Source organism: Chryseobacterium edaphi (genome assembly GCF_025628985.1).
Classification (GTDB): Bacteria; Bacteroidota; Bacteroidia; order Flavobacteriales; family Weeksellaceae; genus Chryseobacterium; species Chryseobacterium edaphi.
Genome location: NZ_JAOTEM010000008.1, coordinates 1 through 47,889, shown reverse-complemented (window position 1 = coordinate 47,889; position 47,889 = coordinate 1). Strand labels below are relative to the sequence as shown.

At 32.6% G+C, this 47,889-nt stretch carries 45 protein-coding genes and 1 pseudogene; 10 read left to right on the top strand and 36 right to left on the bottom strand.

All coding sequences use genetic code 11. The features are described from left to right. The 4 genes and pseudogenes from NZ698_RS19585 to NZ698_RS19260 form a co-directional block, all read right to left on the bottom strand. Positions 1 to 95, bottom strand: a pseudogene (locus NZ698_RS19585) (type VI secretion system tube protein TssD); the annotation flags it as partial. A 207-nt stretch (positions 96 to 302) separates the two neighbouring features. Further along, positions 303 to 497, bottom strand: coding sequence for a cold-shock protein (locus NZ698_RS19270; protein WP_047445827.1), 195 nt, complete (start codon positions 495 to 497; stop codon positions 303 to 305). 67 nt (positions 498 to 564) lie between these two features. Beyond that, positions 565 to 1,209, bottom strand: a complete 645-nt coding sequence (locus NZ698_RS19265) for a DEAD/DEAH box helicase (protein WP_263004880.1) — start codon at positions 1,207 to 1,209, stop codon at positions 565 to 567. A 441-nt stretch (positions 1,210 to 1,650) separates the two neighbouring features. Further along, the gene (locus tag NZ698_RS19260) at positions 1,651 to 2,211 is read right to left on the bottom strand and encodes a helix-turn-helix domain-containing protein (protein WP_263004878.1); all 561 of its coding nucleotides are present in this window, start codon (positions 2,209 to 2,211) and stop codon (positions 1,651 to 1,653) included. Positions 2,212 to 2,498: 287 nt separating this feature from the next. On the opposite strand from NZ698_RS19260, the gene NZ698_RS19255 reads away from it, so the two are divergent. Next, a complete protein-coding gene (locus NZ698_RS19255) occupies positions 2,499 to 3,446 on the top strand; it encodes a beta-1,6-N-acetylglucosaminyltransferase (RefSeq protein ID WP_263004876.1) in 948 nt (315 codons plus the stop codon). Between the two features lie 70 nt (positions 3,447 to 3,516). On the opposite strand, the gene NZ698_RS19250 is transcribed toward NZ698_RS19255, so the two are convergent. The 3 genes from NZ698_RS19250 to NZ698_RS19240 all read right to left on the bottom strand — a co-directional run bounded on the left by NZ698_RS19250 (position 3,517) and on the right by NZ698_RS19240 (position 5,985). Beyond that, positions 3,517 to 5,028, bottom strand: coding sequence for an acyl-CoA dehydrogenase family protein (locus NZ698_RS19250; RefSeq protein ID WP_263004874.1), 1,512 nt, complete (start codon positions 5,026 to 5,028; stop codon positions 3,517 to 3,519). A 287-nt stretch (positions 5,029 to 5,315) separates the two neighbouring features. Next, on the bottom strand, positions 5,316 to 5,576 hold the full coding sequence (locus NZ698_RS19245; RefSeq protein WP_263004872.1) for a SemiSWEET transporter: 261 nt from the start codon (positions 5,574 to 5,576) through the stop codon (positions 5,316 to 5,318). A gap of 82 nt (positions 5,577 to 5,658) precedes the next feature. Next, positions 5,659 to 5,985 carry a hypothetical protein gene (locus NZ698_RS19240; RefSeq protein ID WP_263004871.1) on the bottom strand — a complete coding sequence of 109 codons (327 nt, stop codon included), beginning with the start codon at positions 5,983 to 5,985 and terminating at the stop codon, positions 5,659 to 5,661. Between the two features lie 137 nt (positions 5,986 to 6,122). On the opposite strand from NZ698_RS19240, the gene NZ698_RS19235 reads away from it, so the two are divergent. Then, a complete protein-coding gene (locus NZ698_RS19235) occupies positions 6,123 to 6,734 on the top strand; it encodes a YciE/YciF ferroxidase family protein (protein ID WP_263004870.1) in 612 nt (203 codons plus the stop codon). Positions 6,735 to 6,828: 94 nt separating this feature from the next. Here NZ698_RS19235 and NZ698_RS19230 read toward each other — a convergent pair whose 3' ends face one another. The 5 genes from NZ698_RS19230 to NZ698_RS19210 all read right to left on the bottom strand — a co-directional run bounded on the left by NZ698_RS19230 (position 6,829) and on the right by NZ698_RS19210 (position 12,267). Beyond that, the gene (locus NZ698_RS19230; protein WP_263004869.1) at positions 6,829 to 7,332 is read right to left on the bottom strand and encodes a CinA family protein; all 504 of its coding nucleotides are present in this window, start codon (positions 7,330 to 7,332) and stop codon (positions 6,829 to 6,831) included. Between the two features lie 47 nt (positions 7,333 to 7,379). Further along, on the bottom strand, positions 7,380 to 8,546 hold the full coding sequence (locus tag NZ698_RS19225; protein WP_263004868.1) for a zinc-dependent alcohol dehydrogenase: 1,167 nt from the start codon (positions 8,544 to 8,546) through the stop codon (positions 7,380 to 7,382). A gap of 42 nt (positions 8,547 to 8,588) precedes the next feature. Beyond that, the gene (locus NZ698_RS19220) at positions 8,589 to 10,733 is read right to left on the bottom strand and encodes a catalase (protein ID WP_263004867.1); all 2,145 of its coding nucleotides are present in this window, start codon (positions 10,731 to 10,733) and stop codon (positions 8,589 to 8,591) included. 24 nt (positions 10,734 to 10,757) lie between these two features. Then, a complete protein-coding gene (locus NZ698_RS19215) occupies positions 10,758 to 11,363 on the bottom strand; it encodes a hypothetical protein (protein WP_263004866.1) in 606 nt (201 codons plus the stop codon). A 451-nt stretch (positions 11,364 to 11,814) separates the two neighbouring features. Then, on the bottom strand, positions 11,815 to 12,267 hold the full coding sequence (locus tag NZ698_RS19210; protein ID WP_263004865.1) for a ferritin-like domain-containing protein: 453 nt from the start codon (positions 12,265 to 12,267) through the stop codon (positions 11,815 to 11,817). Between the two features lie 275 nt (positions 12,268 to 12,542). Between NZ698_RS19210 and NZ698_RS19205 the strand changes: the two genes are divergently transcribed. After that, positions 12,543 to 12,767, top strand: coding sequence for a glutathione synthase (locus NZ698_RS19205; RefSeq protein ID WP_263004864.1), 225 nt, complete (start codon positions 12,543 to 12,545; stop codon positions 12,765 to 12,767). 57 nt (positions 12,768 to 12,824) lie between these two features. Here NZ698_RS19205 and NZ698_RS19200 read toward each other — a convergent pair whose 3' ends face one another. After that, positions 12,825 to 14,348, bottom strand: a complete 1,524-nt coding sequence (locus NZ698_RS19200) for a carbon-nitrogen hydrolase family protein (protein ID WP_263004863.1) — start codon at positions 14,346 to 14,348, stop codon at positions 12,825 to 12,827. 488 nt (positions 14,349 to 14,836) lie between these two features. Next, positions 14,837 to 16,324, bottom strand: a complete 1,488-nt coding sequence (locus tag NZ698_RS19195) for a helix-turn-helix domain-containing protein (RefSeq protein ID WP_263004862.1) — start codon at positions 16,322 to 16,324, stop codon at positions 14,837 to 14,839. A gap of 447 nt (positions 16,325 to 16,771) precedes the next feature. Here NZ698_RS19195 and NZ698_RS19190 point away from each other — a divergent pair, with 447 nt between their 5' ends. The 4 genes from NZ698_RS19190 to NZ698_RS19175 all read left to right on the top strand — a co-directional run bounded on the left by NZ698_RS19190 (position 16,772) and on the right by NZ698_RS19175 (position 19,764). Further along, the gene (locus tag NZ698_RS19190) at positions 16,772 to 17,146 is read left to right on the top strand and encodes a hypothetical protein (RefSeq protein WP_263004861.1); all 375 of its coding nucleotides are present in this window, start codon (positions 16,772 to 16,774) and stop codon (positions 17,144 to 17,146) included. 233 nt (positions 17,147 to 17,379) lie between these two features. Beyond that, positions 17,380 to 18,384 carry an aldo/keto reductase gene (locus NZ698_RS19185; RefSeq protein WP_263004860.1) on the top strand — a complete coding sequence of 335 codons (1,005 nt, stop codon included), beginning with the start codon at positions 17,380 to 17,382 and terminating at the stop codon, positions 18,382 to 18,384. A gap of 15 nt (positions 18,385 to 18,399) precedes the next feature. Then, positions 18,400 to 19,296: a helix-turn-helix domain-containing protein gene (locus NZ698_RS19180; RefSeq protein ID WP_263004859.1), complete on the top strand. Its 897-nt coding sequence runs from the start codon at positions 18,400 to 18,402 to the stop codon at positions 19,294 to 19,296. 57 nt (positions 19,297 to 19,353) lie between these two features. Then, positions 19,354 to 19,764, top strand: coding sequence for a VOC family protein (locus NZ698_RS19175; protein WP_263004858.1), 411 nt, complete (start codon positions 19,354 to 19,356; stop codon positions 19,762 to 19,764). A 56-nt stretch (positions 19,765 to 19,820) separates the two neighbouring features. Here NZ698_RS19175 and NZ698_RS19170 read toward each other — a convergent pair whose 3' ends face one another. Next, on the bottom strand, positions 19,821 to 22,712 hold the full coding sequence (locus tag NZ698_RS19170) for an AsmA-like C-terminal region-containing protein (protein ID WP_263004857.1): 2,892 nt from the start codon (positions 22,710 to 22,712) through the stop codon (positions 19,821 to 19,823). A gap of 169 nt (positions 22,713 to 22,881) precedes the next feature. Here NZ698_RS19170 and NZ698_RS19165 point away from each other — a divergent pair, with 169 nt between their 5' ends. Next, positions 22,882 to 23,214 carry a hypothetical protein gene (locus NZ698_RS19165; protein WP_263004856.1) on the top strand — a complete coding sequence of 111 codons (333 nt, stop codon included), beginning with the start codon at positions 22,882 to 22,884 and terminating at the stop codon, positions 23,212 to 23,214. A gap of 26 nt (positions 23,215 to 23,240) precedes the next feature. Here the strand turns inward: NZ698_RS19165 and NZ698_RS19160 are convergent, their stop codons facing one another. Beyond that, a complete protein-coding gene (locus NZ698_RS19160; protein WP_263004855.1) occupies positions 23,241 to 24,533 on the bottom strand; it encodes a cryptochrome/photolyase family protein in 1,293 nt (430 codons plus the stop codon). Positions 24,534 to 24,686: 153 nt separating this feature from the next. On the opposite strand from NZ698_RS19160, the gene NZ698_RS19155 reads away from it, so the two are divergent. Continuing rightward, positions 24,687 to 25,148 carry a PA2169 family four-helix-bundle protein gene (locus NZ698_RS19155; RefSeq protein ID WP_263004854.1) on the top strand — a complete coding sequence of 154 codons (462 nt, stop codon included), beginning with the start codon at positions 24,687 to 24,689 and terminating at the stop codon, positions 25,146 to 25,148. 189 nt (positions 25,149 to 25,337) lie between these two features. Beyond that, positions 25,338 to 26,393, top strand: a complete 1,056-nt coding sequence (locus tag NZ698_RS19150) for a 3-oxoacyl-ACP synthase III family protein (RefSeq protein ID WP_263004853.1) — start codon at positions 25,338 to 25,340, stop codon at positions 26,391 to 26,393. Between the two features lie 62 nt (positions 26,394 to 26,455). Here the strand turns inward: NZ698_RS19150 and NZ698_RS19145 are convergent, their stop codons facing one another. From NZ698_RS19145 to NZ698_RS19050, 20 genes are all read right to left on the bottom strand, one after another. Further along, complete coding sequence (locus tag NZ698_RS19145; RefSeq protein ID WP_263004852.1) at positions 26,456 to 27,007, bottom strand: phosphatase PAP2 family protein; 552 nt, start codon at positions 27,005 to 27,007, stop codon at positions 26,456 to 26,458. A 200-nt stretch (positions 27,008 to 27,207) separates the two neighbouring features. Further along, positions 27,208 to 28,371, bottom strand: coding sequence for a MalY/PatB family protein (locus tag NZ698_RS19140; protein WP_263004851.1), 1,164 nt, complete (start codon positions 28,369 to 28,371; stop codon positions 27,208 to 27,210). Between the two features lie 9 nt (positions 28,372 to 28,380). Beyond that, positions 28,381 to 29,946 (bottom strand): ABC transporter permease/substrate-binding protein, encoded by a 1,566-nt coding sequence (locus NZ698_RS19135; protein ID WP_263004850.1) that lies wholly within the window; start codon positions 29,944 to 29,946, stop codon positions 28,381 to 28,383. Next, on the bottom strand, positions 29,943 to 30,851 hold the full coding sequence (locus NZ698_RS19130) for an ABC transporter ATP-binding protein (protein WP_263004849.1): 909 nt from the start codon (positions 30,849 to 30,851) through the stop codon (positions 29,943 to 29,945). Before NZ698_RS19130 ends, NZ698_RS19135 begins: the two co-directional genes overlap by 4 nt. A 6-nt stretch (positions 30,852 to 30,857) precedes the next feature. Beyond that, complete coding sequence (gene egtB, locus NZ698_RS19125) at positions 30,858 to 32,030, bottom strand: ergothioneine biosynthesis protein EgtB (RefSeq protein WP_263004848.1); 1,173 nt, start codon at positions 32,028 to 32,030, stop codon at positions 30,858 to 30,860. A 15-nt stretch (positions 32,031 to 32,045) separates the two neighbouring features. Continuing rightward, a complete protein-coding gene (locus NZ698_RS19120) occupies positions 32,046 to 33,035 on the bottom strand; it encodes an L-histidine N(alpha)-methyltransferase (RefSeq protein WP_263004847.1) in 990 nt (329 codons plus the stop codon). 284 nt (positions 33,036 to 33,319) lie between these two features. After that, complete coding sequence (locus NZ698_RS19115) at positions 33,320 to 34,345, bottom strand: rod shape-determining protein (protein WP_263004846.1); 1,026 nt, start codon at positions 34,343 to 34,345, stop codon at positions 33,320 to 33,322. Between the two features lie 601 nt (positions 34,346 to 34,946). Further along, the gene (locus NZ698_RS19110) at positions 34,947 to 35,321 is read right to left on the bottom strand and encodes a hypothetical protein (protein WP_263004845.1); all 375 of its coding nucleotides are present in this window, start codon (positions 35,319 to 35,321) and stop codon (positions 34,947 to 34,949) included. A 21-nt stretch (positions 35,322 to 35,342) separates the two neighbouring features. Continuing rightward, positions 35,343 to 35,804: a hypothetical protein gene (locus tag NZ698_RS19105; RefSeq protein ID WP_263004844.1), complete on the bottom strand. Its 462-nt coding sequence runs from the start codon at positions 35,802 to 35,804 to the stop codon at positions 35,343 to 35,345. Positions 35,805 to 35,877: 73 nt separating this feature from the next. Beyond that, entirely contained in the window at positions 35,878 to 36,405 is a 528-nt protein-coding gene (locus NZ698_RS19100; protein WP_263004843.1) for a hypothetical protein, read from the bottom strand. A 9-nt stretch (positions 36,406 to 36,414) separates the two neighbouring features. Beyond that, positions 36,415 to 36,837: a hypothetical protein gene (locus NZ698_RS19095; protein ID WP_263004842.1), complete on the bottom strand. Its 423-nt coding sequence runs from the start codon at positions 36,835 to 36,837 to the stop codon at positions 36,415 to 36,417. 10 nt (positions 36,838 to 36,847) lie between these two features. Continuing rightward, positions 36,848 to 37,420: a hypothetical protein gene (locus tag NZ698_RS19090; RefSeq protein ID WP_263004841.1), complete on the bottom strand. Its 573-nt coding sequence runs from the start codon at positions 37,418 to 37,420 to the stop codon at positions 36,848 to 36,850. A gap of 200 nt (positions 37,421 to 37,620) precedes the next feature. Then, entirely contained in the window at positions 37,621 to 38,541 is a 921-nt protein-coding gene (locus NZ698_RS19085) for a hypothetical protein (RefSeq protein WP_263004840.1), read from the bottom strand. A gap of 1 nt (position 38,542) precedes the next feature. Further along, the gene (locus NZ698_RS19080; protein WP_263004839.1) at positions 38,543 to 41,113 is read right to left on the bottom strand and encodes a hypothetical protein; all 2,571 of its coding nucleotides are present in this window, start codon (positions 41,111 to 41,113) and stop codon (positions 38,543 to 38,545) included. A 14-nt stretch (positions 41,114 to 41,127) separates the two neighbouring features. After that, positions 41,128 to 41,598, bottom strand: a complete 471-nt coding sequence (locus NZ698_RS19075) for a DUF4280 domain-containing protein (protein ID WP_263004838.1) — start codon at positions 41,596 to 41,598, stop codon at positions 41,128 to 41,130. Between the two features lie 23 nt (positions 41,599 to 41,621). Continuing rightward, positions 41,622 to 42,662, bottom strand: coding sequence for a hypothetical protein (locus NZ698_RS19070; protein ID WP_263004837.1), 1,041 nt, complete (start codon positions 42,660 to 42,662; stop codon positions 41,622 to 41,624). Positions 42,663 to 43,577: 915 nt separating this feature from the next. After that, positions 43,578 to 44,003, bottom strand: a complete 426-nt coding sequence (locus tag NZ698_RS19065; protein WP_263004836.1) for a hypothetical protein — start codon at positions 44,001 to 44,003, stop codon at positions 43,578 to 43,580. Between the two features lie 67 nt (positions 44,004 to 44,070). Then, positions 44,071 to 44,502: a hypothetical protein gene (locus NZ698_RS19060; RefSeq protein WP_263004835.1), complete on the bottom strand. Its 432-nt coding sequence runs from the start codon at positions 44,500 to 44,502 to the stop codon at positions 44,071 to 44,073. Positions 44,503 to 44,508: 6 nt separating this feature from the next. Further along, positions 44,509 to 45,879, bottom strand: coding sequence for a hypothetical protein (locus NZ698_RS19055; protein WP_263004834.1), 1,371 nt, complete (start codon positions 45,877 to 45,879; stop codon positions 44,509 to 44,511). Position 45,880: 1 nt separating this feature from the next. After that, on the bottom strand, positions 45,881 to 47,815 hold the full coding sequence (locus NZ698_RS19050) for a type VI secretion system Vgr family protein (protein WP_263004833.1): 1,935 nt from the start codon (positions 47,813 to 47,815) through the stop codon (positions 45,881 to 45,883). Positions 47,816 to 47,889: the final 74 nt, after the last annotated feature.

Here is a 47,889-nt window from a genome sequence, read left to right as displayed (position 1 = left end):
ACGTCTGTGGATCGCGATACGCTGTAGTTCAGCTTCAGTAATTTTTGTCCTTCGCTGCCGTTGAATTTTAAGATTCCTCTTGAATTTGCTGCCATGACTCGTAAATTTTAATCGTTATATATTTTGTGAGTGTTTTGTATCTCAAAGGTAAGAACACCCAAAATTATTTTCAAAAAAAAATAATGGTTTTTGAAATTTTGTAGTAGTTCTACGATTCTGTGTAGTAGAAGTGCGATTGGGAAAGTTTAAAGCAAAAAAAAGCTGCCTCTTTCGAGGCAGCTTCATGTAACGATATATATCGATTATGCAAGTCTTACGTTAACTGCATTTAATCCTTTTTCGCTTTTTTCAACGTCAAAAACTACTTTATCATTCTCACGAATCATTTTAGTGTTCAATCCTGAAGAATGTACAAAAATGTCTTGTCCTCCTTCTGCTGGAGAAATAAATCCGAAACCTTTTGTTTCGTTAAAAAATTTTACTGTGCCTTGTTGCATTGTATTGGTATTAAAAATTGTTTTATGTGTGTTTGTTTAATTCAAGATTAAACTTTATTTTCTTTTATTATGAAACTGCAGAATATTCTGTGGTTTTCATAGTCTCTATTCTGCCGTTACCGATCTTGTCTGCAAAGCTGCTGACTTCTTTGGTTAGCGTTGATGAATACAATATATTTTGTCTTTTTCCTGGAAGTTTATTGATGAGTTTTTTAAGCACATCAGTATTTTTTTCCAGTAAAATTTCCATGTCATCAATAATCAAAACTTCTATTTTTGAAAGGCTGATGTGTCTCTGATCATCCAATTCTAAAAGTTTTTCAGGTGTTGCAATAAGAACATCCAATCTTCTTCTAAGCGAAGAAAGCTGTGTTCCATTTGAAATACCTTCGTATACTGAAAGCTGTGATAGCGGAAGATATTTGGTGTAAACTTTAAAATTATCTTCTATCTGCAAAGCTGTTTCTTTGGTGGGAGTCAAAACCAAAACTCTTGTATCATTGTGATCCGGATTATTCTTCTTCAACATCTGCAGAACAGGCATTGTAAAAGAGGTCATCCTTTCGGTTCCGCGTGCAATCTGACAAAGAACATCTTTACCGTTCAGGATCTGCGGAATCATTTTGATCTGCAATTCTGTAGGCATCGGACATCCTGCTTCTGTAGCAGCGCGAATGATGGGATTGATTAAGTTTAGATTCTTAAAACTCATGGTATTATTTTGCCGAGTTACGGCTTTCCTTTTCAAAGTTGATCGGGAAACTTTTTTAATAGTTTGTGATCCGGTGAGATCGTTTTTATGGGAATTTTAATATTCTCTGTTTATTATTTGTTTAAATTCATATCACATCATAATGATCCAAAGCCATGACAACTTATCTGTAAGCTGATGATGTCTTACTCTGTCTTTGGAATTATTATTTTTGGAACTCAATAAAGAAAAGGGGGATTTTTCTCAGAAGAATTTTTCAATTCTTTTTAGCATCGAGACTTAATGCAAAACGTATAACTCTAATTTCTAAATACTTTTTAAGAAAAACTGTTTTTTATTTTCTAAACAGTATTCAGGTATTTATTTAACACTACAAAGATGCGCTAAAAATCTATTCAAAGTTTATATAAATAAATATTGAATTTACATAAATCACACATTTTATAAATCTTCAAGATTTTTTTTCCTCTTCAATTTCAATTGTTTATAAAAAGAAGGAGCCAATCCGGTGATTTTTTTAAACTGAAAAGAAAGGTGCGCAACACTGCTGTAGTTGAGTTTATAGGCAATTTCAGTTAAATTCAATTCATTGTAAAGCAAAAGCTCTTTTACTTTTTCAATTTTATTTAAAATAATAAAATGCTGTATCGTATAACCATTGACTTCTGAAAAAACATTTGCAAGATAGGTGTAATCGTATTCTAATTTTTCACCTAAATATAATGAATAATTCTCTTTTGGTTGCTCATCTGCATTGTGAATCATTTCAGTAATAGTATTTTTTATTTTTTCAATTAAAATACTTTTTTTGTCATCCAGTAATTCTAAACCTAAATGTGCTAATCTTGATCTGAAGATTTCAAGTTTTTCATTATCAATTACTTCTGGAAAATCTACTGTTCCCAACTGCACAACGGCATGCTGCAAACCAAGTTTGTCGATTTCTTCCTGCACCATCATTTTACATCGCAGACTGACCATATATTTGATGTATATTCTCATACGTTCTTTATTAATGGCAATCTGAAAAAATTTGTGTTACATAATTAAAAAGATGACCTAATATTAAATTGAAAGGTACACAATTTAAATTAAAAATTTATTAATCAAATTTATCATTATCTGAAAAAACCTGTTGTCTTCTCAATCTTTTGAGGTAATAATCAAAAATTTTTCGGAATTTAATTATTTAAAAATCAAATATTTATAATAATTGTCATTTCTTATCTAAACTATAACTACCTTTAATCAAGTTGTTTGCTTCTGTGAATAATTTTAACAACAGAGCCATGCAGAAAACATTCTCAGAACCTCTTCCAAAAGCCAAACCTTTAGCTGTAAACCTTTCAGCATCTATTCGAATTGCCTATTTTATCATGGTTCACAACGAACCAGAGCAATTTATAAGAATGTTTAAAAAGATTTATACCAAAGATCAGTTTTACCTTATTCATATTGACCGAAAAGCAAATGATGAAGTTACAGAAAAGATTCAGGGATTCTCTGTTCAGTTTCCAAATGTTTATATCTTAGAAAGTATGAATATTACTTCAGGAGGTTTTAATATGGTTCAGATAGAATTGAATGCCATAGAATTTCTTCTGAATGTGAGCACAGAATGGGAATACTTTATCAACCTCAGCGGAGAAGATTATCCTCTAAAATCACAAACGATCATCAGAAAATTTTTAACCATACAAAACGGGAAAAATTATCTTTTTTATTATGACCAAAAATTTTACAGACCGGATACGCTTAAGAGAATTCAAAATCATTTCACTGAACTGGCTTTCAGAATATCGTCTTTTATTTATAAAAGAGATTTTATGAAAGATGTTGTTCCTTATATCGGTGGAAAATGGATGATTCTTACCAGAGATACCTGTTCATTTCTCAGTAATAGTGAAAAAGTAATGGCTTTTGAAGATTATTATCTGCACACGTATTTACCGGCTGATTCTTTTTTCCAGACGGTTTTGATGAATACATCTTTTCATCAGATCATTGTGAATGACGACAAGCGTGCGATTATCAATTTTAGCGCTTTAGACATTAATATTGCACCTTTTATTTTCGAAAATTATTTAAAATCAAACAATCATCTTTTTATCAGAAAATTGAAGTATAAAGATCATCATGAATTGTTGCAGTATATCGACGAAAACTTTCATTCATTTTTACCCGATATCAGTGACATTGATAAAGAACTCAGAAATCGATCTGACCAAAACAATTAATAGGTCTTCTTATAAAAAAATCTCCACAGAAAAATCTGCAGAGAAGTATATATTTTAAAATGTTCTTAGTTTAAACTAAATTCATCCAATTGCTGTTTTCCGAATAATCATCCAAAGGTTTAAGATCCTGATGGTGATTCATCGATGCAAGAAGCGTTACGATTTCCTGTCTTGTCATCTCTACAGAATTATCAACCAATTTTTGGTTAAATCCTGCATTGCTCAAGTCCAAAAGATCATTTACTGTAATGATTCTTGCCACCACTTTTCCTAAATCAATCATTTTTCTTTGAGAAATCGCTGTATTGATAGTGAAATCTAAATTTTGAGTATATAATTTTGCAGCGTTTTCGCTTAAAACATTTTGCTGAAGATATTCACCTACATTTTCGAGTTTCTTTTTCTTCATATCTTTCAAAATTCCTTCTGAAATCTGAGTATACAGCATTTCATTAGAACCTTCAAAAATCTGAAACGGACGACTGTCCATAATTCCTCTTCCACCAATGTGGCTCATTCTGTATCCTTTTCCACCGGAAAGCTGAACCAAAATCTGTGCAGCTTCCTGCATCATATCGGTTACCAAAGCTTTCATTGAATTGGCGTGAACTCCTTCTGAGGAAAGGTTGTGATCAATACCACTTATCTTAGAACTTTTTGCACACATTGCTGAACATAATGTAAAGAAAGATTCTAATCTTGTCAGCTGATACTGTACCTGATCAAGAGCGTATAGATTTGAATTTCCTACAATTCTGTTTCTTGTATGATCCAAAGCTTCGTCAAGCATTCTTTTCAGAAAGCCCATTCCCATTCCTGGAAATTGGAATCTGCTTCTGTGAAGAATATCAAGCATCATCTTAAGACCTGTAGATTCAGGAATCAATTTATTTTCCTGAGGAACTTTAATATCAATTTTATTCAAACCGTAAGGAATCATGTATAATCCGGGATTATCATAATATTCTACAACTTCAATATTTTGTTGCGGTTGATGCGTATCTGCAATGAAAAAATCTACATCTCTCGACAAATTGCCTTCTGCGTTGGCATTTCTTGAAGTGATCAACCAATAGTTAGCCAATCCTGTCAATCCTTGCCAATGTTTTGTACCTTTTAAATCATATGAATCACCATTCAAAACATTTTGCGTCTTCATATTCAAAGCATCGCTTCCAAAATCGGGCTCGGTAATCATAAGACCACCCATTGCGCCGTAATTCAGAAAATGTTTAAATATATCTTCTTTAATAGATTCGTTACCGTATTTCGCTAAAGGCTCAAGAAAAAGAGCGATGTTGATTCCGAAAGTCAGTGATAACGGAAGAGATTCGTAAGATGCAGCTGATAAAATCCCCAAACATTCTTTCACTTTCAGTCCGCGACCTCCAAATTCCGATGGCACAGCAACAGACAATGGTTTCAAATTCATGATTTCTTTCCAGACACTTGGCGGCAAACCTCTTTGCTGGCATAGTTGGTCGATGTTTTCTCTCTGGAAAAGATGGTGGAGTGAAGTTTTAAAATTATCAAGAAATTCAGGGTAATTTTCCCCGGACAACTTGTTTGAAGGTTCAATCATACAAAAATTAAATATATGCTGTATGCCATTGATACAACGTGATTACTACATGAAGCGAATGGCACAATTTAAATCTAAATCAGTAGCTTCATAAAATCTTCGACCAAGATACAAATTTTCAATCAGCTTATAATCTAAAAGCTTCAAAATTGATGTATTATTAACGTAATATTATGATTATTGCTTAAAATTTAATATTCAACTGATATTTATCAGTTATTTTTAATCTTTAAAAGTCTTACTTAGAATAATTCTTCTTAAAGAGGATTAAATAAGAATAAATTTGTTCATGATTTTTTACGAAATAAAATAAAACATATTAGCAATGTTAGATTTACTAAGACAGCAAAAGCATTTGACAAAATAATGGGCAATTCATTTTGAAGGATTCCGTACCAAACCCATAATGAAAGTCCGCATATCAAAACCAAAATCATCACCCATGAAAGGTCTTCAACATTTTTTTCTTTAATAACTTTGATCAGTTGGGGAATCATCGATACCGAGGTGAGAACTCCCGCTACAATTCCTAAAATATTTACATCCATAATTTAAATTTACTTAATGAATCAATAAGCGGCTATGATCATAATCACAACCGCTCATTTTATTTTATTTGCTCCAGAAAAACTATCTATGCCTCTTCCCTCTTTGATGGTAATCAACATTCTGAGGTTTTGCCTGATAGTTTTTTGAAAATCTGTCATCATGCAGATGATTAAATGAATTTGCTGAATGATTCTCGTTTTCAAATTCTAAATGGTCGAAATGAACTACTTTGCCATTTCTGTACGCTTTCCCTTCAGAATTCCTGTAAATCTGATTTTCTCTGTAGATAGTTCCATCCGGTGCTGTGAAGGTTTTAGCCTTCTTACTTAGCCTTTTTCTTCTTTCATTAAGAAGAAGCAAAGTTCCTCCTGCTAAGAATGCCAATGCTACTTTTATTTTATTGTTCATAGGATTTATTTTGATTTTAAATTAACAAAACACCTGCCAATAAAATCATTATAAAAACTTTACTTTAAAATATATTTTGCAGGTCTTTGGTCTTATAATTGAATTATAGATGTTAACTTAAATCAAAAATAAACAATATGGCAACTAAAACAGCACCAGCAAAAAAAGCTGCAGCACCAAAGAAAAGTGCAGCACCTAAAAAAACTACAACTTCAAAAAGCACAGCTTCAAAATCTTCATCGAAAACTCCTGCAAAAAGTGATGCAGCATCTGATCTGCAAGATTTTTTTGAAGATGCATTGAAAGATATTTACTGGGCAGAGAAAGCTCTGACAAAAGCTCTTCCAAAAATGGAGAAAAATGCAACTCATCCTCAATTAAAAGAGGCTATTGCAACTCACTTGAAGGAAACAGAAGTTCATGTTATGAGACTGGAAGAATGTTTCAAATCTTTAGGACTGAAACCGGAAGCTAAAAAATGTGACGCAATGCAGGGATTACTTGACGAAGGTAAAAGCATTATGGAAGAAACTAAAGCAGGAGCCATTCGTGATGTAGGAATTATTGCAGCTTCACAAAAAGTTGAACATTATGAGATTGCAACTTACGGAAGTTTAGCAGCTTATGCTAAGGTTTTGGGCGAGAAAAAATGTCTTAGCAATCTTTTAGCTACTTTAAAAGAAGAAAAAAACTGTGACAAATTATTAAGTACAATCGCTGACACAGCATTGAACAGTAAAGCGAAATAATTTCTTACAATCATTTAAACTAAAAAATCCTCAATTTTCATTGAGGATTTTCTTTTTTATAAGTGAAATGTTTTTAAACTATTCTGACAATTAATTAATTGTTTAAAATCAACAGATTATTCAGTTCACTTTTAAAACATCCTAAGATAAATTCTGCATAATAAATTTGTGCATTCAAAGCCTGCGTTTTAGGATGAAGTTCAAGTTTTTTAGATAAAATGATTTCGCCTTTGTAAGATATCGAATAATATGCATACACGCTGTAAATAGAGTTTCTCACCGGAGTGCAATATCCTGTAGTTGCAATTGACCAATCACTTTCAAACATTTTTGCAACATTTAGAGCCATCGTTTCTGCAATATTTTCAGAGACACAGTCACAGTTTTCGGCTTCATTGTGATCGACATCAAGCAACCTAACCTTGTCAGGTAACGTGTAAGCAGTCATTCCACCCTTGAAAAACATTGATGCATTCGGCATTTGTGAAAATGCTAACTGCAACATTCCTGAAGTGACACTTTCTGCAACAGAAATAGTTTCGTTATTGGTAATCATATATTCACTGATATATTCCAATATTTTTTTCTGAAAGTCCATAATAGTAAAATTTTAGTCTGATTAAATTTTAGCTTTCACAAAAAGTATTATTTCCAGGGATCTAATACAACCTTTACACAACCATCTTCTTTTTTGTCGAAGATCTCATAACCTTTTGAGACCTCATCTAAAGAAAGTCGGTGGGTAATAATATCATCAAGCTTTACTTGTCCGGTTTCAACATATTTCATCAGCTTATCGATAATTGCATGAACTGGCGACTGACCTGCTTTTAAAGTAATTCCTTTATCAAACATCTGTCCGACTCTGAAATTATCATAATTCATCGGATAAACTCCGAGAATAGAAACAAATCCACCACGTTTTACGCCGCTCATACATGCATCAAGAACTTTTATAGAACCTTTTTCAAAATTTACTACAGCTTTAGCTTTATCGAGTAAATTTCTGTCTGGCTCAAAACCAACTGCATCAATGCAAACATCTGCACCTCTTCCATCGGTCATATCTCTAATTTGTTCTACGGTCTGTTCGGCATCTTTCCATAAAATGGTTTCGCAACCCGTCAGTTTTTTGATCTGATCTAGTCTGTATTGAAGTGTATCAATCACAATTACTTTTTTAGCATTGTGAAGAATTGCACTTTTAGCAGCCATAGATCCAACCGGTCCTGCTCCGAAAATTGCAACCGTTTCACCTCCTTTTAAATCTGCCCACATTACGCCGGTATATCCAGTTGGGAAAATATCCGTTAAAAATAGAGCCTGATCATCTGTGAGACTTTCAGAAACTTTTCTAGGTCCGAAATTGGCGTAAGGAACACGAACATATTGTGCCTGTCCGCCATTGTAACCTCCGTAAAGATCACTGTAGCCAAACATTCCACCTCCTTTTTCTGTTAAAATACCGCCTTCAGGACCATAATGATCAGGATTTGAATTTTCACAGGCCCCCGGAAGATCGTGGTTACAGAAGTAACATCCTCCACAAGCAATCGGAAATGGAACAACTACTCTGTCTCCAACTTTTAAATGGGTAATATTTTTACCGACATCTTCAATAATTCCCATAAACTCGTGTCCCATAACCATAGGACGAGCTTGGGGAATTCCGCCGGAATACATATGAAGGTCACTTCCACAGATTGCTGTAGAAGTGACTTTTAAAATAATATCGTTTTGATCTTCAATTTTGGGATCTTCTATCGTGTCACAAGTAATTTTGCCGGGTGCGTGAAAAACTGCTGCTTTCATATAATATAATTTGTTTTTGGTGTTATTAAAGCTTATATAAACTTATGTCATTGAATTACGTTCTTTTTCAAGATCCCAAACTCTGTGATTTGCAATTGCAGAAATAAATTTTTGATCAGAATCTTTTCCTCCAGCATTGATAATCGCAGGATCTTCGTGCGTTTTGGTACTGATTCTGGTTGCATTATAAATTTCATCTGTATCTTTTCCGAAATAGATTGCTTTACAATGTTTGTAAGCTTCGTTGATGAATTCTGTAACAATTGGTTTTCTTTCCGGATGCATCAATTCTTTAGCAGATTTTTCTCCAGAACAAATATAAAGTGCATCAAAACTAACACTTGCAACACTTGAAATAGAATGTTTTGGTTCAAATGTACTACCGTCGTCAGCTTTTACAGGTGCAACACTTGGTGCCACGATCTGAACAACCGCTCCCTCACTTTCCAGTTTACTTTTCAATGATTTTACAGCTTGTGTATTGACACCATCACCCATGATAAATCCTATCACACGACTTTTAATCGTGTCTTTTACTGTATTTTTCATGCTTAAAGCTTCAGAACTTTTAGTTTCCGGTTCTCTTTCTTCGCTTTGTAAACTTGCAGGATCTGCATCTGCGGGAATACTTCCATTTGGCATATCTAGTATTTTAACTTTCACTCCTACTTTTTCAGCAACATTTGCGGCAAGTTCAGCATCAATAAAAGCTAATTGACCAACTACTCTTTCTCTGATTGCAGAAATGGTTACTTTAGATAATTCAAAAACCAAGGCATTCTGAAGGTGAGTTTTTTCAGGAGCAGACTGGCTGTTTAAAAACATTTTTGCCTGAGAATAATGATCAACAAAACTGTCGCTTCTTGCTCTTATTTTATGTCCGTCTACTCTTTCGTTATTTGTTGTAAATCCTCCGTCTTTCATCATCGCCTGAAAAGGACAACCTCCGCCGATTGAATTTGGTTCGTAACTTACTTTACCTTTTACAATCTGCTGTCTCATGTGACCGTCACGTTGGTTGTTGTGAACCGTATTGATTGATCTGTTGATTGGAATTTCATGGAAATTAGGTGAACCTAATCTCGATAACTGCGTATCTGTATAAGAAAATAATCTTCCCTGTAAAAGCGGATCATTGGAGAAATCAATTCCCGGAACAAGGTGTCCCGGATGAAACGCCACTTGTTCAGTTTCTGCGAAAAAGTTGTCAGGATTTCTATTTAAAGTTAATGTTCCGACCAATTCAACCGGTACCAATTCTTCAGGAACTACTTTTGTAGGATCCAAAAGATCAAAATCAAAGTCGTGCTCATTTTCTTCAGGAATAACCTGTACACCAAAATCCCATTCCGGAAATGCTCCGTTTTCGATGGCTTCCCAAAGATCTCTTCTATGGAAATCAGGATCTGTACCGGAAATTTTCTGTGCCTCACTCCATGCAACTGAATGCACTCCTAATTTTGGCTTAAAATGAAATTTAACGAAATGAACAGCACCTTCACTATTAATAAACTTAAATGAATGAACACCGAAACCTTCCATCATTCTGTAACTTCTAGGAATCGCACGATCACTCATTGCCCACATAATCATGTGCATACTTTCAGGCATCAATGAAATAAAATCCCAAAATGTATCGTGAGCAGAAGCTGCCTGTGGAATTGCGTTATCCGGTTCAGGTTTTACTGCATGTACCAAATCCGGAAATTTCATTGCATCCTGAATAAAGAATACAGGAATGTTGTTTCCTACCAAATCATAATTTCCTTCTTCGGTATAAAATTTCACCGCGAAACCTCTTACATCTCTTGCTAAATCTGTACTTCCTGCACTTCCCGCAACGGTTGAAAACCTTACAAAAACCGGAGTTTCTTTGTCAACATCATTTAAAAATTTGGCTTTTGTATATTTCGCCAGACTTTTATTCAATTTAAAAACTCCATGGGCTCCGGAACCTCTTGCATGAACAATTCTTTCAGGAATTCTTTCGTGATCGAAGTGGGTGATTTTTTCTCTGAGGATAAAGTCTTCAAGCAAAGTTGCTCCTCTTTCATCAGTTTTTAGTGAATCCTGATTGTTGTTAACTTTCAATCCCTGATTGGTTGTCAACTTTGTATCATTATTATCTGTTGTGTGATCTTGAAGCTGATCCAGCTTTTCGTTTGTTTTAGAGTTTTTATTTTCCATATTATATTGTTGGTTTATTTTAATTTAATCTTTAATAAATTCTTCAGCAAAATCCTGCCATTGTAGTTTACTTCCGCCAAAAATTCCTCCGTTGGCTACAAAAAAATTTCTGCAGGAGTTTAAAAACCCGATCTTTTTTGTGTTCGGAATTTCATTTCTTCCGTGTATACTGAACTGTATTGTATCATTTTTTTTAGACAAAATAAAAGTACTTGAAGCATCTTCCATATAAAAATGTGCCGTTTTTTTATTTGAATTTTCGGGACAAGAATTAGGCTTCATTTGTAATAAAAATACTTTCACATCTGTTTTTTCTATTATCTGAATTTTTTTGACAACTATCCAGTCAAAGCCATTTCCCAATTTATTTTCCGGCGCAGGTATTTTTATTTTTACTAAATCATTTTCCTGTACAGATTGTGATTTGTCTTTATTATAAATAGAAAATTCAGTAGGATTTTTACCGCCTTTTACATTCCAGTCATTGATCTTCAAAAGATTTTGTGAAAGCTTTTTAAATTTCTCAAATGCTTCAGTCTCAGATTGACAATTTAGAAATGCAACTGCATTATTCTCTGAACCCTTTCTGTTGATGGGTACCAAATCCTGAATATCAATTTTATAATTCATAATCTAAAAATTAGAAGTACCGTAGATTTTCTTGTATATGAGAGTTACCCGAACCAGTAATATTCGGAATATCAATAGTTTATTTCTAACGAAATTTAAAACTGAGAAAATATCTGACTAAAAAATCAGGATCTTAATAAAAAGGCTCGATCCCTTAAAGGAAAATACTTTATGATTTGTTTAATAAATCAAAATTTTAAGTCAGACTAGCCAACTCTGCCGTGATGGACTTTACTTTTTTGCAGCTCATCAGTGTAAATCTGCTACAATTAATAATTTCATATTGTTGTTATTTGGTGTGTTATCAAAGCTATTAAAAGTATGCCAACTCTTTTTATGATTTGAATCACAAGCTTTAACGTGAACAAATTTTATCATTAAATAATTGAATTCGAAAAATTATAAAATTGTCTTACTATGAAATTAAAACAGCTTTGTAATCAATATTTTACTACATATTTTTGTGCTCAAGATTTTCAAATTTATTGTATGATGCCTTTAGATGGTGTAGCTGATCTTGTACCTTTCTCGAACTTTCAGCACAGAGATCACCACTGTCTAAAGCATTCTGATAAACTTTAATTGCTGCATCTTCACCAAAAACAACATTTTGTAACGTTGCTTCGTCCTTATTTCCTGAAAAAGAATTTTTTAAATCAATCCAAGCTCTGTGGATAGCTCCTACAGTAGTTGTAGTGTCTTCTGGCTCTCCTCCACGCTCTTTGATCATTTCTATCAATTCAGATTTCATATCTTGTGAGTAAGAAACCATTCTGTCGTAATCTGTCTTTAGATTAGAATACGTATTCCAAACCTTGTGTTCGACTTTTGAAAAACCTTCAATTCTGTCATTTGTAATTTTCAGTAAATCGTTCAATACTGATACTGTTTTCTCGTTGCTCATACTATTTAATTTGATTGGTTTTTAATGTTTAACAATTAATATGCCTACTTCTTATTCATTAGTTATTTTACATTTTTACTAAATCGAATAATTTTAGGCACAGATTTTGAATATATTTTTTCAGTAAGTAATTAAACCATACACCAAATTTAACATCATATTAATACTGAAATCCCCCGACTTTACGATTGGGGGATTTTTTGTAAAATGATTTGTCAGATAATATTACTTCAATATATTTATTAAATTAGTTATACTATTAAAAATCAATAAAAATGGCACACATAGAATTTAAAAAAGAAGATTTTGTAAAGACCGACGATGGGAATTATCAATTGGAATATTCAAAATCAGAAATCGGTGAAGGGAGCAATCTTATTATTGAAGAGAAAAGTACAGACGGAACTTACTCTGTAATTCAGATTCCTATAAAAAGACATAACGAAAGCATCTTTATTGTCGTAGATCAACCTATTGAAGGACGACTTATTTTAGACTAAAAAAAATCCCCAATTTGTATATCAAAATGGGGATTTTTATAATATGAGTCGTTATATCTAAATGATCGGAGTTTTATCTTTAATAAGATAAGTTTCATACAGATCTTTTCGCCTGTCATTCAGGATCTGAACAGAGCCATGATAATGGAGATCTTTTAATAAATTTAAATCTACATCCACAATCAATGTCATTTCGGTATTTGGAGTAGCTTCTCCTTTTACAGCGTTTGATGGAAATGCAAAATCAGATGGCGTAAATACTGCAGCCTGACCAAATTGAATATCCATATTATTAACACCCGGTAAATTTCCTACACAACCGGCAATCGCAACATAACATTCATTTTCAATTGCTCTTGCAGCAGCGCAGTGCCGCACTCTCATGTAGGCGTTTTGTGTGTCAGTAAGATAAGGCACAAATAGAATTTTCATCCCTTGATCGGCTAAAAGTCTTGGTAGTTCAGGAAATTCTACATCATAACAGATTACCAAACCAATTTTGCCACAATCGGTATCAAAAACTTTGATCTCATTTCCACCTTTCATTCCATAATATTTTCTTTCATTCGGAGTAATGTGAATTTTTCTGTATTCATCAATACGACCGTCACGATGCAAAAGATAACTAACGTTATATAAATCGTTATTTTCAAAAACTGGCATACTTCCCGAAATGATATTCACATTATAACTGATCGCCAATTCGGAAATTTTAGCTTTGATCTGGTCGGTAATTTTCGCCAGTTCGATCATACTGTCACGCTCAGAAAGATTATTGAAAGGTGCAAGCAAAGGAGTATTAAATAATTCCGGGAATAAAACAAAATCTGATTTGTAATCTCCCATCACATTCACAAAAAACTCTACCTGCTCGTAAAACGCATTTATATCTTTAAAATGCCTCATTTGCCATTGCACCAAACCTAAACGGATCGTGCTGTCCTGCATCGTATTTGGTTTTTTACTGTAATAAATATTATTCCATTGAAGCAAAACTGCGTTCTCACGGGAAGCTTCATCTTCAGGAAGATATTTTTTCAGCACTCTGATCGGCAAAAAATTATTAGAAAGCTGGAAAGAAAGTACAGGATCGTAAATTTCTTTATCTCTAACTCTTCTGATGTATTCTCTAGGAGAAATTTCATGACTATACTTATGATAGTCGGGAATTCTTCCTCCTAAAATAATTGATTTTAAGTTTAACTGTTCGCAAAGTTCTTTACGGGCATCATATAATCTTCTTCCCAATCTCAACTCGCGGAAAACAGGATCTACAAATATTTCAATTCCATATAATACATTACCTGTTGATGAATGAGTATTAAAAGTATAATTGCCTGTGATGTCGCTGTAAGTGTGTTCATCATCAAATTCTTCATAATTTACAACGATTGAAAGTGCTACTGCCGCAATCTTACCATCAACGGTTATGCAAATCTGACCAGCTTCAAAAATTTTTGTGAGTTTTAAAATACTTTTTTTTGACCAAACATATTCTGACATTTTGGGATAAGCACGACGCATTGCCGAAACCAGTTCATCATAGTCATCAATATTCAGTGTTCTTGTATCTATCTGCATAAATTTATTTTTACTAAAGTTAAGTAAAATAATAGGAACCCTCGAATTATGAAGCTTTTCTGAAGGAAAAAGACGTTATATCTATAAAAACGTTAGAATTATGGTATCTATGACGGCTTTAAAATATTTTAAAAAATAGAATTCTAGATATTCTCCAACAAGCTAATATTATTTATAAATAATTGAATAATAAATACTTATAAATATAAATTCCAGTTAAAATTTATAAATTATTACGTAAATATTTATAAATGCGCGCAATATTGCTTTGCGAATGATTCTAAAAGTCTCTACTTTAGTATCATAATAATTGAGGCAAATATTAGCACCACCAAACTCAAGTAAAATTAAATTAAAACATTCATCATTATCACATAAAAATATATTGTTTCATCACTTAGTTTCTATTAGTAGTATGCCAGAATTTTACAATTCTGGCATCTACTTTTATAGTCGTCAAAGATTTTAAGATTTAACTAATAATAATTTTATTCACCACCTTCATCAATTTCTTTAATTCTTTTTTTGATAAAGTCTACAGGACGTATTCCGTTTATCTCAAGGAAAATATTAGAAAAACTTTGTCTGTTACTAAAGCCAGAAGCGGATGCGATATGCTCTATTGAATATTTTCGCCATTCTCTTTCATGATAGATTTTTTGTGTAGCAAAATTGATTCGCAAAACATTTAAATAAACACTGAAATTACTTCCTTTGTATTCATTAATTACCTGAGATAAGTAAGATGTATTGGTTTTAAAGTTTTCCGCAAGCTTTTTAAGAGTAAGCCCCTTTTCAAGGAATTTCTCATTAGCTTCAAAATTATTGATGTCTTTTAAGAGTTTCTCTACAATGTTTTGATCAAGCTTAATATTTTTGCTATTATCGAATTTTAAAGGCTCCGGCTCAGCTTCAGGGGATTTTTCATCCTCAATTTTTACCAATAACTCATTATACTTCTGTTGAATTTGCTTTTGCTTTCTGACTCTGTAAAACATCATAAAGCCCAGTAAGATGATAACAATGCCTAATATAATAAGCAAAGCCATACCAAATGAATTGGTTTTTTCTAAATTTTCTTTAACCTCAAGTAATTGTTTCGTATCGTAATCTTTGTAAATACGTGTTGCTAAATATTTAAAATCAGAAGAGATAATACTATCAACTTTAAGTAGCTGATTAGTGTAGTACAATTCGTTTTCGGGGCTGTTCTTTTTTTTGTAATACGTGATAAGCTCTTCATAATTACTCCTTAATTCCGGAAGAATAAACTTGTGCTTATTAAAAATAGAATCAACTTTTTTATAATTTTCTACACCTAATTCCTCTTTACCTAACTTTGTATAGCTTTCTCCTTTATAAAAGTACACATATGATATCCAGGTAAAATCATTGACTTTCATCAGACCTGGTAAAGCCTGGTCAAAATCTTTTATAGCATCCGTATATTTTTTATCAGAGAAATCAGAAACTCCTTTACTTTTTTTGAAATAGCTTTCTTCTAAGCTAAATTCCTTTGTTTGTGGAGTTGATGCAGCAGCGAGAGCAAGCAATTTTTTCACCTCATCCTTTTTACCTAATGCCTGATAACAGATGATAGCTTGATGTAAAGAATTAAGATATCCTTTTGTATTATTATAAATTATATTCTCATGTAAATCACCTTTAATATTGATTTTAAAGAATTCAATACACTCTTTAAATATTTTTAATGCCTCTTCATAATATCCTAAATAACTTTTGACCACACCTATATGATAAAGATTCTGATACTTAGGTAGTTCGTCTTTAGAATCTTTAAGATACTCATAAGCGGTCAGATATTCATTTAAAGCTAACTGAAATTTTCTGTGGTTAAAATAATAAATAGCACCCTTACTTAAATAACCATCTCCAATAAGATCTTTATCATCAGATTGTTTTGCAGCAGTTATTGCACTGTCGGCATACTGCATTTTGTGATCTTTTGAAAACAATATTGCATCTTTGTATGCTTGAAATAATTCAGAATAATTTTTTTTTGATTTAGCATAATTAATATATTGATCAAGATATACAAACGCACGGTGATCATTCTCCTCATATTCCCAATATTTTTTTCTGAATTTTTCATAAGTGGGATCTGTGGAAACATTCTGAGAAAAGAAAATTGATGATAAGAAACAACAACACATTATGAGTGCCCTTTTAATCAATAAATATCTTTCTGTAAAAATCATAACCAAAAATAAACAAATTCATTCATAACCACAATGATCATTAATAAAAATCTAACATATTTAATATCAAAATGCAATAGATTAATTTACAAATGTTTATGGCAAATATTACAGTAAAAATTTATAAATTTTTACTATAATATTTACGTTTATTGACTGCCTAAACTTGCATCTTCAACTTTACATTAATATCTTTGTATTAAAATGAATTATAAACATATAAATCTTGTAAACATGATACAGAAATATTTTTCTATCTTAGTTATATTAACAAGTATTATAGTTGTTTCTTGTCGTCAGGATAGCGAAGTAAACACTGTGAAAGAAGAGATTAATATGTCACAAAAAGACAGTACAGAAGGGGGTATGATGAGTAAAGATACATTACAAAACAGTTTAGATCCTAATGACCCTCCTAAAAATGGAACGCACTATAGACTAAAGGATTCTCTTGCTGTTTATGATGATACTACTAATCCGCCTAAAAATGGAACTCATTATAAAGCAAAAGATTCTTTGAATTTTATCGATGATAATACAAATCCTCCTAAGAATGGGACCCATTATAAAAGCAAGTAATATAATTTTATAATATTGAAAAAGCATTAAAAATTACTTTAAAATAGTATTATACTATATAAAAAAGCAAGACTAAAAATAGTTTTGCTTTTTTTATTTAAAATATATCACTAAGTAAGTCTTAATATGTTTTATCTAAAATTCTTTTCCCAATTTGCATACGAAATTCTCCATTTTGCAAACATTTCATCTTCTAACTCTGTCGAACTTTGACTCAATAAAAAATTAACATTATGAGTATAAGTAAAATACATTTAGGCAGTCAGGGTTTGGCAATACCAAAAATCGGATTGGGCTGCATGGGAATGACAGGTTTTGAAGATGCAAATATGTACGGAGAGGCGGACGAAAAAGAAGCCATTGCAACAATTCACCGTTCTTTAGAACTAGGCGGAAACTTTTTGGACACTGCCGATCTTTATGGTCCATTTAAAAATGAACAGCTTATTTCTAAAGCGATTGGTGAAAATCGTGATCAATACATTATTGCATCAAAATTTGGCTGGGAAATTGACGATAACAACAAAGTAACATGGGCAATAAACGGAAGTAAAGATTATGTCAAGAAATCCGTCGAACGGTCTCTGAAGAATTTAAATACAGATTATATTGATCTTTATTACATGCACAGATTAGACAAAAAAACACCAATAGAGGAAACTGTTCAGGCAATGAGTGATCTTGTTCAGGAAGGAAAAATTGGTTACATCGGTTTATCTGAAGTTTCGTCTGAAACAGTAAAAAGAGCACATGCAGTTCACCCTATTACTGCTGTTCAAAGCGAATATTCTTTATTTGAAAGAACTGCAGAAGAAAGAGGAGTTCTGAAAACTTTGCAGGATTTGGGAATAGGTTTTGTCGCTTATTCACCTTTGGGGCGTGGTTTTTTATCCGGGCAGATCAGATCAATTGATGATTTACCGGAAAATGATTTCAGAAGAGCAATTCCGCGCTTTCAGGAAAAGTATTTCCATAAAAATATCGAATTGGTAGAAGCCATTGAAAATTTAGCTAAAGAAAAAAATGTAACTTCATCACAATTAGCTTTAGCTTGGATCATGAGCAAAGGAATCGTACCAATTCCGGGAACAAAGCGCAGAAAATATGTCGAACAAAACATTGAATCTACTCAAATACAATTAAGTGAATCTGATCTTTTGAAACTGGAAACTATCGTACCTTTGGGAACTGACACTGGAGCTCCATACGATGAGTTTAGCATGGGACTTTTAGATTAAATCAGACATTTCATTATGAATACAATTCCGTCAATTTCCGCATTTCATAAATTATTATCATTACCTGAACCAAAACATCCTTTGGTAAGTGTTATTAATTTATCTGAAAGCATTTTTCTTGAAGATGAAGTCTGGAAAGGTTTTACTAACAGATTCTATTGTGTGGCACTCAAAAGAGATGCAGTAGGAAAAATAAGATATGGACAACAGCATTACGATTATGATAAAGGTGTTCTGAGTTTTACTGCACCTAATCAGGTACAATATTTAGATTTGCAGAATATGGAATGCGGATCTGGCTTTCTGCTGATTTTTCATGAAGATTTTTTGCTAAAACATTCATTAGCAGCAAACATTTCAAGCTTTGGATTTTTCTCTTACGCCGTCAATGAAGCCCTTCATTTATCTGCTGAAGAAGAGGATGATTTAATCAAAATCATGCAGAAAATTGACAAAGAATGTGAACATATCGATCATCATACTCAGGAAATAATTTTATCTCAAATTGACTTGCTTCTCAATTATTCCAACAGATTTTACGAAAGGCAGTTTATCACCAGAAAAAACAGCAATCATCAGCTTTTGATAAAGTTTGAAAGTTTTCTTAATGATTATTTTCAAAAGGACGATTCATTAAAAAATGGACTTTTAACCGTACAAATTGCTGCGAAAGCCATGAACCTCTCTCCGAGTTATCTGAGTGATCTTTTGAGGGTTCATACAGGTCAAAATACGCAACAGCATATACACGAAAAGTTGATTAGCAAAGCGAAAGAAAAACTTTCAACAACCAATTTGTCGGTGAGTGAGATTGCTTACACTTTAGGTTTTGAACACGCACAATCTTTCAGTACACTTTTTAAAACCAAAACAAAGCAGACTCCTTTGGAATATCGAAAATCATTTAATTAGTTTTAATATTTTATGTAAATTTCATCTCTAATATTTTAAATTAAACTTAAAAAAGATATGGAAGAATTAAAAAATAAAAATTCAGGCAACGAAATTCCAAAAGTAACCGGAGTCGGCGGAATTTTCTTTTTCACCGAAGATCCAAAGGAAACGAGAGATTGGTACGCGAAGAATTTAGGATTGGAGGTAAATGATTGGGGATCAACTTTTGAGTCAAGAAACATTGCAAATCCTGAGGAAATCAACAGTCTTCAGTGGAGTCCGTTCAAAAATGGAAGCGAATATTTCGAGCCTTCAAAAAAAGAATTTATGATCAATTACAGAGTTCAGCACATCGAAAAACTGGTGGAGAATCTTAAAGCAAATAATGTGACCGTTTTGGATGAAATCGCAACTTACGATTACGGAAAATTTGTACATATCATGGATTCCGACGGAAATAAGATCGAACTTTGGGAACCTAAATAATTGTTTTCAAATCATATTAACAACAAAGACTGCCTTTTTCAAGACAGTCTTTTGTTTTATTTTTTCTTAAGATCTTTCGTGACCTGTTTTTCTGCGGTTTTTGCTTTAGCTTCCTGAGCCGCTTTCTCTTTCCGTTGCTGACGGCGAGTTTTTTTCTCGGCACGTCTTTCTTCACGAATTACTTTGTTTGATTTTTTGTTATACAAAGCATCAATGATTCCCTGTCCGGTTTTACTGAAAATTTTAATTTTCGGTTTTTCATGAGTTCCTGTTACTACAACCGGGAAACCAATAATTCCTCCAGGAAGAATTCCTACTCTGATTCTTAAATCCAGCAAACCGTTGAAACTTGTAGTTCCGCTGATCGTAGGTCTTAAAATCGAAACTTTAAAGGTAAATTTGTCAACGTGAATCAGATTATTTTTAATGTGCGTTTTGATATTTACTCCCTTCATATCCGGATTATCGAATGCTTTTGCACCAATATTATCTCCAACTGCCGACAGCATTTTCAGATTTTTCACCTCAACATCACGAAGATTTACTACTCCTCCACCTTCTAATGAAGGATAAATCGGCATCATGTTTTTATCAAAATCACCTTTCAATTTATAATCCAAAGAAACAATTCCTTTTACATTTTTGGCTGCAGTTGCCATTTCACGGATCATGTCAATTTCTTTATAAGCTCTTTGAACATCAAAATCCAAAACGTTCAATGCGACATCATAATTGGCGGTTAAAGGAGATTCATCCTGATAACGTGCGTCAATTTTCATTCGGCTTCCGATAATATCAAATGAAGTATTTTTCAGATAAACTTCACCTTTATTGACTGAAGCAAAACCTCTCAGATTATTTAAACCAAGACCTTTGAACTCAACTTTTTTAGCATTCACACCCAGAGAAACATCTAAATTTTTCGGAACAATCACAACTCCGCTACTTTTCGGATTCTCAACTTTTGCATATTCCACTTCGATCGACTTATCGGTATTGTCACCATTTTTAAGTGCCATAAATTCGTCAATCAGAATATATCTTGAATTCAAAACAAATTGTCCGTGAAGTGTACCTTTCCTTTCAATAAAATAATTGATCGTGTTAATAAGATGTCCGTTCAAAGCAAAATCTGATTTTCCGTAAGTTGCAAAAAACTTTCTGAACCACATTTTTTCATTTTCAAACTCGAAATTTCCTTCTTTGATGTAAAATGATTTGGGCAAATATTCTGTGGTTGCTTTTATGTTTTTTAAAATTAAATTTCCTCTGTTATCAAGTTTACTATATTGTCCGGTTGTGGCATAACTTTGACGACCATTTAAGGATAAATCAGCCATGATTAATCCGCTCACATCTAAACCTTTTTTAGCAAAAACTTTATAAATTCTTCCCACATTCAAAACTCCTTTTGCACGAACTTTATATAACAAATCTTCGAAATTCTGCAGATCTGCATTCACGAAAACAGGATTTCCTTCAAAATCAAATTTAAATGGATCCAATTTCACTCCCAGACTTTTAAAAGTTCCGTCTGTATTGGTAATGTGAGCTGCAATATTGATATTCTGAATAGCATTCGGATAATATTTTGTTTTTAACCATCCATTTTTTAAGTTTAAATAACCATTCGTTTTAGGAAACAATTTTTTATCTAAACTAAATAATCCGTTTGCTTTTATATTGGTATCCAACAAACCTCTGATGTCAATATTTTTTAATCCTAATGCATTATCTAATGTCTGAAGATTTATAGCACCTTTAATATCTGCTTTTACCTGCATTTCTTTCAGACCTTTCGTCTGAACAACTGCTCTAAAATTATTATTTGGACCTAAATCGAAACTTAATTTCTTTAAGTCAATTCCCAATTGATCGGTATTCAGATCAGGTAAATCTACGTTGAGATCCATATTCAGATTATTCACTGGAACAGGTGCATTTCCACTGGAAATAAAACCATTCTGAACCAGTAATCTCGCTTTCAATCTAGGTTTCAGATTTTGAGCTTCAATGAATTTTCCTTTTAAATTGAAAAATAAATCACTGTTTCCTTCAATTTTTGTGTCTTTTACCCAATCCAGATATTGCGGTGGCAAAACAGAAAGCATGTCGCGAATCGTAGTCTTTTCCGAAGCTGCCTTGATATCTAAATCATATCCATCTTTCAAAATACTCAAAAAACCTGTGAATTTTAAAGGAAGTTCATTGATTCTTAATTCGTTTTTTCTCAGCACAAAAGTCAAAGCGTTGGTATTGATTCTCGTAATCAGATCTGCATGCAGTGTTTTCTGTTTTGCATACCAGATTCTGTCGAGACTGAAATCTAATTTATTAATATCTAAATCGGTTTCCAAATCAAAAACATCCTCACTAAGACCACCTTTCCCTGTATAATTGAGTCCTTTTGCGTCAACTAAAACTCTTGCAGCGTGATCATTATATTTGATATTGAAATTTCTGAATTTAATTAAATCTAACTTAATAGAAGCTCCGGCTTGGGTTGTATCTTTGGGTGTTTTTGAAGGTTTTGAAACATAAACGTTGTAATTTGCCTGTCCTTTTGTATTGACAAAAACATTTGCATAAGCATCTGTAACGTAGATTTCATCAATTTTGACCTCTCCGTCGAAAATCAAATTTTTTAGATTAATTCCTGCTGCAACTTCTCTCGCTGCAAGTAAAGTATCTTTTTGAAAAGGCTTTGAACCTTTTAACAATAAATCATCTACAGAAACAGTCAACGAAGGAAAATGTCTGAAAAACGTAAGATGCGTCTTTTTATAATCAAGTTCGCCCGCCAAATGTTTGTTGGCGAAGATTTTCACCTGCTTAGAAATTGTTCCCGGAAATAATAAAGGAATGATCAACATTAAAAATAAAATGGATGCGAGTGAAATTCCGATCCATTTAAGTATTTTCAAAATTATTTTTTTAAACTTTTTCATATGTAATAATTTTGATCTTAACTAATAGTAAGAGTGATTTATTATGACTCATCTAAAATCAAGCCAATAACAGGAAAGATGTTGTGAGACGAATTATCTTAGCTTCAAAACGAGATTATATTTAATTTTTCATAAATTCGTTTCTAACTTAAAAAATTCACTCCAAAGAATGAAAATCAAACCCAATTTCACGGCACTCCTTACATATTTACCATCAAAAGACGGTGTAAAAACTACCCCGGTTTCATCCGGTTACAGACCTTTGATAAAATTTCCTTTCGATCTGGAATTATATATAGGTGTACAAACATTTCTGGGAACTGATTTGGTTTTTCCTGGTGATACCTCTACTGCAGAAATTGCTTTATTAAAAAGTGAATATGTGACAGGGAAAATTTATGAAGGTTTAGATTTTGATTTTTTTGAAGGAGAAAATTTGATCGGTCACGGTGTTGTTACCAAAGTTATTGATCCTAATTCTATTGACTCTTCAGAAGAATAATTGATTAAAAAACTTAAAAAAGTAACTTAGTCTACCTCTTCCAAACCTTTTTTATATACCTTCAAAGCTCTTTCTCTTGCAGATTTGTGCTCAACGATTGGCTTTTCATTATAATTTTCAGGCAACCATTCTTTGATATATTTTAAATCTTTATCAAATTTTGCAGTTTGAGCTTCCGGACTGAAAACCCTGAAATAAGGAGCTGCATCGCAACCGCAACCTGCTGCCCATTGCCAGTTTCCGTTGTTGGAAGACAATTCATAATCCAAAAGTTTTTCTGCAAAATAAGCTTCTCCCCATCGCCAATCAATTAAAAGATGCTTAGTCAAAAAGCTTGCAGTGATCATTCTTACTCTATTGTGCATAAATCCGGTTTCGTTAAGCTGTCGCATTCCTGCATCTACAATCGGATAACCTGTTTTTCCATCGCACCAGAGTTTAAATTCTTTCTCATCATTTCGCCATTCAATATTCTCATATTTCTTTTTAAAACATTGATTCACAACATGCGGAAAATGAAACAATATCTGCATAAAAAATTCTCTCCAGATCAATTCATTCAGCCAGATTTCGTTATGCTTTGAGGCAAATTCTACACATTTCCGTACTGAAATGGTACCGAAACGCAAAGCAATTCCTAAACGTGTTGTATGATCTAAAGCCGGGAAATCACGATTTTTATCATAAGTATCGATAATTTGCTTTTGTAATGTCGGCTTTTTAAATTCGAAATCCGTTTTTTCGAAACCAATTTCTTTTAAGCTGAGAATTTCTTCATTTTTTATTTGAATAAAATTTGACAAATCACCATTAAACGTTGTAATTTTAATATGATTGAAATTCAGTTTCCACTTTTTGGAATAGGGTGTAAAAACAGTATACGGCGAATTGTCATCTTTCAGCACTTCATCTTTTTCGAAAACAACCTGATCTTTATAATCTGAAAATTTAATATCTTTTTTACTCAACAACTCTGCAATAGCTTCATCTCTTTTAATTGCTTGCGGTTCGTAATCTCTGTTACAAAAAACCGTATCAACGTCAAAATCTTTAACTAATTTTTTAAAGACTTCCAATGGTTTTCCGTAGAAAGTCTTTAATGAAGATTTATGTTTTTTTAGTTCGTCGTTGATTTCTGTCAAAGCTTGATGAATATAATCTACCCTTTTATCAGATTTATCTGCCAACTGATCAAGAATTTCTCTGTCAAAAATAAATATGGGCAATACTTTTAGATCTGATTTTAAAGCATGGTACAATGCTGCATTATCTTCAAGCCTTAAATCTCTGCGAAACCAAAAAATGTTGATCTTAGTCATTTAAAAAAATAAAAAATTACTTCATGACAAGATGCAAATCTTAAACCACGATTCTTTTATAGCTAAATTTATCATCGCCTTCATTTTCGATAAGTGTGATCTAGTCAGGGCATGCTTCTTGTACAAATTAAATACACCAAAAAAATTTGAATTATGAATAACGAAAGAATTGCAGTAATCTTAAATGATCTTCTGCACATTACCAACGACAGAATTGCAGGTTTTGAGAACGTTGAAGGAAAAGTTTGGGAATCTTATTCTGATCTTAAGGGAGAATATGATCATATGATTTCCGACTCAAAATTAATGAAAGTTGAATTGATCAACCTGATTCAGGAAAAAGGTGGAAAAGCCGATGATTCTGCATCCACCGCAGGAGCTATTCACAGAGCCTGGATTGATTTGAAAAATTCATTGCCCATCGGTAATAAAGAGAAATCTACTTTGGAGAATGTAGTGTATGGTGAGCAAAATGCTATCAATGCTTATCAGGAAGTATTGACCAGTGGAGATCTTGATCCCGAAAGCACCAAGGTTGTATCTGAACATTTAAGACAAATACGGGAATCTCACACAAAATTTAAAAACATCGAAGAATACAAAAAGAAATCTTAACTTAAAGCCTTCCAATTTCAAATATACAAACAATTGAAAATCAGAATGTTTTAAAAGTACTATGTTAAGAATTTAAAATAATTTTATAATAATTAACCGAAAACCCTAATAAGACAGGGAATTATCATAATTTTGAACATTACTCCGTAAAACAAGACTTTCAGTGGGTATGTATTAAAGACGTTTATGATGAATATAAGAATAAAAGGTTCCGGCAGCTACACCCCTGAAAATGTAATGAGAAATGCCGATTTCACAGACCATGTATTTTTAAATGAAGAAGGTTTGGCCATCAAATTTCCTGAATCTATTATAGGAAAATTTAAAGATATTACCGGAATTGAAGAAAGAAGATACGCTGATAATCAGCACGTAACATCTGACCTTGCATTTTTTGCTGCAGAAAAAGCCATCAAAGACGCAGATATTGACCGCGAAACAATTGATTATATTATTGTTGCTCATAATTACGGGGATATTGAGAAAGGAAAAATTCAATCAGATACGGTTCCAAGTATTGCAACCCGTGTAAAAAGTAAATTACGTATAAAAAATCCGAGCTGTGTTGCCTACGATCTTTTATTTGGTTGTCCCGGCTGGAACGAAGCGATGATTCACGCCAGTTCTTTTGTCAAAGCTGGAATTGCAAAACGTTGTCTGGTAATCGGAGCCGAAACTTTATCAAGAGTTACCGATCCATACGACCGTGATTCTATGATTTATGCAGACGGTGCAGGTGCTGTAATTGTGGAAGCTACCGATGAAAATAATGGGATTCTTTCACACGAAAGCGCAACGTATTCTTACGACGAAGCCAATTATTTATTTTTTGGAACTTCATATAAACAAGACGACGAATCTGACATTCGTTATATCAAAATGAAAGGCAGAAAGATCTATGAATTTGCTTTAACAAAAGTTCCTTTAGCCATGAAATCTTGTCTTGAAAAAGCAGGAATCGAAATTAAAGATTTGAAAAAAATCCTTATTCATCAGGCAAACGAAAAAATGGATGAAGCGATTATCGAAAGATTTTACAGTTTATATGGCTTGACTGCTCCTGCCGATATTATGCCGATGTCTATTCATAAATTTGGGAACAGCAGTGTAGCAACAATTCCTACCTTATACGATTTGATTATGAAAGGTGAAATGGATGAGCATTCTTTCGCTGAAGGTGATATCATTCTTTTCGCATCAGTTGGAGCCGGAATGAACATCAATGCATTTACTTACAGAGTGTAAATTTGAATCTTTAAATTAAAATACAGTCGCTGTCAGAAATTTTTGACGGCGATTTTTATGTTTTATTTTTTACTTCTGATATAAATACTTCCCGTAATCATCACGAAAAGAACTCCAACAATAAAACCTCCGATCACATCTGTAAACCAATGTGCTCCCAAGTAAATGCGTGAAACCGCTCCTGCCACAATCACTGAAAGACAAACCAGAGAGACGAGAATTTTTACTGAAATTTTCAGAATTTTTGAGTACAAAGCAATGATCATTAAAGAACTAAAAAATACGGTGAAAAAAAGCACATGACCACTCGGAAAACTTTGATAGTGTGTTTCTTCCACAATCCTGACAAAATCAACGGTCGGTCTTGGACGATCAATCAACATCTTTAAAAGATAACTCACTCCGCCTGATAAAATACAGGACAGCATAAAAAATCCTTCTTTGACGTATTTAAAAATAAAGAAAATCAATGCAAATGCGAAAACCATAATTGCAGCAACGTAAACTGTTCCCAACCAACTGAAGGCTTTCATCAAGGTATCTAAAATTAAATTTTGATCTTCCTGAATTTCCTGACTAACCAAAAGATCAAAAGATTCCGGAGAAAAATTCATGACATAGAAACTCAAGAGCAAAAAAACAAAAATGAAGAATATCGAAAAGCAAAGAAAAAACGTCTTTCTTTTATCTTTGAAATATGTCAGAAAATTTTTGTAAATATTTTCGCTTTCAATCCTCATAGTTTCTATCTAAGTATTAAATGAATAACTTTTCGAGTTGCAAATTTGATGCAAATGTCTAAAAACATTTAACCTTAATTTTTCAGATAAAAATTTTCCAGTCTCTTTAAACCATCAACCAAAAGTTCTCTCGGACAGGCAATATTGATTCTTAAAAAACCTTCTCCTGCTTTTCCGTACATCGTTCCGGAATTGATCCAGAGCTTTTCTTCATCAAGTAAAATTTTTGAAAGCTCGTCTGACGTTTTATTAAAAAAACTACAATCCAGCCAAACAAGATATGTTGCCTGTAAAGGAATTACTTTGATATTAGGTAAATGTTCTTTGCAAAAATTTAATAAAAACTGGTAATTATCCCAGAGATATATTTTCAGTTCATCTAGCCAGTTTTTTCCTTTTGTGTAGGCAGCAATCATTGCATCTGCTGCAATCGGATTTGGATAAACGGTTTCCTGAACTTCCAGAGTTTTATAAATTTGGTTTAAAATATTTTTATCTTGAGAAATGATATAAGAAATTGATAAGCCTGACAAATTAAAAGTTTTACAGGGTGAACCGCAAGTCACAGAAACAAGATCATGATTTTCAGCGATTTTTGCAAAAGGTATATGTTGATGATTTTCAAAAACCAAGTCGGCGTGAATTTCATCTGAAACGATCATTACTTTATGTTTCGCACAAATTTCAGCTATTTTTTCAAGTTCAGTTTTTGTCCAGACTCTTCCTACAGGATTATGAGGATTGCTGATTAACAGCAATCTGGTTTTAGGATCAGAAGCTTTGATTTCCAGATCTTCAAAATCAATCTGATAATTTCCGTTTTCATAAATGAGATTATTCTCAACAAGATTGCAACTGCAATTGTCAACAATGTTGAAAAAATGATTGTAAACTGGTGTCTGCAAAATGACGTTTTCATCCGGTTTGACAAAGGTTCTGACAATTGCTGAGAGTGAAAGAATCATTCCCGGAACAGGCAAAACCCAGTCTTTTTCGATGACAAAATCATGATTTTCTCTCCACCAATCAATAATTACATCATTAAAGTTTGCAGGAATGATGCTGTATCCAAAAATTCCCTCTGAAATTTTATCTGAAATAGCCTGGGTAATTTCAGGAGCGGTTTTAAAATCCATATCCGCAACCCACATTGGCAAGACTTCCTGATTTTTAATCAAGTCCCATTTTACAGAATTAGTATTTTTGCGATTTATGATTTCATCAAAATTATATTTCATTTTGCCTTTTTAATTTGAATTCAGATAATGTTTCAGATCCGAAATTGTTTTTATTTTTAATTCTTCCGATTGTTTTTTTCGCATCATTAACGCATAAGAATTATTAAATCCAAGAGGTTTCAACCATTTAATTCCGTATTGTTTTCGAAATTCTGAGTTGACATATTGATAGGTGTTTTCAGCACTTTTTGTCACGGTTGAAAGTGTTTTTTCGTCAGGTTTTAATAAAACTAAAAGTCCTGTTCCTGTATATTCAGGATAAAAATCGATGGCGTCGTTCATTAATGCATCAAAGCAAATCTTCGTTCCGCCAAGTCCGGTTTTTGTTTCAACTTTATAATTTGTATAGCCTTCGATCAGCATTTTATACATTTCAGCCAAAATATACTGTTCACCAAAAATCTTTGACCCAATCCTTATTGTTCCTGAATTTCCTTTATTTGAAATTTTATATAAATTATTTTTAACTAAAAAATCCTTCGCAATTTTTTCCGGCGTTTGATTGAGATAATCTGATTTGTAATTAAGATCCGTCATGATCGAATCATTTAATTTTCCGGCCAACAAATCAAGTATTTTTTCGAGTTCAGGAAATTTCTCTAAAGTCTTGGTTTTAATGATCGGAGCTGCAAAATATGGCGGAAATATTTTCTTGTCATCTTCCAAAACGTACAGATCAAAAGCTTTGATTCTTCCGTCTGTAGAATATCCGCTAATGAGATCCAATTCGCCTTCATAAGCTGCTTTATACATGACGGCATCATTGACAACCTTTGGATTTACATTCAAACCATAAACGGATCGCAAACCCAAATCTCCGTCCTGTCTTCCCATAAATTCTGGCGTAAAACCAGCTTTCAATTTATTTTCAGACGTTGAAGCTAAAAAATAAACTGCACCGCAAATAATAAAAATCGCAGGAATAATATATTTGAGTTTCTGAAGATCGTGATATTTAAATTTCTGAAAAACAGCGATTATTTTATCCAACAAAACAGCTAGTAGAGCCGCAGGAATTGCTCCTGCCAAAATCATGTTGGTATTGTTTAATGAAATTCCACCAAAAATAAATTCTCCTAAACCTCCCGCCGCAACAAATGATGCTAAAGTCGCAACACCCACATTGATTACAGCTGCAGTTCGTATTCCTGCAATAATAACGGGCATCGCCAAAGGAAGTTCAACTTTAAAAAGCAACTGTTTCCAGTTCATTCCCATTGCTTTTGCAGATTCTATGACTGCGGGATTTACTCCGGTAATTCCTGTATATGTATTCCGTATAATCGGTAAAAGCGCATAAATTAACAACGCGACGATGGCCGGAGTTGCACCGATTCCAAAAGCCGGAATCATAAATCCCAACAAAGCAATACTCGGAATGGTCTGTAAAATCCCGGCAATTCCCAAAACTGATCCTGATAATTTTTTTTTTCTTGCAATGAAAATTCCTAAAGGCAAACCAACGATAATCGCTAAAAGTAATGACAAAAACGTCAATCCCAAATGTTGTGTTATTTGAGTCAATAGTTTTTCGTGCTGTTCTGAAACAAACTGCCAAAGACTTTGTTGCGTCATACGATCTGTTGTTTTCTGTAATCGTTAAATGCTTTAACCAGACTTTCGTAATGCTCAGTTTTTTGACCATCTAAATTTAATTTTTGTAAAGAGTTCCAAACATTGGAATCTTCAGAGAAATCAAAATTAAAATCACTTAATAATGGCTTTAAATCTTTCAAAAGGGTAATTTTATATTCCAGCAATAATCGGTTGGCTGCGAAAAATTCTTTAACGAAATCATTCTGCGGATGGTAAAGCATTTCTCTAGGAGTTCCGATTTGTATGATCTTTCCTTTATCCATCAAACAAATTCTGTGACCTAATTCAAAAGCTTCCTGCACATCGTGTGTCACAAGAATGATCGTTTTGTTTTTTAGTTCTTCCAGAGATTTAAATTCCGAGTGAATATCGGCTTTGGTAATGTTGTCTAAAGCACCAAAAGGTTCATCCATTAATAAGATCGGAGAATTTGCAATCAAAGCTCTTGCAATTCCTACTCTTTGCTGTTGACCACCGCTTAATTCACTTGGAAAACGATTAAGAATTTCGCTTGAAAGATTTAATTTAGTTAAAAGCTCGTGAGTACGGTCTTCTGTTTTATTTTTGTCCCATTTAAGTAAATTCGGAACTGTTGCGATGTTTTCTCTGATTGTGTAATGAGGAAACAATCCTGAATTTTGCATCACAAAACCAATTCCCATCCTGAGTTCTTCTACTTTCTGATCACGGATATTTTTTCCGTCAATTAAAATAGTTCCGAAATCGGCTTCTATCAGTCGGTTGATCATTTTCAGCGTAGTTGTTTTTCCACAACCGCTTGTTCCCAAAAGCACCAAAATTTCCTTATCATTTGCGTGAAAGGAAATATCATCGACTGCTATTTTTCCGTCAAAACTTTTAGAAACAGATTCTACTTTAATCATCAAAAATTATTTAGCCAAACGGATTCCTGTGAATTGCCATTGTAAATTGGTAGGAAAAAAATTCCTGTATGTATTTCTGCTGTGACCAATCGGGGTTGCTTCTGAACCGCCACGAAGAACGGTTTGGTTGACCATAAATTTTCCGTTGTATTCTCCGACTGCTCCGGCTTCTTTTTTAAATCCGGGATAAGGTAAATAGGCAGAATTTGTCCATTCCCAGCGTTTTCCCCAATCAAAATAATCAGATGCAATTTCCCATTCTGCCTCGGTTGGCAAACGCATTTCTTTCCAGGATGCGAAAGCAGAAGCTTCGAAGAAATTAATATGACAAAGCGGTTCATCAGGGTTGATTTCTTGCAAACCGTTTAATGTGTAATTCATCCATTTTCCATCAACAAAATGCCAGTATAACGGAGATTTCGCCTCGTTTTGTTTTACCCAATCCCATCCTTCTGCGTGCCAATGTCTGAAATCAGAATAGCCTTCAGTTTCCATGAATTCCAAATACTCTCCGTTGGTAACGAGTTGATTAGAAATTTCAAAATCATTTAAATAAACCTTATGTCTTCCCAATTCATTATCAAAACAAAAATCTTCCCCTTCAAACCCAATTTCGTAAACACCTTCAGAAAATCTGATCATTTCAGAACGATCGATAACTTCAGTTTCCTCCTTAATTTCTTTTTTATAAACCGGAAAAAGAGGATTGTGTCCTAAAATATATTTGATATCAGTCAGTAATAATTCTTGATGTTGCTGTTCGTGATTTAAACCCAATTCCAATAAAGATTCGATGCTTTCATTCATCAGATTGCTTTGAAGAAAATCCTGCATTTTTTCGTCAACATATTTTCGGTATTGATAAATATCCGAAACAGAAGGACGGCTCAGATTTCCTCTGTCAGTACGGATTACTCTCGCTCCAACCGTTTCGTAATAGCTATTGAATACAAAGTTATACTGCGCGTCAAAAACTTTATAATCTGGAATATTGGGCATCAAAATAAAGGTCTCAAAAAACCAGGTTGTATGACCGAGATGCCATTTCGGCGGACTCACATCCACAATGGGCTGTACAACGTAATCTTCAATTTCCAGAGGTGCGCAGATTTCTTCCGAATGCTTTCGGATTTCTGAATATCTTTTAACAAAATTCTTTGTGAGTGTTTGTGGTGTCATTGTATTCGTTTTTTATTAAATCACTTCCCAGACTGAATCTACAAACCAGTTTTTAGAATCTTTTATTTCTCCTACAACTTTAAAACCAGATTTTTCTGCGAGTTCAACGATTCCCGATTCTGAAAATTTTCTGGAAACTTCCATATCGATTAACTCGTTTTCTTTAAATGAAATAACTTCGTTTTCAATTAATACTTTTTGATCTTTCAGACTTACAAGATAGCTTCTGCAATCTCCACTTACAGGATCATACGTTTGATAATGCTGGAAATTTTCAACCTCAAAATTGGCATTGAGTTCTCGATTGATACGGCTTAAAAGATTGAGATTAAATGCTGCTGTAGTTCCACTCTGATCATTATAAGCACTCAGAATAACGTGCGGATTTTTCTTCAGATCAAAACCAATCAAAACAACATCTCCCGAATTGACATTTTTATTTAATTCAAGACAAAAGCTTTCGGCTTCATCTTTATTCATGTTCCCGATATTGCTTCCTAAAAACAAAACCACTTTTTTTCTTGAAGACATTGAAGCAGCTTTATCCAGCATATCGAAATAATCGCCTTCCAAAGAGGTAATTTCAAGGTTTGGAATCTCAATATTTAGTTTTTCATTTAAAATTGATAAAATATTTCCTGAAATATCAATCGGCATATAGGTAAAATCTTTTCCTTTTTCGACTAAATATTTCAGCAAAAAAGTTGATTTCATTGCGTCTCCCGCTCCCAATTCGATCAAATCAAACGGTTCATTTTCTGATGCGATAAGACCGGTGAGATTTTCTGTTTTATTTTTAAATATATCAAGTTCGCATTTGGTGAGATAATATTCCGGCATTGCCATTATTTCCTGGAAAAGATGGTCGCCTATTTTATCGTAAAAGTATTTTGATGATAATTTTTTGGGATTATTTTTAAGACCGTTGAGAACATCCGAACGGAATTTCACAACGTTTGTCTGATCATTTTCGATCTGAGAATCTGTATCTACCTGTACATTCATAGTATATTTTGATTTTGGTTATTGCGTAAGTACAACTATCTTGCCGCCATCTGCATAAATCTCTATCAATTGGTGTGGTGTGCTTCTGCAATCTCTTCTAATCGAATATACAATTAATTTTCATTGTGATAAATGATTTTGTAATAGAAAATTTATATATAAAAAATCCTGTCTGATAAACAGACAGGAAGTGATTTAATTTAAATATTATTTCGCATAAAATTCTTTACGACTGATAACCTGTAACACAACAGGAGAGAAAAATTAATTTCAAATTATATATTTTACTTCATCAAAAACCTAAATTTATTGATATTTTTAAGAGCGATACCCGTTCCGCGGACCACAGCTCTCAAAGGATCTTCTGCAACAAACACGGGCAATCCTGTTTTTCGGTGAATTCTGTCTGCCAATCCGTTGAGTAATGCACCGCCTCCCGCAAGAAAAATTCCTGTTCTGTAAATATCCGTTGCAAGTTCCGGAGGAGTGATTGAGAGGGTTTCCATTATTGCATCTTCAATTCTCATAATAGATTTGTCCAGAGCCTGAAAAATTTCTTTATAAGTAACCATGATTTCTTTCGGTTTTCCGGTCAGAAGATCTTTCCCCTGAACTGCCATATTTTCTAAAGAAAAGTCTAATTCTTCCAACGCAGAACCTATCTCAATTTTTATTCTCTCAGCAGTTCTTTCGCCAATATCCAGATTGTGCTGTGATCTGATAAAATACGAAATATCATTTGTAAAAACGTCTCCGGCTATTTTTAAAGATCTGTCGACCACGATTCCTCCCAATGCGATGACCGCTATTTCTGTAGTTCCGCCTCCTATATCGACTATCATGTTTCCTTCCGGACTTTCCACATCAATACCCGCTCCAATTGCTGCCGCCATCGGCTCATAGATCAGAATCACTTCTTTAGCATTTACTTTTTGGGCAGAATCTCTAACCGCACGTTTTTCAACTTCCGTAATTCCCGACGGAATACAAATCACAATTCTGAGTGCAGGCTGTATCAACTTGCCTTTGATTTGAGTAATCTGTTTGATAAATTCTTTGATCATGTGTTCGGAAGCATGAAAATCTGCAATGACACCGTCTTTGAGCGGTCTTATTACTTTAATGTTTTCGTGCGTTTTCCCCTGCATCATTTTTGCCTGCGTTCCGACAGCAATTGCCTTCCCTGTAAGACGGTCAATAGCCACAATCGAGGGTTCATCGATGACAATTTTATTATTGTGTATTATCAGGGTATTAGCCGTTCCCAAATCAATTGCAATCTCCTCCGTAAACATATCAAATATCCCCATCGTACATTAAATTTATAGCTGCTAAAGTACGCTTATTCCTTTTATATCGCTGTCTAAATAATCGGCTTCAGTAGTTAAACATAAGTTAAAATATCTATAAAAAAGATAATGCTAAAAATGTTTTTTATGTGATCATTTCTTTTTGAATAGAAATTTATGAATAGTACCTGCTGATAATGATTTGTTTTTTACCCATCTATCTAATTTTACTGAAAAATATTATTTAAAAAACAGAAAATTTTCAAAAGGAATTGAATTTTTATTAAATAAATTTTTATTTTTGAATAATTGAACACATAGGGATAGAATCATATATCTTTAGGAATACGTCAAAGAATATTTATTAACCAAAAACAAACAAAAGATGTCAAATTTGAACAACAACCGCATCAACACAACACTCACAGCTGAACAGATCAGCAATGTCGACACAGAGTTTTCTCCTTTTCAAAAAATTTTGCCAACATCGACAACAGAATGAAATATTTTATAGTTTTACAAAACAAAATGAGGGTATAATTCTGTCTAACATTTGGGGAGACTTACAGTGGCAGGACAAAAAAGAAAATTGGCTTAGAATAATAAAAAAAGAGCGCATATCTTAATGTCTTATTATTACAAAATCATTGTTTTCTATTGGTAAATAAAGCTTAACAGGGTAAAAACTAACACCTTTTGTTTTACCATTTCTTATTAAAGGACTCTCATTTTTCACATCAATATTTTTTCCATTTAATTCTTTAGTATGTGTCTCTCTAAGAACAAGCTTTCCATTTCCATAAATTTTCATTCTATAATCCTCTAAAGGAGCCATTCTATTTTTTCTTTCTTTTATCTTGTTGATATCTTCATTGTTATCATTATCATATCTATATAATGATATGTCAACTTCTTGTTTTCTAATTTTTGTCAAATTTTCCCATTTTTCTCCATCTCCTTCATTAAGAATATTCCAAAGTTTTTGATAATAATCCACTACTTTTTGTTGTAATACCTTCTAATCCATTTTACTTAAATCCTGACCCTTATTCCAGCCTTCTAATTCATAGGGCACTTCAATTTTAAAGCTTCCAGTAATATCTATAAATGGTAAAGGTTTATCAATTTTTGGAACTGAGAAACTTTGAAGAACTTGATAAGTATCGGGTATTGTACGTGTTCCTCCTTTTCCACTTAAGTTTCTTTCGGCAGTATCTAATGAAACTTTGATGAACTTTGCAGTTTCGGGAGTAATACCATTTTCTTCTCCTACAGTAGGATAAACTCTTACTTTAAAAGTATAAGTTCCGCTTTTTAATATATAAGGGTTGATATCTGCTCCATAATTATGCATTGAAGGTTCATTTTCAAAATCAATCAATATATCATTTACATAGACTTCATGAGAACCAGGAACATTAAGCCCTAAAATATATATTGGTCTTTTGTCATTTTTGTATTTATATTCTTTTAGCTCCATTGTTTCTTTTTTGTCTTGACTGTGGCAGAACAAAGAAGAAAATACACTTAGAATAATAAAAAATGAACGCATATTATTTTCGAATAATTACAAAATCATTACTGCCTTCCGAAAGATATAATAGAACAGAATAGTCATCTCCTCCACTTAATTTTGCTTTTCTAATTAGAGGACTCCAGTTAAAAACATCTAATGGAGATTTATTGTTAAACTGTTTAGTATGGTTTTTTCTTCTAAAGCTTACTAGTCTTCCATCAGCATAAATTTTCATCTCATAATCTTCAAAATCAGCTATCATATTTAAACATTTCTTATTTATAAAATCTATTTCTTCTTCATTTATCTGATCAATGTTTAATTCATAGTCGTACTCAATTAATTCCTGATCCGCTTTATTCCATAATTTAATATACTTTTCTCCATCTCCATTATTAAGAATAGTCCATAAATTCTTATAAAAAGAAACAACCTTTTGCTCAAGTATAATTTTGTCAAATTTTCTTAAATCTTGACCTTTACTCCAGCCTTCTAAATTATATGGTAAATCTTTTATTTCTACTTCCAATTCTTTCAGGGCTCCATCAAATCCTGAGTTTATCATTCAATTTTTTTAATGATTATAATCAACAATGAGTGGTCTTCCTCCAACTCTATATAAAAACTCATCTGATTTTACAATGTTTCTAAGATCATTTGAAACAATAGTAATTTTAGTTTCTGATTCTTTTGCAGAAGAGAGATAATTTTCTAATAAATTTTCAATATTTATCGGTTTTTTTTGTTTTATAATTTCTGACGAAACAATATTAGATACATCAGTATTGTCAGATTCGTCGGTAATAATTAGTTTGACCATCTTATTTGAGTCTGTCCACGAAATTTCAATATAGAACTGCTCTTCATCTTCGCTTACTTTTACATTTCCCATTTTAGAATTGATGGTTTTGAAAAGATTTTTTATTTCTTCAATCTTCAAATTTTTCTGAGTCAGGATTATTGCGTCGGTTAAGTTTGTATTGTCATTAATAATCATCTTGAGATTGCTAAAGTTGACTTCCAATCTTAGCTGCAAAGAAATTTAACTTATCTGACCTTTGAATGTAATATTCGCTGTATTTTAAATTATTTTCGCTTTTCAGATTGAATGAAAAGTGATTAGCACTTACCTGCAAACCATCATTATCTACGGAAATCATTTCTGCAAATTGAACAGGGTTTAAAACATTTAAATTAATGTTTTTATTAAAATATGATGGTACAGGAAGCAATAAGTCTAATCCAGAATAATCAACAGATTTTAACATTCCAAATAATCGCGTTTTATCATTTCTTAATTTTTGGCTTTTTTGGTAGAAAACTTCTTTATTAGTTGGCGAGAACATCAAAACATATTGGTTTTTATCTTTTTTACCACCGAAATAAAATTTTATTCTTAAACTATCTCTCTGGATACTCACATCATAAATGCTGTCTAAAAGTTTTTTATCATCAACAAAGCGAATATTAGAAAAGGAGACAAATTCAGAAATTTTTATTTTTTTTTCATCAGGATAAGCGAAAAACAAATAATCTATATTTTTAGAAATATGTATTTGCATATCTTCAATCATATCCATATAAGCTGTGCTTGTGCCTGCATTAATCGGCGCTCCATCTACTTTCTTCACATGGCTAGAAATCCAATACGTTTCATTTTCTTGTCAGTTACAGCTTTGAAATAAAAGAACTAATAATATCAATGTAATAAATCTCATTTTGAAATATCTTGTATGTTTAAAATCATCAAACAAAAAAACAAAAAAAACTTTTTCATAGTCTATTTCCTTATGATTACAAATTCATTACTGCCTTCCGGAAGGTAGAGCAATATAGGATAATCAGATCCTCCACCCGTGGAATACTTTCTTATTAATGGACTCCAACCTTTGATATCTAAAGGAAATGAATTATTGAAATCTCTGGTATGTGCTTTTCTTTCAAGAGTAACCAGTTTTCCATCAGCATAAATTTTCATCTCAAAATCTTCTAAAGGAATCAGCATATTTTTAGCTTTTTTGCTTACTACATCTTCATTTTCCTTCATAAATCTTTCCAATTCTTCCTTAGAGTTATAATCAAAAATAGCAGTTTCATAACTTCTTTTTTGTGTAAGATTAGACCACATATTTCCATCTCCATTATTTAGAATACTCCAAACCTTCTTATAATAGGTTATAACTTTTTGTTCTAAATCTTTTTGATTTAATTTTCTTAAATCTTGACCTTTATTCCAGCCTTCTAATTCATAAGGAAGTTCTTTTATGTCCACCTCCCATTCTTGTTTTTGAATTATTGAGTCTTTATTAAAATTTAATTTAAATACAAGTTCTTCAATTGTTTCTTTACTATTTTCCACAAATTCGCCCTCATCATTTTTTAAGTATTTTACTAAGTTTATTCTTGTTTTTTCCAAAATATCTTGAGGAATCCCTTTCGTATAAAGTTTTATTTTAATTTTATATTTTCCATTTTTAAGAACATAAGGATTTATATCATATGTTGCATATCCTAAGCTGTTGTTAACAGCTGAAATATCATTAATTAATAAATCAAATCTGCATTGAATACTTGTATTAATGCCATAAACAACATGATTTTTAATAGGATAATTTGGTATATTCATATTTGAAATATTTTTATTTGTTTGACTACAAGATAATGTAGAGAAGAAAATTATTAAAAGTGTTAAAGTTTTCATATTAATCAAGTTTAAATTCGTAAGAAAAACCATCATGTATTAAAAATTTTTTTTCAGGTTCTTCTTCATTGTTATTATTTCCGCCTCTATTTTTAGAATCGCTTGATGTTTTAAATTTTGTTTTAATAGTTGCATATAACCCTTGATACTTACATTCTAGAGATTTTGTTTCACCATTTTTTGTAATATTCCATACAGCATATGCAGAAGCACCAAATTCTGCTTCCAATGAATATACTTGTCCAAACTTCATGTCAAAATTTCCACCACATTCAATCCCAAATTTTAAGTCTACAGAAGGTTCAATATCATTACTTCTAAAACCATCAATGGTGTGATAATGAAGAGCCATAGCTTCTACCTTAAATGCACTCGATACAAAAAGATCAAGATAATAATCTACATCAATCTTTATTTCATACTTTTCTCCACCTCCAAAAAATTTCACTATAGAATTCCAAAAATCATCTGCCGAACCTACAGTATCTGCTACAGCAGTAATAGCTTGTACGGCTTGCCCTACATACGGTATCTTAGTCGCTACAAAAAGAAGATCAAGACTTCCCTTTATTTCAATCAAAGGATCAGCTTTAAATTTCACCTGATAAAGCGTTCCTAATTTACCTTCTTCTTTTTTACTCGGATCAAGTTTCCATTTTACAGCTCCCGCAAATGCAGGTTGGCTGATCTCAATTTTAAAAGGTACTTTTTTTAATTTCTTTTTAAGTTTATTACTTAGATAAGCAGTTCTTCCTTCACGTCCATTATTAACTTGTCCTGATCTATTAGTAGTATGTTCTCTTTCTGCTTCATCCGCATCTTCCTTGAAACAAAGCTTACCAATCGTATTAATGATCCACATCGTGGTATCAACAATATTTACAATAGGATGTTCTCCCGGAAAAGTGATTGCTTCTTGTTTTTTATCACCAAATCCCCATTCTAATGCAATTTCAAACTGGTCGTAACTTAATCTTCCTTCTTTTACCTCCTGTTTTTTATTTTTGTAGTTTTCTTCTCTTGCATTTTGTTGGTTTTTGCGAACGGCTTTATTTGTCTTTTTATCAAAAAACCCAGATTTTCCTAAATATTTTTTCTTGGTATATGATTTTGTCTGTCCTGTAAAGAATGGGTTTTCTGTAGCAAGTTTAAAACCTGCCTCGTAATAAATATCCGGATAAATCTTTATTTTCAATGGATGTTGAAAGGCACATGAGCTAAGATTAACATTATAATTTATTGTTTCAATATTAGGAAACCATGCCCATTCTACAGCTTTTTCTTTTGAAGGCTTAGGAAAACTTGTTTTAAAGGTCATATGCTTATCAGGAATTTTAATATCAAGTTCCTGAAAACGCGGACGGTCAAAATCGTTGACTTTAATTGCTGTATTCTTATGAAAAGAATCCGGCTTTTTTTCAAAGTTGCAATGCTCAGTTTCCAGATCCGGAAGCTTAATTTCCAATAGTTTTAGTTCATCAGTGGCTAAAATTTGGTAAACTAAGTTATCTACCGGTTGCGGATTTCCGGCATAATCGAAAATTTTTGATGGTTTCCCATCATATACCGCTTCCACAGTCATGTATTTGCAATGCTGGTAAACAGCGGCGTTTGTTTCTATTTCACCAACCAAAACAGGTTTGTTTCCTGTGGAATCCAATACGGATACACCTGTAAATTCTCCTCCTAGTACTCTTACCGAAGGCTCACCTTCCTTGGGTTCCAGATATTCTCCTTTAAAGGAAATTTTTGCACACAATCCAATTGTATTCAGTAGATTTCCGTCTTTGTCTCTCGCATAAAAACTCCAGACTGGATCTACATATACATCTACCACAGATTTTTGAGTAAATGTTTTTGAGGAATTATCTGTTGCATTTGTTTCAATTAATTTGTTGCAGTCATATTCAGGGGTGAACTTCAATTCATGCTTTTTTACTTCCCGTATCAATTTCGTAAATGATTGAAGTTTAGTATCTGTTTTAATTGCATCCCATTCATATCCAGATTCTCCAGATTTTTCCGGAATCCACTGGTCATTCTTCTTCTCTTGTAGAGGAAGCTCGTCATTAAATCCTATATCATTATAAAACTGTATTTCAATTTCATCACCATATAAACTATTGGTGTAAATATGTAACTGGATAGTCTCACCAAATTCAACTGTTCTATCAATAACAGATCCATCATTATTTTTGCTATATTCTCTCCATTCGTAAAATAAAACTTTGGGGGTTCCTTTCAATGAAATCAGTACACCATTTCCAATTAAATTTGTCGGACCTTCTGTAAATACATATGCTTCCAGCCATGCCATTGCACCACCTCGGTAAATTTTTGGAATTGTGGGAGTTATATTTCCAAAACCTTCATTTATTTCTTTATTGTAATTAACAGCACTAAAGTTGGGCTTGGATCGGTTCATCATACTCCATATCCAAACCATTTTTTTTTGTTCATCGGGAGTGAATTTATCCCAGTTACTAATTTTGACTTTGAATTCTGAATCCTCTTCTTCTATAATAAAGTGTTTTAATCTAGATTCATAATTCCCTTTATAAGTAATTGACATTTCTGGTTTCATAATTATTTCCTAATACTTAAATGGGTTATACTTTCATCGTCTGAAAAATCTAAAATAGGACATAATTCCTTAACTACATCTTTATTTGCATTCTTTACATTTTGCGAAGAAACCTCCGCAGTCTGCCCATGCTTGATAATAGTAATACAGTCTTTACTGCCAACAGGACATGTTGCCTTACTGTCTTCCAATAATGCGTGACCTTTATTGTCTTCCAAGGTAATCTTTTTATAAAAGCCACTCCATTCCGTAACTGTTACCTGACAAGGATTATTATTCAGTTTTGCACAGCTACCAAAGGTGTTTTTTTCGAATGTTTTTGCAATGTCTTTATGCGTTGCCATGAGTTTTTTGCTCCCGTCTTTGTCATTAATATAACATTTGCTTTGGGTAAGAACTTTGAGCTTATCGGGAGTTGTGCCAAAGTTACATTTACATAATGCACCTTGACAAACTAAATGTTTTTGACTCATATTATTTTGTGTTTTTATTATCCTTATACCTGTTCATAACATTCAAAGATTATCTTTGTATCATAAGCCGATAATTCTATCCCTACCTCTCCATAAATTGAAAAAATACTGTTGTCTTTTGAGTTCAACTTATAGGTGAAATAAAAAGACCCTTTAGATTTCTCATCACCTGAATCCTCAGAATTAACAGATTTTTCCGGATTATTAGAAAATATATTATCCACACTTTTCCCTTCTGCTTTTATAAATATTTTTTTTGTTTCAGATATTTCTTCATCGATAGACATTGTTATTTCAAAAAGAATATTTTTTTGTTCGTGTACAAAAGGTATTTCCTGATGAAAAGTGTATTTTTTATTCTCATCAAAGACTTCATATATTGGTATGAAGTGTAATAAATAAAATAAACTGTCTTTTATCTTTGCTAAGGTTCTGCTTTTGCTTTTTAACTGGTTTTCTATTTTTTTAATTATATCTCCTGTTATTTCTCCTTTATAGTAATCTTCCAATTCTGGTTTTAGTTTTCTCCAACGACTATCAATTTCTTTAAAATTGATAATTTCTTTGATGCTTCCATTGTCGTTCAAACCCAATTGTAATGGATATAAAATATCTCCAACTTTATCAGCAATTTCCTCTACAATAAAATCAGGTCTTTGATGATTAATATAAACAGGATGTCTTGTTAGTTCAACATTTGTATTCGTTTTTTTTATTTCTATTTCATAATGAATTTTGAGTTTTTCTTTATCATCATGAAATGTTTTTTGAATAATTCCATACCTCTTTTGATATGATTTTTTATTATCTAAAGTATTTTTGCTTTTGTAACTGATATAATTTCCACCATTGGGATTAAATATTTTCTCTCTTAGTTCCTTATCTTCGGGTGGAACATAAATAATTGTAACGTGATTCGGAATATCATGTCCGATTAAATCATCAAGAGGACAATACGTATTGTGATATCTCTTAAGCTGTTCCTCGGTAAGTCTGAAGAAGTTCGCCAACTCTTCAAGAGTTGTCCCTTTGGATATTTTACAAATTTTTGGTGATATGCTCATATATTCAAATCCACATTAGTATTCGGTTATTTATACTTATCAAGAAACATGATTAAATAGGAAATTAGTAATGTTAAGATGGTAATGACAGATAAGCATACTGGTATAAGCCAAATACTTTGTTTATTCTCCACCTTAAAGTAAGAAAAATATGCAGCTACAAGTACACCTATATTATAAAGTGCCAAAAGATTTAGCATAATAAAATCAGCAGGAAATTGACCGCTTTTATATTTATGAGTATAATATAAAAATCCCCAACTCACGAGTTGGATTATTGTTATTATGATTGGAATCATTGTTTTATTCATAAAAATATGAAGCTAAGTTTTTGAAGATCTAATTTTAAAATTTTTGTATACAAAAAAAAGAAATGATAAAATTAAAAAGACAGGATAGTAAATTAGTAATTGAGAGTTTTTCCATTCTTTACAGCTGCAAATGACCAATAGAAGTATTGCTAAATTATTTATAATAAAAATATGTTTATCAATCATACGAAATGCATAATGAAGTATAATAAAACCTATGACAGATATTAAAAATAATGCACTAAAAAAAAATATTCGAACTTCAAACTCAATAATATCGGCTCGATTTCCAGTTTTAAATTGACTTTCGGCATAAATTATACTCGAAATTATTATTCCCAGTATGAACGTTAATATTGAGGATATTAATGTTTGTTTCATTTTTTCTAAATTTAATAATAAAATAATCTTCATCATATGTAGAATATGCTGATGGATCATACCAATCTCCTGTATTGTGAAATTTCACTCTTCCATGATGTGCTTCTTGTCTTTCGTATAAAATATTGATATTATCTTGTTTTTATGTATTCTTTAGTATTTTCTTTTACGGCTTAAACTGTTTGCAAATTAACATTTGTAGGGCTTTTTTTTCAAATCAAAATTATTTTTTTAAAAATTTTAAATAATAAGTAAAAATAAGTAACGGGAAAAACGATATGAATAACCGAGCAGCAATTCCTAATTTGAATTGCACAAATGCATTTGGATCTACAAAAAAGAATTCAAATAATAATATGATTAAAAAAGCAATTGTTGGAAAAACAAAGTATATTTTCTTTTTATCTTTAAATAAATAAATAAATGATATAGAAATATTTAATAAAATATAAAAAGAACCTATTAAGAAAATGGATAAAGCACCTATTTTTCCTTCAAATCCTAAAAAGTTTAGATTTGAAAGAAAAATTAAAATTATACCACCAATAAAAAAATTACCTATATATTGTATCTTATATCTGAACCAAATATAAAATACAACTGCCACGAATATTATTAAAATTATAATTTGAAATAGACTTACTTCCATTTTATTTAATTTTTATCGTAGTAATTATTATCATTTATTTCGATATATTCTTTTATTTTTAGCAGTATTAAAAATTAATATTTTCACTAAGCCATATTTTCCATTCTGTTGGGCATGAATATTTTTCCATATACTGGTTCTTTTCCAAAAAACTTAAATCTCTCCAATATGGTAGCCAATTACCAATACAATAATCTTCTTGATGTCCTTGATTCCATCTTGGTGTTCCTTCAAATATATTAGGAAAAGCTAACCATGGTGGAATTAATTCCTTAAAATTTAAAATGTATTCTTCAAAAATTAACAAATCTTCTTCGTTTAAACAAATAGAAATATAATATAAATGATTTGAAATTTTTTGAATTGTAATTTTCTTAAAATTTATTTTTTTTTCTAATAACATTGTTATACTTCGTGAATTCACTTCTGATATAGAATAGAATAATTCAGAAGGTAAATAGAAGTTATACCAATATTTTTTTGTAAATAATTTAAGCATATAAATTTAATTTTCGTCAATTTGATCTGCTACCCAATCTGCACCAAAATAACCGGCCGTTCCAAAAATCAAGGCTCCAACTGCGCCAGTAATAATAGCTCCAGGACCAGTTTCAATTCCTATTGCCGCTCCACCTATCGCTCCTATTTTTGCACCTGCAATGGCTCCTCCCCAACCTCCAACTTGTCTAATTGTTTCAGCAGCAATAGGTTTTACCGAGTTTTGTTGAACTGACTTTTCTATTGCCTGTTCTAATTCATAAGCAGTTATTACTATGCCAATTACATTCAATACTCTTAAACCTTTTGTAATTTTCATTGCTGAAGTAGATTTAATTGCATTGGCAGGTATATTACCTTTTACTAATACTTCTTTCTCAATATTTGAAACCGCATTAATTACTTTGTCTAATCTCGCTTTTGCCTCGGGTGTTGGAGCTTTCTCTTGCAACCTTTTTAAATCTGCAACTATCTCTTCTGTTGAGTATACTTTACATCCTGCTGCTTCTGCTTTTTTGATATCAATATATTGTGGAGAACCATCTATATTTGGCGCTCCATGAGGTAATGTACTTCCGGATAAATATGGACTTTGATTTAGACCCGAAGCATGTTCTCCTATTGAAATATTTGCCAATGGTTTAGGAGGCGACATTCCAAAAGCTTCATATTGATTGCTTTTAAAATAATCAAAAATTTTTTGTGATGGTGGAACAACCACTTTTCTTACAATCTTCCCAGAAGGTAAAAGCTCATCCGTAAGAATAAATAGGAATGCTCCTCCATAATTAATCTTTTCTTTAACTTTTAAGTAATCTCCAAATGAATCAGGCAATTCTACATCTTCGCCATCATAACTACAAGCAAAAAAAAGTTCAATTTGCTTATCTTCTTCAGCTTTTATCATTTCAGTCATAATGCCTCCTAATTGCAATACAATAACAGATTTTCTATTTTCAACTTGTCTATAATTAAGAACCTGAAATGTTTGTCCGCCTTTAATTCCTAATTCTATTGAATCCGAACCTTTTTTTCCATCACTTTCTTCCGCTTTTCTTTTAACATCATCATCATATAAAGACGTAGCAATTAATCCCTTAATAGGAAATTTATCAGTCATTTCTATGTTAAAATGTACTATATCTCCAATTAATGCTTCCGTAATTGACTTACCATCTTTATCTGTCCACCAACCTCGTTTAAAATATTTACCCGCAGGAGGTGGGTTTCCGGGATCTCCATAAACAGTTTTTTCAGCCTTGAATCTATTATTTTTACCCGCAAAAAAATTAGTGTTTTGATAAAATCCTATCATTCCACCACTTAATTCTGTGGAATGATCTCCTAAGGTAATTCTTGTTATTGTACCTCCAGCCATTTTAATGAGATTTAGATTTTTCACCACTATTATTGTTAAATGTCTTTTGGGTATGAATATCAGTATTCTCCTGAGAGGAAATAGATCTGTTTTGAGCACTTTCATTTATATCTTTTGCTTTAGACTTCCTCTCCCCCTGCGCTACTTCCATAATGTTAGCCGCCATCAAAGAATAATCTGCAACCGCATTCTGCATCATCATTGCTCCTGCAAAACTGCTGTGGTTCATGCCTGCAGTTTCCGAAATATTCATTCCTGCTAAAGCTGTAATATTCATACCTGCAGTTATTGATACATTCTCCCCCGCTGTAAAGCTCATATTCTTCGGCGCATTCACATTAATATTCCCATTCCCATCCATCAAATACGTATTCCCGCTCGGATCTTCTATAAAAACACTTCCCTCGGCATCGTTCAGAATAATCTTTGTTCCGCTTCTCGTGTGAATCACCTTCTTGTCATTCCCGCTTGTATGATACGAACTCGTTTCACTTCCATTATACTGCGTTCCCACTACAAAAGGTTTCTCTGCATTTCCGCTTTCAAAATCTACCAACACTTCCTCGCCGATCTCCGGAATAAAATGAAAACCCTTTCCACTTCCCGAATGAGGCTGTATCACTCTGATCCAGGGCGATTTCTCACCCTTCTTTTCCTGCCACGGAAACTGTACCCGCACTCTTCCTATTCCCGAAGGATCATCATTTTCTAAAACTCTTGCAGACTGTTTTTCTCCTAAAGGAACTGCTTCCTCATCCTGGTAAGGCGCATTAAATAAATCCGGAATACCCACAAATTCATTATAATACGTATTACCGTCGTGGTAATGTTTGATTTCTATGATACGGTAAGTTTCCATCGCTTTACCGTTGATGTCGATCAGTTTTGCTCTGCCACCAATCTTAAGTTCGGGATCTTTGCTTTTTCCTTTTACCGTCACCAGATTCTCCCTGTTTTCTTTTTCTCTTCTTACCGCTTCTTTCAGTTCCCGTTCGGTACTGTCAGAGATTCCCGTATGGTTGAAAAGCATTTCGGGTTTCTTTTTGTACACATTTTTGGAGGCTGTAACCGCAATTGCCTGAAAAGGATTTTCTTTATACTGAACCTGCGCCGAAGCAGAATCTTTATCACTCTTACATCCGCCCTGTACATCAAATACAGAGTAATTGAAGTCCTGCGGTTTGATATTCATCTCAACCTCGACTTCGATAAGGTCAATATTTTCTTCCAGATTTACGATCGGCTGTACTTTATTGCCAAAAACCATATTTTGGCCGTTGTAATAAAAATATTCTCCGAAGCGTGTTGCCAGTCTTTTAATGAATTGATAATCAGATTCTTTATATTGTACAGTATACGGTAAAGCATATTTTGTGTTCGGACTTTCCACCAAAACTTTGCAATTTTCGGGATAGTCCGAAGTGGCTGATTTGATGATCTGCTCAAGCGTTTTATCCTCAAAACTCTGGCAGTCTTTTCCGTTTTCAAGCAGAATACTTGGAGCGTAACCACTGATGTAGAGCTTTCCGTAGCCGTTTTCTTTCTTATTTTTTACATTTGCAACAACGCCGTTGAAAACCTGTCTCACATCCCCGAAACGATGAAGATTGATCGTAATGGTTTTTCCAAGAATATTCTTGGAATTTTCCATGACGTATCCCTGAAAACTGTCTAAAGCATCATCAGGAACTACAATGGTAAAGTTATCATGATCATTCGTATGCTGATTCAGATTGATCGAAAAACCCGATTTATCAAGGAATGGTTTTCCGTCTAAACTTAATGTGCAATACACCAAAGGACTGGCTTTATCGGCCAGAAAATCTTTAAACGTTTTGGAAGAAAAGTATTTTTTGAGATCATCCGGATGATTCAACCGCATATTGCTCCCTGAATTTACGTTGCCGAAACTTTTTTCATCATCTAAATAGGACATAATTTTCTATTTTATTTTGGATTTGTGTTTTTAAAATAAGCTTCAAATGATTTTATTTAAATCTAAAAACTTTT

What these genes read in the sequence shown, in the direction of transcription:
- NZ698_RS19260 (WP_263004878.1), bottom strand. Translation starts at nt 2,211, where the DNA reads ATGAGAATATACATCAAATATATGGTCAGTCTGCGATGTAAAATGATG.
- NZ698_RS19200 (WP_263004863.1), bottom strand. Translation starts at nt 14,348, where the DNA reads ATGCAGATAGATACAAGAACACTGAATATTGATGACTATGATGAACTG.
- NZ698_RS19250 (WP_263004874.1), bottom strand. Translation starts at nt 5,028, where the DNA reads ATGATTGAACCTTCAAACAAGTTGTCCGGGGAAAATTACCCTGAATTT.
- NZ698_RS19245 (WP_263004872.1), bottom strand. Translation starts at nt 5,576, where the DNA reads ATGGATGTAAATATTTTAGGAATTGTAGCGGGAGTTCTCACCTCGGTA.
- NZ698_RS19265 (WP_263004880.1), bottom strand. Translation starts at nt 1,209, where the DNA reads ATGAGTTTTAAGAATCTAAACTTAATCAATCCCATCATTCGCGCTGCT.
- NZ698_RS19170 (WP_263004857.1), bottom strand. Translation starts at nt 22,712, where the DNA reads ATGAAAAAGTTTAAAAAAATAATTTTGAAAATACTTAAATGGATCGGA.
- NZ698_RS19095 (WP_263004842.1), bottom strand. Translation starts at nt 36,837, where the DNA reads ATGATTATTAATGACAATACAAACTTAACCGACGCAATAATCCTGACT.
- NZ698_RS19220 (WP_263004867.1), bottom strand. Translation starts at nt 10,733, where the DNA reads ATGGAAAATAAAAACTCTAAAACAAACGAAAAGCTGGATCAGCTTCAA.
- NZ698_RS19080 (WP_263004839.1), bottom strand. Translation starts at nt 41,113, where the DNA reads ATGTCAATTACTTATAAAGGGAATTATGAATCTAGATTAAAACACTTT.
- NZ698_RS19060 (WP_263004835.1), bottom strand. Translation starts at nt 44,502, where the DNA reads ATGCTTAAATTATTTACAAAAAAATATTGGTATAACTTCTATTTACCT.
- NZ698_RS19235 (WP_263004870.1), top strand. Translation starts at nt 6,123, where the DNA reads ATGGCAACTAAAACAGCACCAGCAAAAAAAGCTGCAGCACCAAAGAAA.
- NZ698_RS19180 (WP_263004859.1), top strand. Translation starts at nt 18,400, where the DNA reads ATGAATACAATTCCGTCAATTTCCGCATTTCATAAATTATTATCATTA.
- NZ698_RS19085 (WP_263004840.1), bottom strand. Translation starts at nt 38,541, where the DNA reads ATGAAAACTTTAACACTTTTAATAATTTTCTTCTCTACATTATCTTGT.
- NZ698_RS19205 (WP_263004864.1), top strand. Translation starts at nt 12,543, where the DNA reads ATGGCACACATAGAATTTAAAAAAGAAGATTTTGTAAAGACCGACGAT.
- NZ698_RS19050 (WP_263004833.1), bottom strand. Translation starts at nt 47,815, where the DNA reads ATGTCCTATTTAGATGATGAAAAAAGTTTCGGCAACGTAAATTCAGGG.
- NZ698_RS19185 (WP_263004860.1), top strand. Translation starts at nt 17,380, where the DNA reads ATGAGTATAAGTAAAATACATTTAGGCAGTCAGGGTTTGGCAATACCA.
- NZ698_RS19165 (WP_263004856.1), top strand. Translation starts at nt 22,882, where the DNA reads ATGAAAATCAAACCCAATTTCACGGCACTCCTTACATATTTACCATCA.
- NZ698_RS19215 (WP_263004866.1), bottom strand. Translation starts at nt 11,363, where the DNA reads ATGAATTATAAAATTGATATTCAGGATTTGGTACCCATCAACAGAAAG.
- NZ698_RS19270 (WP_047445827.1), bottom strand. Translation starts at nt 497, where the DNA reads ATGCAACAAGGCACAGTAAAATTTTTTAACGAAACAAAAGGTTTCGGA.
- NZ698_RS19150 (WP_263004853.1), top strand. Translation starts at nt 25,338, where the DNA reads ATGAATATAAGAATAAAAGGTTCCGGCAGCTACACCCCTGAAAATGTA.
- NZ698_RS19100 (WP_263004843.1), bottom strand. Translation starts at nt 36,405, where the DNA reads ATGATAAACTCAGGATTTGATGGAGCCCTGAAAGAATTGGAAGTAGAA.
- NZ698_RS19135 (WP_263004850.1), bottom strand. Translation starts at nt 29,946, where the DNA reads ATGACGCAACAAAGTCTTTGGCAGTTTGTTTCAGAACAGCACGAAAAA.
- NZ698_RS19090 (WP_263004841.1), bottom strand. Translation starts at nt 37,420, where the DNA reads ATGGATATGATTGAAGATATGCAAATACATATTTCTAAAAATATAGAT.
- NZ698_RS19255 (WP_263004876.1), top strand. Translation starts at nt 2,499, where the DNA reads ATGCAGAAAACATTCTCAGAACCTCTTCCAAAAGCCAAACCTTTAGCT.
- NZ698_RS19240 (WP_263004871.1), bottom strand. Translation starts at nt 5,985, where the DNA reads ATGAACAATAAAATAAAAGTAGCATTGGCATTCTTAGCAGGAGGAACT.
- NZ698_RS19190 (WP_263004861.1), top strand. Translation starts at nt 16,772, where the DNA reads ATGAATTATAAACATATAAATCTTGTAAACATGATACAGAAATATTTT.
- egtB (WP_263004848.1), bottom strand. Translation starts at nt 32,030, where the DNA reads ATGACACCACAAACACTCACAAAGAATTTTGTTAAAAGATATTCAGAA.
- NZ698_RS19115 (WP_263004846.1), bottom strand. Translation starts at nt 34,345, where the DNA reads ATGGGGATATTTGATATGTTTACGGAGGAGATTGCAATTGATTTGGGA.
- NZ698_RS19070 (WP_263004837.1), bottom strand. Translation starts at nt 42,662, where the DNA reads ATGAGCATATCACCAAAAATTTGTAAAATATCCAAAGGGACAACTCTT.
- NZ698_RS19065 (WP_263004836.1), bottom strand. Translation starts at nt 44,003, where the DNA reads ATGGAAGTAAGTCTATTTCAAATTATAATTTTAATAATATTCGTGGCA.
- NZ698_RS19055 (WP_263004834.1), bottom strand. Translation starts at nt 45,879, where the DNA reads ATGGCTGGAGGTACAATAACAAGAATTACCTTAGGAGATCATTCCACA.
- NZ698_RS19225 (WP_263004868.1), bottom strand. Translation starts at nt 8,546, where the DNA reads ATGAAAGCAGCAGTTTTTCACGCACCCGGCAAAATTACTTGTGACACG.
- NZ698_RS19075 (WP_263004838.1), bottom strand. Translation starts at nt 41,598, where the DNA reads ATGAGTCAAAAACATTTAGTTTGTCAAGGTGCATTATGTAAATGTAAC.
- NZ698_RS19140 (WP_263004851.1), bottom strand. Translation starts at nt 28,371, where the DNA reads ATGAAATATAATTTTGATGAAATCATAAATCGCAAAAATACTAATTCT.
- NZ698_RS19155 (WP_263004854.1), top strand. Translation starts at nt 24,687, where the DNA reads ATGAATAACGAAAGAATTGCAGTAATCTTAAATGATCTTCTGCACATT.
- NZ698_RS19120 (WP_263004847.1), bottom strand. Translation starts at nt 33,035, where the DNA reads ATGAATGTACAGGTAGATACAGATTCTCAGATCGAAAATGATCAGACA.
- NZ698_RS19230 (WP_263004869.1), bottom strand. Translation starts at nt 7,332, where the DNA reads ATGGACTTTCAGAAAAAAATATTGGAATATATCAGTGAATATATGATT.
- NZ698_RS19160 (WP_263004855.1), bottom strand. Translation starts at nt 24,533, where the DNA reads ATGACTAAGATCAACATTTTTTGGTTTCGCAGAGATTTAAGGCTTGAA.
- NZ698_RS19145 (WP_263004852.1), bottom strand. Translation starts at nt 27,007, where the DNA reads ATGAATTTTTCTCCGGAATCTTTTGATCTTTTGGTTAGTCAGGAAATT.
- NZ698_RS19130 (WP_263004849.1), bottom strand. Translation starts at nt 30,851, where the DNA reads ATGATTAAAGTAGAATCTGTTTCTAAAAGTTTTGACGGAAAAATAGCA.
- NZ698_RS19175 (WP_263004858.1), top strand. Translation starts at nt 19,354, where the DNA reads ATGGAAGAATTAAAAAATAAAAATTCAGGCAACGAAATTCCAAAAGTA.
- NZ698_RS19105 (WP_263004844.1), bottom strand. Translation starts at nt 35,804, where the DNA reads ATGGAGCTAAAAGAATATAAATACAAAAATGACAAAAGACCAATATAT.
- NZ698_RS19210 (WP_263004865.1), bottom strand. Translation starts at nt 12,267, where the DNA reads ATGAGCAACGAGAAAACAGTATCAGTATTGAACGATTTACTGAAAATT.